52 protein-coding genes (1 of these 52 cut by a window edge) are annotated in these 57,671 nt (G+C 49.5%); 9 read left to right on the forward strand and 43 right to left on the reverse strand.

Annotation, left to right across the window (positions count from 1 at the left end; all coding sequences use genetic code 11):
• Nucleotides 1-174 precede the first annotated feature (174 nt).
• Nucleotides 175-1,842: a putative maltokinase gene (locus tag ACYVK4_RS28810; protein ID WP_461131043.1), complete on the reverse strand. Its 1,668-nt coding sequence runs from the start codon at nt 1,840-1,842 to the stop codon at nt 175-177.
• Nucleotides 1,843-1,921: 79 nt separating this feature from the next.
• Between ACYVK4_RS28810 and ACYVK4_RS28815 the strand changes: the two genes are divergently transcribed.
• The gene (locus ACYVK4_RS28815; protein WP_461131044.1) at nt 1,922-2,140 is read left to right on the forward strand and encodes a hypothetical protein; all 219 of its coding nucleotides are present in this window, start codon (nt 1,922-1,924) and stop codon (nt 2,138-2,140) included.
• 74 nt (nt 2,141-2,214) lie between these two features.
• Here ACYVK4_RS28815 and ACYVK4_RS28820 read toward each other — a convergent pair whose 3' ends face one another.
• Nucleotides 2,215-2,622 carry a T9SS type A sorting domain-containing protein gene (locus ACYVK4_RS28820; protein WP_461131045.1) on the reverse strand — a complete coding sequence of 136 codons (408 nt, stop codon included), beginning with the start codon at nt 2,620-2,622 and terminating at the stop codon, nt 2,215-2,217.
• Between the two features lie 238 nt (nt 2,623-2,860).
• On the opposite strand from ACYVK4_RS28820, the gene pgeF reads away from it, so the two are divergent.
• Together pgeF and ACYVK4_RS28830 are read left to right on the forward strand one after the other, a co-directional pair.
• On the forward strand, nt 2,861-3,607 hold the full coding sequence (gene pgeF / locus ACYVK4_RS28825) for a peptidoglycan editing factor PgeF (protein WP_461131046.1): 747 nt from the start codon (nt 2,861-2,863) through the stop codon (nt 3,605-3,607).
• Between the two features lie 69 nt (nt 3,608-3,676).
• Nucleotides 3,677-3,919: a GlsB/YeaQ/YmgE family stress response membrane protein gene (locus tag ACYVK4_RS28830; protein WP_461131047.1), complete on the forward strand. Its 243-nt coding sequence runs from the start codon at nt 3,677-3,679 to the stop codon at nt 3,917-3,919.
• Nucleotides 3,920-4,112: 193 nt separating this feature from the next.
• On the opposite strand, the gene ACYVK4_RS28835 is transcribed toward ACYVK4_RS28830, so the two are convergent.
• The 5 genes from ACYVK4_RS28835 to ACYVK4_RS28855 form a co-directional block, all read right to left on the reverse strand.
• Nucleotides 4,113-5,129 (reverse strand): bestrophin family protein, encoded by a 1,017-nt coding sequence (locus tag ACYVK4_RS28835; protein WP_461131048.1) that lies wholly within the window; start codon nt 5,127-5,129, stop codon nt 4,113-4,115.
• A 20-nt stretch (nt 5,130-5,149) separates the two neighbouring features.
• Nucleotides 5,150-6,334: a PP2C family protein-serine/threonine phosphatase gene (locus ACYVK4_RS28840; RefSeq protein ID WP_461131049.1), complete on the reverse strand. Its 1,185-nt coding sequence runs from the start codon at nt 6,332-6,334 to the stop codon at nt 5,150-5,152.
• Between the two features lie 11 nt (nt 6,335-6,345).
• Entirely contained in the window at nt 6,346-7,239 is an 894-nt protein-coding gene (locus ACYVK4_RS28845) for a sensor histidine kinase (protein ID WP_461131050.1), read from the reverse strand.
• Between the two features lie 33 nt (nt 7,240-7,272).
• Nucleotides 7,273-10,992, reverse strand: a complete 3,720-nt coding sequence (locus ACYVK4_RS28850; protein WP_461131051.1) for an ATP-binding protein — start codon at nt 10,990-10,992, stop codon at nt 7,273-7,275.
• 191 nt (nt 10,993-11,183) lie between these two features.
• Nucleotides 11,184-13,727, reverse strand: a complete 2,544-nt coding sequence (locus ACYVK4_RS28855; protein ID WP_461131052.1) for a hypothetical protein — start codon at nt 13,725-13,727, stop codon at nt 11,184-11,186.
• 168 nt (nt 13,728-13,895) lie between these two features.
• Here ACYVK4_RS28855 and ACYVK4_RS28860 point away from each other — a divergent pair, with 168 nt between their 5' ends.
• Nucleotides 13,896-14,666 carry a hypothetical protein gene (locus ACYVK4_RS28860; protein WP_461131053.1) on the forward strand — a complete coding sequence of 257 codons (771 nt, stop codon included), beginning with the start codon at nt 13,896-13,898 and terminating at the stop codon, nt 14,664-14,666.
• Here ACYVK4_RS28860 and ACYVK4_RS28865 read toward each other — a convergent pair.
• The 25 genes from ACYVK4_RS28865 to ACYVK4_RS28985 all read right to left on the reverse strand — a co-directional run bounded on the left by ACYVK4_RS28865 (nt 14,599) and on the right by ACYVK4_RS28985 (nt 39,858).
• Entirely contained in the window at nt 14,599-17,292 is a 2,694-nt protein-coding gene (locus tag ACYVK4_RS28865) for a TonB-dependent receptor plug domain-containing protein (protein WP_461131054.1), read from the reverse strand. The genes ACYVK4_RS28860 and ACYVK4_RS28865 overlap by 68 nt on opposite strands.
• 19 nt (nt 17,293-17,311) lie before the next feature.
• Nucleotides 17,312-20,458: an NACHT and WD repeat domain-containing protein gene (locus tag ACYVK4_RS28870; protein WP_461131055.1), complete on the reverse strand. Its 3,147-nt coding sequence runs from the start codon at nt 20,456-20,458 to the stop codon at nt 17,312-17,314.
• Between the two features lie 33 nt (nt 20,459-20,491).
• Nucleotides 20,492-20,920, reverse strand: a complete 429-nt coding sequence (locus ACYVK4_RS28875) for an ATP-binding protein (RefSeq protein WP_461131056.1) — start codon at nt 20,918-20,920, stop codon at nt 20,492-20,494.
• Nucleotides 20,921-21,098: 178 nt separating this feature from the next.
• Nucleotides 21,099-21,413 (reverse strand): STAS domain-containing protein, encoded by a 315-nt coding sequence (locus ACYVK4_RS28880; protein ID WP_461131057.1) that lies wholly within the window; start codon nt 21,411-21,413, stop codon nt 21,099-21,101.
• A 107-nt stretch (nt 21,414-21,520) separates the two neighbouring features.
• The gene (gene glgX, locus ACYVK4_RS28885) at nt 21,521-23,638 is read right to left on the reverse strand and encodes a glycogen debranching protein GlgX (RefSeq protein ID WP_461131058.1); all 2,118 of its coding nucleotides are present in this window, start codon (nt 23,636-23,638) and stop codon (nt 21,521-21,523) included.
• Between the two features lie 2 nt (nt 23,639-23,640).
• Nucleotides 23,641-23,979, reverse strand: coding sequence for an anti-sigma factor antagonist (locus ACYVK4_RS28890; RefSeq protein ID WP_461131059.1), 339 nt, complete (start codon nt 23,977-23,979; stop codon nt 23,641-23,643).
• 42 nt (nt 23,980-24,021) lie between these two features.
• Entirely contained in the window at nt 24,022-25,914 is a 1,893-nt protein-coding gene (locus tag ACYVK4_RS28895; RefSeq protein WP_461131060.1) for an AGE family epimerase/isomerase, read from the reverse strand.
• Nucleotides 25,915-25,972: 58 nt separating this feature from the next.
• The gene (locus ACYVK4_RS28900; protein ID WP_461131061.1) at nt 25,973-26,425 is read right to left on the reverse strand and encodes a VOC family protein; all 453 of its coding nucleotides are present in this window, start codon (nt 26,423-26,425) and stop codon (nt 25,973-25,975) included.
• The gene (locus tag ACYVK4_RS28905) at nt 26,403-26,972 is read right to left on the reverse strand and encodes a DJ-1/PfpI family protein (protein ID WP_461131062.1); all 570 of its coding nucleotides are present in this window, start codon (nt 26,970-26,972) and stop codon (nt 26,403-26,405) included. The genes ACYVK4_RS28900 and ACYVK4_RS28905 overlap by 23 nt, the downstream gene beginning before the upstream one ends.
• 87 nt (nt 26,973-27,059) lie before the next feature.
• Nucleotides 27,060-27,485 carry a hypothetical protein gene (locus tag ACYVK4_RS28910; protein ID WP_461131063.1) on the reverse strand — a complete coding sequence of 142 codons (426 nt, stop codon included), beginning with the start codon at nt 27,483-27,485 and terminating at the stop codon, nt 27,060-27,062.
• Nucleotides 27,486-27,595: 110 nt separating this feature from the next.
• On the reverse strand, nt 27,596-27,997 hold the full coding sequence (locus ACYVK4_RS28915; protein WP_461131064.1) for a nuclear transport factor 2 family protein: 402 nt from the start codon (nt 27,995-27,997) through the stop codon (nt 27,596-27,598).
• A 30-nt stretch (nt 27,998-28,027) separates the two neighbouring features.
• Nucleotides 28,028-28,420 carry a nuclear transport factor 2 family protein gene (locus ACYVK4_RS28920; RefSeq protein ID WP_461131065.1) on the reverse strand — a complete coding sequence of 131 codons (393 nt, stop codon included), beginning with the start codon at nt 28,418-28,420 and terminating at the stop codon, nt 28,028-28,030.
• Nucleotides 28,421-28,441: 21 nt separating this feature from the next.
• Entirely contained in the window at nt 28,442-29,113 is a 672-nt protein-coding gene (locus ACYVK4_RS28925) for a hypothetical protein (RefSeq protein ID WP_461131066.1), read from the reverse strand.
• 32 nt (nt 29,114-29,145) lie between these two features.
• Nucleotides 29,146-29,553 carry an ester cyclase gene (locus ACYVK4_RS28930; RefSeq protein WP_461131067.1) on the reverse strand — a complete coding sequence of 136 codons (408 nt, stop codon included), beginning with the start codon at nt 29,551-29,553 and terminating at the stop codon, nt 29,146-29,148.
• A 53-nt stretch (nt 29,554-29,606) separates the two neighbouring features.
• Nucleotides 29,607-30,044, reverse strand: coding sequence for an ester cyclase (locus ACYVK4_RS28935; RefSeq protein WP_461131068.1), 438 nt, complete (start codon nt 30,042-30,044; stop codon nt 29,607-29,609).
• A gap of 134 nt (nt 30,045-30,178) precedes the next feature.
• Nucleotides 30,179-30,565, reverse strand: coding sequence for an ester cyclase (locus ACYVK4_RS28940; RefSeq protein WP_461131217.1), 387 nt, complete (start codon nt 30,563-30,565; stop codon nt 30,179-30,181).
• Nucleotides 30,566-30,698: 133 nt separating this feature from the next.
• Complete coding sequence (locus ACYVK4_RS28945) at nt 30,699-31,136, reverse strand: ester cyclase (RefSeq protein ID WP_461131069.1); 438 nt, start codon at nt 31,134-31,136, stop codon at nt 30,699-30,701.
• Between the two features lie 60 nt (nt 31,137-31,196).
• Nucleotides 31,197-31,604 (reverse strand): hypothetical protein, encoded by a 408-nt coding sequence (locus ACYVK4_RS28950; protein ID WP_461131070.1) that lies wholly within the window; start codon nt 31,602-31,604, stop codon nt 31,197-31,199.
• Between the two features lie 33 nt (nt 31,605-31,637).
• Nucleotides 31,638-32,450 (reverse strand): nuclear transport factor 2 family protein, encoded by an 813-nt coding sequence (locus tag ACYVK4_RS28955; RefSeq protein ID WP_461131071.1) that lies wholly within the window; start codon nt 32,448-32,450, stop codon nt 31,638-31,640.
• 25 nt (nt 32,451-32,475) lie between these two features.
• Nucleotides 32,476-32,889, reverse strand: a complete 414-nt coding sequence (locus ACYVK4_RS28960; RefSeq protein ID WP_461131072.1) for an ester cyclase — start codon at nt 32,887-32,889, stop codon at nt 32,476-32,478.
• A gap of 30 nt (nt 32,890-32,919) precedes the next feature.
• Nucleotides 32,920-33,795, reverse strand: coding sequence for an ester cyclase (locus ACYVK4_RS28965; protein WP_461131073.1), 876 nt, complete (start codon nt 33,793-33,795; stop codon nt 32,920-32,922).
• Between the two features lie 30 nt (nt 33,796-33,825).
• Nucleotides 33,826-35,343, reverse strand: a complete 1,518-nt coding sequence (locus ACYVK4_RS28970; RefSeq protein ID WP_461131074.1) for a GMC family oxidoreductase — start codon at nt 35,341-35,343, stop codon at nt 33,826-33,828.
• A gap of 114 nt (nt 35,344-35,457) precedes the next feature.
• A complete protein-coding gene (locus ACYVK4_RS28975; RefSeq protein WP_461131075.1) occupies nt 35,458-37,161 on the reverse strand; it encodes a thiamine pyrophosphate-binding protein in 1,704 nt (567 codons plus the stop codon).
• Entirely contained in the window at nt 37,151-37,978 is an 828-nt protein-coding gene (locus tag ACYVK4_RS28980) for a type 1 glutamine amidotransferase domain-containing protein (RefSeq protein ID WP_461131076.1), read from the reverse strand. The genes ACYVK4_RS28975 and ACYVK4_RS28980 overlap by 11 nt, the downstream gene beginning before the upstream one ends.
• A 1,088-nt stretch (nt 37,979-39,066) precedes the next feature.
• Nucleotides 39,067-39,858 carry a LytR/AlgR family response regulator transcription factor gene (locus ACYVK4_RS28985; protein WP_461131077.1) on the reverse strand — a complete coding sequence of 264 codons (792 nt, stop codon included), beginning with the start codon at nt 39,856-39,858 and terminating at the stop codon, nt 39,067-39,069.
• Nucleotides 39,859-40,729: 871 nt separating this feature from the next.
• Here ACYVK4_RS28985 and ACYVK4_RS28990 point away from each other — a divergent pair.
• On the forward strand, nt 40,730-42,550 hold the full coding sequence (locus ACYVK4_RS28990; protein WP_461131078.1) for a tetratricopeptide repeat protein: 1,821 nt from the start codon (nt 40,730-40,732) through the stop codon (nt 42,548-42,550).
• A gap of 106 nt (nt 42,551-42,656) precedes the next feature.
• Here ACYVK4_RS28990 and ACYVK4_RS28995 read toward each other — a convergent pair whose 3' ends face one another.
• Nucleotides 42,657-43,796, reverse strand: a complete 1,140-nt coding sequence (locus ACYVK4_RS28995; RefSeq protein ID WP_461131218.1) for an acyl-CoA dehydrogenase family protein — start codon at nt 43,794-43,796, stop codon at nt 42,657-42,659.
• Nucleotides 43,797-44,171: 375 nt separating this feature from the next.
• Here ACYVK4_RS28995 and ACYVK4_RS29000 point away from each other — a divergent pair, with 375 nt between their 5' ends.
• Together ACYVK4_RS29000 and ACYVK4_RS29005 are read left to right on the forward strand one after the other, a co-directional pair.
• The gene (locus ACYVK4_RS29000; RefSeq protein WP_461131079.1) at nt 44,172-45,503 is read left to right on the forward strand and encodes a UDP-glucose dehydrogenase family protein; all 1,332 of its coding nucleotides are present in this window, start codon (nt 44,172-44,174) and stop codon (nt 45,501-45,503) included.
• A gap of 98 nt (nt 45,504-45,601) precedes the next feature.
• Nucleotides 45,602-46,582, forward strand: a complete 981-nt coding sequence (locus tag ACYVK4_RS29005) for a UDP-glucuronic acid decarboxylase family protein (protein WP_461131080.1) — start codon at nt 45,602-45,604, stop codon at nt 46,580-46,582.
• Nucleotides 46,583-46,729: 147 nt separating this feature from the next.
• Here ACYVK4_RS29005 and nspC read toward each other — a convergent pair whose 3' ends face one another.
• The 4 genes from nspC to ACYVK4_RS29025 form a co-directional block, all read right to left on the reverse strand.
• Nucleotides 46,730-47,890 carry a carboxynorspermidine decarboxylase gene (gene nspC / locus ACYVK4_RS29010; RefSeq protein ID WP_461131081.1) on the reverse strand — a complete coding sequence of 387 codons (1,161 nt, stop codon included), beginning with the start codon at nt 47,888-47,890 and terminating at the stop codon, nt 46,730-46,732.
• 118 nt (nt 47,891-48,008) lie between these two features.
• A complete protein-coding gene (locus tag ACYVK4_RS29015; protein WP_461131082.1) occupies nt 48,009-48,440 on the reverse strand; it encodes an energy transducer TonB in 432 nt (143 codons plus the stop codon).
• Nucleotides 48,441-48,477: 37 nt separating this feature from the next.
• Complete coding sequence (locus tag ACYVK4_RS29020; protein WP_461131083.1) at nt 48,478-48,924, reverse strand: energy transducer TonB; 447 nt, start codon at nt 48,922-48,924, stop codon at nt 48,478-48,480.
• 93 nt (nt 48,925-49,017) lie between these two features.
• Nucleotides 49,018-49,902 (reverse strand): helix-turn-helix domain-containing protein, encoded by an 885-nt coding sequence (locus tag ACYVK4_RS29025; protein WP_461131084.1) that lies wholly within the window; start codon nt 49,900-49,902, stop codon nt 49,018-49,020.
• A gap of 251 nt (nt 49,903-50,153) precedes the next feature.
• On the opposite strand from ACYVK4_RS29025, the gene ACYVK4_RS29030 reads away from it, so the two are divergent.
• The gene (locus ACYVK4_RS29030) at nt 50,154-52,673 is read left to right on the forward strand and encodes a sigma 54-interacting transcriptional regulator (protein WP_461131085.1); all 2,520 of its coding nucleotides are present in this window, start codon (nt 50,154-50,156) and stop codon (nt 52,671-52,673) included.
• Between the two features lie 61 nt (nt 52,674-52,734).
• Here ACYVK4_RS29030 and ACYVK4_RS29035 read toward each other — a convergent pair whose 3' ends face one another.
• The 6 genes from ACYVK4_RS29035 to ACYVK4_RS29060 all read right to left on the reverse strand — a co-directional run bounded on the left by ACYVK4_RS29035 (nt 52,735) and on the right by ACYVK4_RS29060 (nt 57,178).
• Nucleotides 52,735-53,208 (reverse strand): Dps family protein, encoded by a 474-nt coding sequence (locus ACYVK4_RS29035; protein WP_461131086.1) that lies wholly within the window; start codon nt 53,206-53,208, stop codon nt 52,735-52,737.
• Between the two features lie 32 nt (nt 53,209-53,240).
• Nucleotides 53,241-54,182, reverse strand: a complete 942-nt coding sequence (locus ACYVK4_RS29040; RefSeq protein WP_461131087.1) for a ring-cleaving dioxygenase — start codon at nt 54,180-54,182, stop codon at nt 53,241-53,243.
• 21 nt (nt 54,183-54,203) lie between these two features.
• On the reverse strand, nt 54,204-55,244 hold the full coding sequence (locus ACYVK4_RS29045) for an SMP-30/gluconolactonase/LRE family protein (RefSeq protein WP_461131088.1): 1,041 nt from the start codon (nt 55,242-55,244) through the stop codon (nt 54,204-54,206).
• Between the two features lie 342 nt (nt 55,245-55,586).
• Nucleotides 55,587-56,417, reverse strand: a complete 831-nt coding sequence (locus ACYVK4_RS29050) for an energy transducer TonB (protein WP_461131089.1) — start codon at nt 56,415-56,417, stop codon at nt 55,587-55,589.
• A gap of 137 nt (nt 56,418-56,554) precedes the next feature.
• On the reverse strand, nt 56,555-56,773 hold the full coding sequence (locus tag ACYVK4_RS29055; RefSeq protein WP_461131090.1) for a two-component regulator propeller domain-containing protein: 219 nt from the start codon (nt 56,771-56,773) through the stop codon (nt 56,555-56,557).
• A gap of 153 nt (nt 56,774-56,926) precedes the next feature.
• On the reverse strand, nt 56,927-57,178 hold the full coding sequence (locus ACYVK4_RS29060) for a hypothetical protein (RefSeq protein WP_461131091.1): 252 nt from the start codon (nt 57,176-57,178) through the stop codon (nt 56,927-56,929).
• Between the two features lie 214 nt (nt 57,179-57,392).
• Between ACYVK4_RS29060 and ACYVK4_RS29065 the strand changes: the two genes are divergently transcribed.
• Nucleotides 57,393-57,671 carry the 5' portion of a hypothetical protein gene (locus ACYVK4_RS29065; RefSeq protein ID WP_461131092.1) on the forward strand. Its footprint extends 774 nt past the window's final position, so 279 of the gene's 1,053 nt are visible here — the first part of the coding sequence; it begins with the start codon at nt 57,393-57,395; its stop codon lies beyond the right edge, outside the window.

Here is a 57,671-nt window from a genome sequence, read left to right on the forward strand (position 1 = left end):
GCGGAAAGTTAAAAAAAACCTTCCCGTTCTACACAAATATGAATTCAATTGATTTTATGAATGCTCCGATTACTGTGTCAACAGGACGCTGTTGGCATTCTTTCCAGGTATTCCAGCGGCTGGCGTTCATCAAGTCGGCCAGTTTTTTTGCCTGGTTAATTGATGATGCCAGCCTTATTTTGTGTTTAGTAGACCGGTTTGCAGCATGGCCACATGATAAGCAGGTTTACCATCGCTCAATCGAATCTTCTCGATTTCACGAACCACGTCGATAATGCCTTTCAGGGGAATTTTGACCCAGGCGGGCCGATAGCTGATTTCATAGCCCAGTTCATAGACCGCTTTTTCGAGCAGGTAGATGAGGAGCAGAAAATTGATTTCGCTATTGTTTTTGAACATGGGGTGTGGCGTGCCAAACACATCGAGATACGCATTTAAAAATGTATCCCGGATGAGGTAGAACCAACGATCTGATACCCGCTGCAGGTGATCGGGGTTGAGGGCATCCGTTTCGACGGAGTTGAATAATTTGGCAGAGACTGCGTAATGGTACGACCGAATCATGCCTGCCACATCCTTAAGGGGAGAGTGTTTTATCTTGCGGTCGGTTATGCTGCTCTCGGGCTCCCCTTCGAAATCGATGATGACGAAATCGTGCTCTGTCGCCAGGACCTGGCCGAGGTGGTAATCGCCGTGGATGCGGATGCGGAGCGATTCGATGGGGCGCGTACGAAAGTCGGCAATGAAAGCTTCGATCATTTCCTTTGCTTCCATAAACACCCACGCCAGCCGCTGGGCCTGAATGTCGAGTTTGGTATAGTTGTCGATGAGCAGGGCATAGCGCCGTTCCAACAAGTCTTCAAACCGCTTGATGATAAATTCCCGGTATTCATCCGTAAAGGGTTCAGGTGCGAAAGCGGGGTCGGTTGGGGCATTCGGACGGGAAGGTTTGTAGAGCGCACAGTGCATCTCGCCGGTTCGACGGCCCAGCAGTTCAACTTTGTCGAACACATCTTCCCGAATGGCAAACAAACGCTGGGGAACGGCATACAGGAAGTCGTTCAGGTAGTCGCCCGTCTGCATCCACGAATCTTTGTCATTCGGCACCATCCGCTGCACCATGCCCAATGTAATATCCGGGCGTTGATCGCCCGTCCAGACGATGCTTCCGCCAAAGGCCGGAATATGCCCAAAGTCACTCTCGTCCGTCAGGAAAGCGACCATATCGACTTCCGGATTGGTTTCCTGGAACAGTTTCCGGTAAAGCTTAAGAAAATATTTATCCCCGAAAACCATCGCCGAATTGCTGGAGTCGACGGGTAATACGTGCGAGGAAAGGGCTTCATCGCCTTCATCCAGTCCTTTTCCCCGCAGGAAGGTCAAACTTCCGTCAGGTTGAGGCACTGTCTCGTTTTTATAGATGGCGGAGAAGAGGGCATGCCGGAACCGTTCGTCGTAAATAGCATCGATCAAAAGGCCAGTCTGATGGCCGGGCGTTACTTCACCGATGCGCCCTTTGTCCGGAATGTCGGCTACCTTGAAGGGTAGGGTATGGGCGGTACTGTCGGCCAGGAACGACACGGGCAGCAGGTAGCTTTCGTGCCTGTCGTCGGCATAGGAAACATCCAGAATGAGCAGATAAGCCACGTCGCCGTCAGCCAGCGGCAGTGTGTGTACTGTCTGCACGGTAAAACCGGTTTGCTGGCGTGCTTTTCCGGCAAACCAGCGGCAGGTATTTACGTAGGGAGGCAGTACTGTTTGAGCGAGTGTTTGCCAGAAGCGGGCATCAGAGGCCGCGTCGTGCCAGGAAGTAGGGAGAGGAAGAGGTTGGGTCGTGAGCATAGATAAAAAGCCGGTACGTCAGAAAAGAAAATCGATCGGTACAAGCCAAAAATTTCTTGAATATACAACAAAAAAATAATTGGCAACACGCGTAAAACAGGTTACTTCGGCCTTCCCGATTGGTAGGAAAATGCACCTTCAGAACATCCGTCAGCCCTTTGTCGTCTGGCGTTCCGGGGTAATGCGTTCCGGGGCGGATGAGAAGACTGGAGGTCTGTTAACGATAACCATTCATTACGGATCAGCGACGGGCCGGGTTTGGCAGGCATTGGATGCTTTGTCCGGCAACACCGCCTAGTCTTAACAAGAAAAAACCTCCCCTGTTCGACAGGGGAGGTTTTTTCTTACGCTAAAGTAACTGGCAGTTTTATACTAGTTGAGGGCAACGACCCGGTTCGACAAGGTGGGTTGTTTGGTGGCAATCGTTACGCTCTGAGTGGTCGTTTCAACACCGTTGGTAATTTCCAGGGTATAAACACCATCTTCCAGATCACTCAGATTCAATTGAAGGCGGCAGACCTGTTCTTTCTTGCCCAGGTATTGCGCGAACAGGACTTTTCCGGTTGTATCCTTCAGACGAATATCGACACGACCACCCGCCGACTTGTCCAGCGCGACGTTGAGTTTGCCGGTCACTGTCGAATAAACACCGGTTTTGTACGTGGCTACTTTGGCTGGGCGACCGATCGGGTTGGCTTCAGTAGGGGCAGCAAATGTAGCAGCAGATGCAACAACAGCCAGTGATAAGGCTAAAGCGAAGGATTTGATGAGGGTTTTCATACTTGTATGTGTTTAGTGTTTTAGTTTTAAAGCTAGTCGGATTATTTCCGATTGGTGAAACAAAGATATAGGCTATGGTTGGTACTATGTAATGCAAACTACTGGAACGGTCATTCGCCTTGATGAATGGATAGAAAGCAGGCTGATTGAGGGAACGGTATCTAGGATTGATGAGGTTTAGGTCGCAATTTTGTTGGGCCGGACATGTTATTGTCTGATTGTTTTTGCGCCTGACTGTATGTTGCTTTATTACAAACCTGCGTTGTTTGCCCCTTTCCCGACGCTTATTGCTGCCGAAAGTACCCGGCATGGGGGCGTTAGTCCAGCTCCGTTTACTTCCCTTAATCTGGGCATCAATACGGCTGATGATACGGCTAATGTAGACGAAAACCGTCGGCGGTTCTTTTCGGCAATTGGTGCAGAGGGGTTGTCCTTTGCCTCTTCGCATCAGGTTCATGGAACCGATGTGTTAGTAGCTTCTGAAGCCGGACGGTCCGATGGCTTCGACGCCCTCATCACCAATACGCCGGGCCTGCTCGTTGGCGTTACGGTTGCCGACTGTGTCCCCATTCTCATCTATGACCGAGAACACCAGGCTGTAGCGGCAATTCATGCCGGATGGCGCGGAACGGCGGGAGGCATTGTGACCAGAACGCTGGAAAGAATGCAGCATCAGTTTGGCACCACGGCCGACCAATGCTTTGCTTACGTAGGTACCTGTATTGACGACTGTGCTTTTGAGGTTGGGCCGGAAGTGGCTGAGCAGTTTGCATCGGCCTTCAAGCGCATGGATGAGCAGACCGGAAAAAGCTTTATCGATTTGAAAGCAGCCAACGCACATTTACTGACCGCCTTTGGTATTCCTACCCCACAAATTGATATTTCTCCTTATTCGACAGTTGCTCACAACGACCGGTATTTCTCTTACCGGGCCGAGCGTGGGCAAACCGGACGTATGCTGGCGGTTATTGGAATAAACAATTAAACATTTGTTTCCTGGGGGCAGTTATGTACTTGTTTTTATAACATACTACATACTCAACACTCAAACGTCATGGGAATCCTGGTATCAATTCTTGTAGGTGCAGTAGCCGGCTGGCTGGCTGATCTTGTTTTCAAACGCTTTTCGTTTTCGCTGTTCGCTGAAATTCTTCTGGGCATTGCCGGTGGATTTGTAGGCGGCTGGATCTTCGGCCGTGATGGCGGAATGGTTGATCAAATTCTTACCGCTTTTGTCGGTGCGGTTATCATTCTGGGTATTGCAGCCCTGATTAAAGGTTCGCGCCGTACGGTATAAACTGATTTCCCTGGTGTATTCATTCATTTAAATGAATAGTAAGGGTAATAAATCAGACTTATAAATTGGCAAAAAGCCGTCCCTGATGAAAATGGGGCGGCTTTTTCGTTTTCGTTGGATTCATAAAGGTAAGTCCTCCAGCAACGTTTCCCTGGCTTAAAGCGTGGCATCGCTACTTCATCTCTGACATTATTCACTTGTAGGCAACGGCGTTCTCAACGTAGAGTTGCTGCGGGAGTTCTGTTTCGCCCAGCATTTCGCGTAAATCAATCTCTATACTACGGCAGATCGTAGCAATGGGCAGATCATTAAAGCTGTTGTCAAATGGATTCATGTTTATTTCGCCCGAGATCTCCAGCGTATAAATGATCCAGGCAATAACGGTGTAGAGTGGAACGGTCAACCACAGGTGCCAACTGCTGATTTTTCCCATCTCTGCCAGTAAGCTGAAAGGCAGGACAGCGACGAACAAGCTAAGGAATACATTGCTGAAGTAGGCATATCGTTTTGGGAACGATAGCCATTTGATACATTCGGCCGCACCCTGCTGGGCGTATAGCTCCATTAGTAGACGCTCCATTTCAATATGGTGGCTGTCAGACAACAAGCCAGTCATATGCAGCTCCTTTAACTGTTTCGACTGGCGTTTAATGATCTGGGCGGCCGGATTTTGCCGGTTAACGAAAAATTCAACCTCGTCGTCATACAGAAAAAGACTTAATTCTTTATCCAGTTGTCCCTGATTAAACGTTGGTTGTGCTTCGCCCGCGTTCATCTCTTGGCTACTTGGCGGTTGCCAGAAGGGGTAACTTTGTAGCTGTATTCGCAAGGCGTTCAAATAGGCAATGTGCCGGTAAATAAGTATCTGCTTGGTACTATAGAGGTTATTGGTCGAAAGCTCATCTACCGGATGTATGGCATTAATATAATCTACTACCTGAATGCCCCATGACCGGCTGGTATTCACCAGATTTTCCCAGATACGCCGACCTTCCAGCAAACGCTTGAACAAATAATTATTCCGGATACCGATATAAATGGCAATCACCACACCAACTGTGGCCACCGGAACAAAGGGAAAGGCCAGCACGGTCCAGCCAGTCCAGCTATAAAGTGCGCAGATACTAAAAGAATACAGCGCAAAAAACAGGATCGCACGCCAGGCATAGGGCGTTTCGATACGAAGTGGCATTCGTTTAGTAGTATTCATGAGTTTAGTGTGGAGTAGAGTTATTGGGAGTCGGGCCCGGCATAGTGTAGGGTAAGTGCCGTAATATCGTCGAATTGAGCCGCCGTGCCAATGAATGTCTGCAATTCATGAAGCAGGGCATCGTTAATGGCCTGAGGCTTGGCCGTTGCGGTTTGCGCGGTCAGGAATTCCTGAATGCGTTTCATGCCAAACCGCTCACCGGTTTTGTTGTTAGCATCCGGCACACCATCGGTATAGGTAAAAAGTGTGTCGCCGGGCTCCAGCACGAACGTACCTGACGAATAGGGATAGTCGCCATCAATGCACAAGGCCAGCCCGCCTTTTTTCTTCAGAACTTCGACCTGATTATTTTTTCTGATAATCATGGGGGGTTCGTGACCGGCATCCACATACTCAATAACGCCCGTTGTTAAGTCCAGAATAGCCACAAAAGCCGTGACAAACATCATAGACTGGTTGTCGGCGCTTAAGAAATAATTGATCCGACTGACCTCCTCGGTGATCGTATCGCAGTTCTTGTTCGAAAAATGGCTTTTGAAAATGGCTTTTGTAATGGCCATGAACAACGAAGCTGGAATACCTTTATCCGACACGTCACCAATGATAAAGAACAACCTGTTTTCGTCCATCAGGAAGTAATCGAACAAATCGCCCCCAACGAGTTTAGCTGCTTTCAAAAAGGCATGCAGGTCAAAATCCGTTCGATTCGGGAAAGGAGGGAAGACCTTGGGCAGCATAGCCTGCTGGATTTCCTGCGCAATGTTGATATCATTCTGAATAGATACCAGTTGATCATGTTCATGCTGGGAGTTGACCAGCATCTCGATATGACCGATCGTTTTGTTGATCGTAATCTCCAGATCGTCGAAGTTAATGGGCTTGGTAACAAAGTCGAACGCCCCCCGATTCATGGCCGTACGAATGTTGTCCATGTCGTTAAAAGCCGACACCATCACGGCTTTGAGGTGGGGCATTTTTTTGTCGTTGAGCTTGGACAGGAACGTTAAGCCATCCATCTCCGGCATGTTGATGTCGGAGAGGACTAAATAAACATCCTCATTCTGCTCCAGCTTTTCGAGTGCTTCGGCGCCATTTGTCGCGAAAATAAATTCGAAGTTTTTGTCGCGGATCTGACGTCTGAATCGCTGTGTGATGAGCATTTCCATATCCGGCTCGTCGTCCACACTAAGTATTTTAACAGTCATTATCGTTGTGATTAAAGAGTTGAAGATTTTTCAATAGCCTGGTTTAGCGGCAGTGAAATGGTGAATTCTGTATACTGGCCAGCTTCTGAGTCGACGCTGAGTGATCCCTTGTGTATGCCTGTAATAATTTCGCGGCTGAGCGAAAGCCCAAGCCCTGTTCCTTTGCCAACCGGTTTAGTCGTAAAAAATGGTTTGAAGAGATTACTCTTTACCGAGTCGGGGATGCCTTCTCCATTGTCCCGGATCTTCACTTCGACGTGATCGGTCAGGTGCCGCGACAGCACCAGAATGGCGGGTTTATAATCGTCCGGTTGTTTTTTACGTCGCTCATTGACGGCATAGCAGGCGTTGAGAACCAGATTCAGAATAACCCGGTTGAATTCGTAAGGGGCAATGGATATTTTACCCATAGACGGGTCCAGTTGAAAGGAAAGCGATACGACAAACTCTTTGTCGCCCGCCCGCATGCCCTGGTAAGCCAGTTTAGCGAATTCTTCCAGCAGCAGGTTGATGTCGGTAAGCTCAAAGTTGTCAGATTGATTATGCGTTTGAGCGAGCATTCCCAGAATAATCCGCTCCGCCCGTTCTCCATTTTCCCGGATTCGGTTAATATTACCCGTCAGCATCGTTAGCAGAGACAATATGTCGGAGAGGTGTGGCTGATCGGGAGATTCGGCCAGTATCTCTTTGATTTCCGCAGCCAGATCGGTGGAAAGGCGGGCGAAATTAGTGATGAAATTAAGTGGATTCTTGATTTCATGAAGAATCCCCGCCGTCAGCTGGCCAATAGAAGCCAGCCTGTCCAGCTCGGTCACACGTTCCCGAAGTAGGGCCAGCTCTGTATCTGTGGTATCGTTTAGTTCTGCCAGACGTACCGGTTCTGCTTCTTCTTTAGACTCTTTCATGCCGCTGGTTTTATAATCCCGAGTGGAAAATGGTTAATTGATTAAGGCGGGTAACGTCACTAAAATTTCGGTAAATTCTCCTTCTTCCGATCTGATTTCCACTTTTCCTTTGTGGGTTTCAATAATATCTTTTACCATGAACAGACCCAGCCCTGTTCCTTTAGAGGTGGGTTTGGTGGTAAAAAAAGGACTGAAAACTTTGCTCGATTCCAGTTTCGGCATTCCTTTTCCATTATCCCGAAACCGAATCAATACCTGGCCTCTTAGAAGTTGCGTTTCTATATGAATTTCAGGCGAGAACGGGCCGGCTGATTTCTGCTTTTCATACAGAGCATAGTACGAGTTGCTGATTAAACTATGCACCACCTGACCGAATTCGTACGGCAGGATTTTAGCCCGGATCGGATTTTTTTCCAGGTTCAAGTCCAGGTTTATGGTGCACTCTTTATAGTCCGTTTTTATTTCCTGAAATACTGTCTTGACCTTACTGTCGATGAAGCTGTTCAGATCTGTTTCCAGAAAATCTCTTGATTTTTCACGAAGTAACTTCTGCATATCTTTCAATATGCGCGTTGTACTATTACTGTGCTCCTGAATCTTATCCTGGTTTTTTTTCAGGACAGCCAACTCTTCTTTAAGGAAACTAAGGGTGTCGTCAGAAATAGTTTCTCCCTGCTGATTAATGACGTCGATAATTTCATCAATTATACTATCAGACGATTGGGAGAAGTTGTTGACGTAGTTCAGCGGATTTAATATTCGGTCAACAATCCCTTTTGTAAGCTGACCAACGGATGCCAGTTTTTCCTGCCGTATTAATTCATCCTGTGTGTTCTTAAGATCACTCAATGTGTTTTCTAAATTCTCAAGCAGTCGGGTCTTAATATAGGCGGCTATTAAATGCTCTTTGAGATTTCGGATCATGTTAATATCCCGCTGATCGAAGGCAAATGATCTGGAAATATTTTCCAGAATGATGAATCCTTCGATCTGCCCTTCGTTTTTGATCACAATGGTCAGGAGCGATTTCGGGGTGCTGACGTGGTCGATTGCATTGTTTAATGGTGAGAACGTGAAGTTATTTTTATAGTAAATATCTTCATATACCTCTACCGATTCAGTTAAATATCGACTCTCTGCCTGCTCTCTGCTCAATTCGATCGATTCAAACATGGTTAGATCCTGTATTCCTCGTAAAGCTTTGAATTTGAAGCTGTTGCTGGCTTTGTCGAAGATCAGAAAGGCCCCGTTATCCATATTTCGGATAACACTGAATTTAGAGAGGATAGTCTGGAATAAATTAGAAAAGTCGACCTCTGTATTGATGGATTGAACAATCAGATCTATCTTTTCCAGCTGGTCATTTTTTGCAGCCAGTTCTTCAGACTGCTGTTCTAACTCCTGTTTTTGATCGACAACTTCTTCGGTACGTTCTTTGATCAGATTTTCAAGTTTAATGCGTTCATTTTTGGTTTTTTGTAGCCGCCACCGAGCCAGCGTCCATAAAAGCACACTTCCCAACAGTACGTATAGAAGGATAGCCCACCATCGTTTGTAAGTAGGCGTGTTTACCGTAAATGAGAATGTAGACTCACTACTTTCTACACCATAGATATTTTTTGCTTTCACACGAAACGTGTAATCGCCGGGCACAAGGTTCGTGTACTCTTTGCTGCTTTGTGCTGTCCAGGGCGACCAGGTATCTTCAAAATTTTGTAAGTAATATTTAAACGCCAATCTGTCGCCAGATGAATAATCGGTGGCAGAAAAGTCAAATTTCAGGTCGTTAATCTGCGATTTCAGTAAGACATTTCCCGTAGCGTCCAGTGCCTTTTCGATGTTGCTCCCTGTTTGGCTGTATCCATTAAACAGGACACTATCGTTCGTCGCAATTTTGCGGATGTAGGCCTGAAAAGGACCTTTCCTTTTTTCATTAAAAGCCAGATCAAAACGGAGTAATCCGTCGGCCGTACCAAACCATATGACCTGGTCATTATCCCGATGAACGGCGCGAATGGATATATTGGCTAATGGCAAGAAACGGCTGCTGTCTTTTTTAATAGATGAGCCCTGATCCCGATAGTAGGCGATGTCTTTATCATCACCTCTCGTTGCCCAATAAGCTTTAGGGGCGTCCTGAATAATTAAGCCATACCAGTTTGTGTTTTTAAAACTGGTAGCCGAGGATGTCGTTTTAAGAAATGAAGAAGGTAAAAAAGCATCGACTGACTTACTATATTGAAATACGCCTTTGGCATTATAGACGATAATACCCTGATGGGAATTGAGTAAGTGATTACCAACTTTGGTTAATTCACCATTGGGTGATGTATAATGGTAATTGATGCTTGATTGAGTTGGGGGCACGTATCTAAATATTCCTTTTGACATGCTCTCCATCCAGACATCACCCTCATCGTCGGTCGTAATCGTCGTTATGTTATCGTCATATTTTTCTAACTGCTGATACACAGGTACACTGCCTGTTACATCGACCTGAGCCAGCCCTTCCCGATTGCCCACAAAAACTCTGTTGGGGTTCCGACGATCACGGGTAAGGCAAAAGCTATATTCTTTATTCACGCGTTGGGCTACAGCTGCTAACGAATTCAGCACATAAACCCCGTTACTGCTGGCAATAACCAGTTTATCGTTTACGGGTGATAGTGCCCAACAGCCAATGTTGATGCCTTCGACAGGAATGAACCGGGCATTGTTCAGGTAAAAAAGTCCCTTATTGGTAGCAATGCACAGTTTTCCTTTAAAACGAATGATATTATTGATGCTGCCAAAGTTGTAAACAGAGCTGGTAAACTGCGAAATGGGGGAGTTAATGGTTAAATGTGCCAGTCCGTTGTCCATCGCAAACCATACATTCGAATCTTTGTCTTTGTAGAGCTTATTAATACGGCTATCCTGAATTTTCTCTCTGACAATCCGATTAATTGATCCGTCATGGGTCATAAAAACCAGCCCTGATTCAGTGGACCATACGGCAATTGTGTTTGAATCGAATTCGTAAATAGTCGTTATTGGATTCGTTGCTAATAAGGTGTTTGCCGGGCAATTGAACCGACTAAGCGTATTTCCTGATAATTTATAAATGCCACTCGTTTGTGTGAATACTAAGCTCACACCTTTGTCAATATCTACGATATCGACTATGTCTTTTAATTCAGATTTTATACTGTTCGTTATTTTTCTGGTTTTCAGATCGAAAACATCCAGGGTATTGTCTTTTCGGGTAATCAGAATTCGTTCAGAAGAAGCATGAGCCGAGAGGGCTAGTTTATGAAGGGGTATAGCATTGATCGCATTGCCATTCAGTATGAAAATCTGTTTGTTGGATATGAAAAACAGTTGCTTGTTCACCTCAATTATTTCAGTGATTTCACCAATCGTTGAGGTGATGGAGCTACTTAACGACTTGAACGAAAGGCGTCCTGTTTTGTCCGGCGTTAAATAGCCAAACTCGTCTCGTGCTCCCACATACATGGTTCCGGAATGACTATAGTATAAGGCGGAAACCTTTGTTTGAGCTACTGTAGGTATGGTGCGCCAGCTTATGCCATCGTATTCCAGAATTCCACCAAAGTTACCAAAATACAAAAGTCCTCTTTTGTCCTGGGAGATGGCAAAATTTTCGTCGTGATTTTTGTATTGATCGGCCGAGAATACAGACAAAAGGGCTTCACCACTTTCATTTAGTGTACGTAAAGACTGCGCTTCAGAAAAAGTAGATAGCATAGACATAAAAAACAATCCCAATAAGATTGAAGCTGTTTTTGATCGCCTTTGTATTGTGTTAAACTTAGCCATTTTCATTGCGTTTTTAGACGCTCTCATTTAATTGACTGGGACAAATTACGGAAAAGGATAGTATACCGGCATAGTAAATGTAACTGTATATAGTTTATATGCTTTCCTGTATTCATTATCAATTTCTAGGTAACGAGTTTACCCGTATCTGCCGTAAACTCTACATTCGATATGGTGAGATCATTTTCACTTTCAAATGCCGCAACTTTTTTGCAAAGTTCAATGTATTTTCGATCGTTTTTTGCCTTAAAATAGTCCGAAATATCACTGAAGCGTTCGGGATTGGACTTTGCCAGTCCATAAAGAGCTGCTTCGGCAAGCAGAACGTTCTCTGTCTTGACATTGGCTGCTAATATTTTTATAGTATTCTCATCATGGTATTGCAATAATTCCTTTAGGGCCAGCGCCTTTGTCACGGCATTTAAATTATCCTTATTAATAATAGTTAACAAACGGTTCTCTGTTGATAATTTCTGCTGTGGATATCGACTCTCATATTTTAGCAGTATTTCGAAGTCAGATATATTTTCAAAAAGTGTCAGCACTCTACTTTTTATCTCATCCGATTTTATAAGCAGACTTACCAGATCTGCCAGATAGCTTTTCGTTTGGGAATAAGATCCGTATATTAATTCTTCAATTTTTTTGAACTGATTATCGCCACGGAAAAAAGATAGTATAGTAAGTATTTTTAACATACTTTTCTTTCGCTCATCTTTTAAGGCATTGAATAAACTGTCTCTTATCACCGAATCTTTTAAATCATTTTCAGCTGATACTATCCATAAGTAAGCATTTATTTCTGCGTCAATCTGCGTAATAAGATAAGACTCTTCACCCTGGTTGGGCGTATAATTTAAGCGTGTCAATGCTTCCATTACCCGCATAGTAACTTCATTGGACGAATGGGTTAGCTTTGCGCGTAAGAAACGAATTGCTTTGGGGCTACCGATCGTCTCAATAATGTCAATCAGGATAGCTATTATATCTGCCTTGCCATCATATCTGTTGAAATAACTATTCACGTGTTCGATGATTGGCTCACCTATTACGATAAGTGTTTCCTTCGTTTCCAACTGGAGTTGAGGTGAGGAAATTCCAGTCATTAAATACGGTATCAGCTCGGTTCTTTTTATTTGTCTGGAAGATCGGATAGCCGCTATTTGCACACGTACATCGTTATCATCCAACAGTTTAATGATGTATTTATACGCATAGTACCGACCTGATTGCCCAAGCAGATAGGCCGCTTGTTCCCTGTCGCTACTTCGGTGCGATTCGCTTAGTTTTATTATCGCGTCAAATGATATGGCCGACAAGTTTTCTGTTTCTGTAACCTGTTCAATATCAATGGGTTTTCGGCTTTCTTTATCCCGGTTTGTTTTCGTAGAAAATAAAATGTTTAACAAAGTTCGTGTGTACTCTTTCTGCATCATAAAAGCTAATGCTGCCCATATGATTAAGAAAATCATTAAGAATAGAAAGATGGCTACGGTACTTGAAAAGCCAATTTTTGCCAGCAGAATCAATATGCCGCCCGCCACAACATAGCCCAATGGTTTGGCATAGGTTTCAACCTGGTTTTGTAACTTAATACTTTCCAGGCGCGGAATTGGCTGGTATAGCAGTTGGTAGGAGGTATCGCTGAAGGACCGCCGTACCGATGTGATCAGGAAGCGGCTGATTAATACCAGAAAGAATATCTTAACACTCAATGCTGACATTAAAAATAATAAGCTACTAACTACCAGTAACGAGATTGGCATTAATATTAATCCAGACATTATTCCGTATGTATTTGTAACAAACCGGAACAGAATACCTTTTACCAGTACTTCTATTAATGAACAGATAAAGAGAAATTGGCCAAGAAATATGGCTAGTTGGTCTTTATCCGGGAAATATTTTTTACTATCGACAGAAAAGCTAAACTCAATGATATACAGGCAGGCTATTGGGACCAGGCCTAATAAATACATAAGAACGGGATATTTTTTGCCCGGTAGCGGAATGCTGCTCTCTGTGTTTACTGTATCAGACTTTTTAAATAAGAACTTTTCTTTATTTTTATTTATTATTCTTCTTATTAAGAATATAGACAGCGTGATAAAACAAAGAGCGATATAAAGTAGCGTTTCTACCTGTACAATTTTGCCGCTGATGAGCGTTTTAACAACAAAATTTGCCGTTATAGAGGCAAGCACTTCTCCTGTTCCAATTAAACTATAGAGTCGTTTTGCCTGACCCAAGTCAAATATACTCGACGCGGATACCCAAAATGTAAAGCTAAATACAAATAAGTTGACCCTTATCCACAGGTATAGTAAAAAAATAATCCACTTGCTTTCGGTTAGTCTGTAGCTTACTAATAAAATTAATATAGATACAGACAGGAGGGTAACCAACAGTACAGCAAGAGAGGAAAAATTAATGTATTTCTGAATCGTCGAATTTAATTTGGCAATAAAAAAAAGAAAGAATCCACCCGTAATATAAGCAACGGGTAACATTTTGGCATCAAATATTGTGAGAAACAACGTGGTAGCAGCCGTATAATAAATATATAAACCAACTCCAATACAAAAAGAATAAGCCAATAGGAGGAAAACCATCGGTTTTTCTTCCTGGCGTATATTTAATAAGTTTATTATTACGCTACTTTTTGCCATTTCCTATTGTGTTTTATTAGTCGACGTACTGGTTCATGACTTTATCTAGTTTGTTTGTTCCATTTCATAGTAATATACAATTCTGTTTACATTTTAATCTACTTGAAATTGTGTTTTTTTTACTTACAATTTTTACTTTTGTGAATACTTTTTTCTACATGCACCCTAATGGAAAATCTGTTTCTTACGTTTGATATTGTTGAAGGCCAGCTTTTTACCCAGGATGAGTCAATTAGAAAAAGGATGTTTCAGTTGGTAGGCCAGAGTTATGTGAATCCCGCCCAGCTCATCAATCGAATATACGCTGTCAATGATATTGCATTTGTTGCCCGGATAAACACTGAGATTGTTGGTGTGCTTTTGTTCAATTATCAGGATCGGTGTTCGATAACTGTAGGGAATCAAACTTTTTTAGCTATTTATAATGGCTATGCCGTAACTGATCTTCAGTATCGTAATCAGCGCATTATTCAAAAGCTGGTTGCATTTGCTACTGAGGAATTTAATCAGCGCATTCAATTACTTAATTCCCGGCTGCTGCTGTACGCCATTACATCTAACCCATATGCTTTACGTGCCTATCGGACTGTGTGTGATTACATGGAGCCGTTTGCCGATGGTTCTTATACTGAGTATGGTTCTCATCTTGTTACGCAGTTAAAAAGTGAATTAGGGATAAGTGTTTTTGAGGACGCTCACCCCTTTAAGTTTACAACCTCACTGCCGCAGCGGTATAGCCTTTTTGAGCAGGTTAATCTTGACAAAGCACCGGAGGCTGAAAAGCTTTTTCTCCAAAAGTTAGGTGTCCATGAAGTTCAGGGTGATCGTGTAATTTTCTTTTGGGGCCCTCAGGATCTGTTTTCAGCATGCTCTATAGAGAAACCATCAGACGGAGTGTTCCATTTAGGCCCTTCTGAGGCAGCCGATACGATTGACTAGTGCCGTTGGCCGACCGGGTTCCCGGATCAAAATAAGTGGTGTTTAAAAGGTTGTTGCCGATGAGCTGGACATGGACCGCTCGATTTACCTGATAGGTTACCGTTCCATTGGCCAGGAAAAAGGCCGGAAATTCGCCGTTGGGCTGTAAGGTATTTGTGGGTACGGATGTACCGGGGCCCACTGGTCTGTCGCCTACGAAATTTATTCTCAGGTTAGCGGTCAGCCGGTTTTTCAGGAATCGGCCGTTTATGCCTGCATTAAAATGGTGTTTGGCAATATCGCCCACCGTCAGTGTTGTCCTTTGGGTTTCATTGCGCTTTAGGGTGTCTTCCCGGGTTGCATTCGTGAAGGTATAGTTTGCGTATACCTGAAACCGTTTGCTGAGCTGAAAATCGGCTGTTGCCTGGACACCAAATACATTCGCCTTTCCGGTATTCTGCTTTTGCTGGGTTCTGCCTGTTCCAAAGGGTACGGACGTTTCTTCAACAATGTTCGAAAAAATGGAGTAATAGGTAGTAATGCCAGCCTGTGTCCGGTTTGACGGCGCGTAATTGATGGCGAGCTCAAAATTATCAATCCGGTCGGGCTTTAGCGTTGGGTTGGATAATTGGCGCGTTGAACTGATGGCGTAGCGGTCCCGGCTCGATGCATCCTGAAATGCCTTGGCATAAATGGCCTTGAAGGCCAGACGGCCAGGGGTGAAAATAAGCGCAAGACGCGGGTTGAACTCCGATCCATAGCCACCCGATTTCCTGATTTTAGCGTTGTCATACCGCCCGCCGAGCGTTACGGACAGCAGGTTATTGATGGCGTAGGTTCCCTGAAAAAATGCACCAAAGTTGAAATACTCAAACAGGTTGCCGCCCGCTGTATTGTCAAGCGTACTGCGTCCGTAGTCTTTAGCACTCGTGTCAATAGGCGCTGAAAGGGTCTTGCTGATGGTAATTGTTTTGTAATCGCCCTGGATACTGCTGCTTCGGAATTCGAGTCCGCCCACCAGATCGAGCCGGTCACTCGGTGTTGCCAGTAAGCGAAGTTCGTTTCTGAACTGGTTGGAGTGTTGATAGAAATACTGCGTTTCCCAGTAAGGCGCTATGTTCTGGCTCAAGTTATAGGCTAACCGAACGCTCGCCAAATCGCTGGCGGTTGGCGAATTGGCCGTTCGGGCTAGCAGTGTCAGGCCCTGATTACTGTAATTACGCAGCGTTACGGACCTCGACTGGTCGCCAACTTCCGTTACCCGATACTGCGTTGTGTTAATGATCGAGAGCTTGTCTTTTATGATTTCGGTGTTGTAAACAGCGAAAATCGTGTTCTGCATGGGTCGCCAGATATTCCCGTTTTTGGCACCGGCCCGCGAGTTATCATTGGCCGAGTTGAGGGTGCCTTCGCTCAGGTTCCAGGTTTGCAAACCAATCGTAAAATCGTTGAAGGTGATTTTCGCTTTCAGGTAATAGGCTTTCAATTCATTGGAATAGCCAACCGGATTGCCATTTGGCGTTTGTTGCAGGGCCAGTTTATCAAGGTTTTGGGCCGCAGCCAGGCCATCGGGTGTAAGCAGCACCGAATCGCCAACGGCTCTGAAGTAAGGGCCGGTGATACCATATTTCTGAGCGGCTGCTGCGCCTTTGAAGTTGAGCGATTTACCGTAGTTCCAGCTGTTGTAATCGTCCGGGTTAAAATCATATTCTGAATACTTCGACAGGTTTTCCAGATTCGAAAAATAACCCCGGCCGGTAACGCTTATGGCCATACTGCCCACTCGGGCTGCGGCTGTCACGTCGGCGTAGCGGGTGTTGTAAGACCCGTAGCCCATGTCGGCAATAACGGCCGTTTGTTTGTTGCCCAGAACTTCCTTAGCCGTTTTGGTAATGACGTTGACGACGCCCAGGAATGCATTCGCCCCGTATATCGTCGATGCCGGGCCATACACGATCTCGACCCGTTTTACGTTGGAAATCGGGATCTGCGTCGACCAGTAAACGATGTTGCTCCATAGGTCATTCTCCTCGATACCGTCGATCATAAACAGCGTCCGCTCGGTATTATCCGAGCGATACCCGCGCTGGTAGATGTTTGAGTAGGTAAGGCCGTAGGTTCGGGACAGGTCGAAGCCGGGTAAATCGTTGAACAGAATTTCCAGATCCGTATACCCGCGCTGACGAATATCTTCATCCGTAACGACCATGACCGTAGCGGGAGCTTTGTAGAGGTCCTCCGGTTTCTTAGAAACAGACGTAACACGTACAACCTGCGTTTGTGTCTGCTTGACTACGTTAACCATATTAACAAACCGAAAAGGAAGGAGTAAATCCGCTTCGGGTTCGTAGGCTGGATTCAGTAAAAGCATTTGCGTAATAGCGTCGTTTGCCAACTGGGTCGAATCGAGTGCCAGATAGGTTAGCGACAGGAGTTTATAGGCAAGTACTTTTTGCTTGGTATCGAACCCATCTTTCAGGCAGGGGTTCAGTAAGGTAAATACTTCATTGAAGTTAGCCCGGTCGTAGTTGTCCTGGGCATCTTTAATTTTATAATCCCCACATCCACCTTGGGCAATAGCCGATGTTGCTGTGGCGACAACGCCCAGAAAAGTGGCTATACAGACCAGGTAAACGATTGGTTTCATTGAAATCACGGGTTAATGATTAGTTACGGTTTAGTAAAATGCCGGGCTGAGCCAGATAGCCCGCCATCAGTTTATTCCATTCTGCTTCAGACAGATTGCCTTTGGCGGTTTTTAGAGCTTTGTCGTAAAGCCCTTTTGTATTGATATTCATCACCCTGACTGTCTGGTCGGCCCCGCAGTAGAGCAGGGTATTGCCATCGTCGCTCAGGGTGATGTTCATAACCCAGTTTCGGTAGTCAGCAACCACGGTGGGTGCCTGCTGAAGGTCGGCTTCCGACCAGATTCGGATGGTGCCATCCAGACTGCTGGTCAGAATCAGCTTTCCGTTGGGCGAAATAATGGCCCCGGTAACGCTGCCCGAATGGGCACCCGGCAGGAAGGCTTGAAAACTGCTGACTTTGTTATTGACAAAATTCCATAAGAGGACATCCCCGCCCGAACTGCCCGTAACGAGCGTCTTCCCGTTGGGGCTGAAGGCAAGTGCCGAAATACGGCTCCCCCTAAACTCGGGCCGCACGACAACGACCGGCTCCCGGTCTTTACCGGCGAGGTCGACCGTGATCAGACGGCCATTGTCAGAACCACAGACCAGGTGTTCCCCATCGGGTGACACCTGAGCGGCATATAACTTGTAGCCTGTTTTAATGTGCGCCAGGGAGTCCAGCCCTTTGGCCGTTATTTTCCAGATCCGAACGCTTCCCGATGTGCTGGCCGAAACCAGGTGCGTGCCGTTTTGATAAGCATGCAACGCGAAAATAGGCGAGGGGGCGGTGGCAAAGAACGTCCCTTTTTTAGGCTGGGCAATATCCCAAACGTAAATGCGGCCGTCGGTACTGCCCGCAAATAACCGGTTGCCGTTGTCGGAAAAAAGAACAGACCTAAAGCCACTCCCTGACCGGCGGGCAGGGCTAAAAACGGTAGCCGGACGATCGGGGTCCAGAGGCCGGACCCGAACGGAACCATCGTCGCTGGAGGAGGCCATCAGACTGCCGTCCGGCTTTACGGCAAGTGCCCGGACATTATCGCGGTGTCCTTCAAAAATCAATTTTTTGTCGCTCGCTTTCGACAGAGCGGCAAAAATAGCCGGGGAGTTCGATGGGCCGCCATTCGCCATGTTCAGCTGGTAGGCAACCACCGACAGGAGGCTGGGCAGCGAGTCCTTGGCCGTTTCGGCCGTCTGTAATGATTTGATCGCAATGGACTGAGCGATGGCCAGCATACCCAGTCGATTGGCTTCTTTCGCATTCAGCTTTTCACGTTCGCTGGTTTTTTCGGCCAGTACTTTCAGGCTATCCGAAATTTTACTGGCTGCCCGGGCTCGCTTTTCAGCCGCTGACGCAACCTGGGTGGCTACGTCGGCCAGATTTTTCTGTTGAACCGCGATGCTTCGTTCGTTGTCGGCTCTGGTCGATTGAATAATAGCCAACTGCTGTTGTTTCTGGGCATACTGGCGCTGTGCTTCGGCAATCGTTCGTTGTTCTTCGGTCAAAAGCCGTTGCTGTTCGGCAATCTCCTGAAGCTGTTTGGCGATTTTACTTTGCGAAACGGCTTCTTTCGTCTGGCTCTCGGCGTTTTGCTGCTCGCGTCGGGCATTCTGGGCGCTTATTTCAGCCGCTTTACTGGCCTGACTCGCTTCACCTTCCAGCAAATTGAAGTAAATGGCGGCAATGATACCTACAACCGCCAGCGAGATACCCGTAACCGCCAGGATGCGTGTCTGACGGATATCCTGCTTTTGCCGTTTTTCGCGGCTTTGCACGTCAAATTCGTACTGGTCCTTGCTGTATTCCAGGTACGTGATGGCTCGCTCGAAGAAGATGTCGTAGCGTTGAGCCCAGGCCAGCGTGGGTTTGTTATCTTTCTGCCACTTGAGCGCTATCTGAAGCTCGGGTGGGGTGAGCGGACCTGTTTTGCCTTCCTGATACTGAGCGGCCGATTTAGCGATCTCCTTGTAGAGTTTAGCCGATTCGGTTTCCTCCTGACTCCAGATTTGCAGCCGCTCCCAGAGCTGAACGATACGACCGCGCGATATGCTGATAACGGTATCCTGTCCAACCGAACTACCCACAAAGGGCAATAGAAACGACGCTTCGCGGGCCCGAAACCGATCGACTACATCGAAGAGCAAATATTCAGGAATACCCGTTATCTCTTTGATGGTGTTGATGCTGATGGGGTTGATGATGCTGCGATCATCGGGACCCAGGGCAATCAGCGACTTGAATACTTTCTCGGTCGTCAGGCGTAGCTTATCCGACGGCAGACCGGCGTATAGTTCTTCAGCATGCACCGAAATGGCATTGGTCATCGTACCAATGGCCTCGTAGTGCAGACTGTCGATGGGTTGATCGGGGGCAGCTGTTTTTTGCCAGTAAGCCCAGGTCCGCATCAGGGCATGCTGCAACACGGGCAACTGTTGCGAATTCAGGCCCGTGTCTTTCAGTAATTGTTCCGTCAGCGCGGGCGTAATTTTTGCCCCCAGTGCTTCAACAGGTTTAACAATAACGTCGCGTATCTCCGCCGAATTCATTTTGGGCAGCAGATAGGAGCCGTCATTGATGGCTTCGGTAAATCCGTCGTAGAGCGTACAATAGTCCAGAAAGTCCGAACGCATGGTCAATACGACAAAAATCGGGTTATCTGTTTTCTTGGTAGCGGCCAGTAACAGGTTTATGAACAGGGCCACATCGTCCTGCTGATGAACGGCTTCCGCATCGTCGAGCGAATAGTGGAAGATTTCTTCAAACTGATCAATAAAGATTAACACCCGCTCCTTCTGCTCAACGAAGAGGTTGACCAGGGTTTGCGGGTCCTCCCGCAGCATCGTTTCAATGTCAAAATCTTTTGCTTCGGGATTCTGATCGGAGAAATAGCGTTGAATGGCAATGGCCAGACTGTGAAAAGGATCACTTCCTACCGAGAGGGATAAGACTAACCAGCCCTCTCTTTCGCGCTGAAGAGAGGGAATCAGACCGGCTTTCACAAGCGATGATTTACCACTGCCCGAGTAGCCGACGATGGCCAGTAAACGGGCAGTGGGCATCATGTCTTTCAGCTCTTTGATCTGCTGGTCACGGCCAAAGAACAAGTGAGAGTCTTCGCGGTCGAAACTCCTTAACCCTGGAAATGGATTTGCTACCTCAATTTTATTGTAAACCTCCGTCATATTGTGTTTACAAAGTCGCTGGTTACTACTGCCTCACTCAATGCTATCGGTCTTGACAATGAATATGTTATGATTTCTGTTGTCGCTAAACGTGTACTTGAACTCATCCACGGCTTTAATGGTCAGGTGGATACCCATACCGCCAATGGGCCGCTCTTCCAGGGGCCTGGCAAAAAACTCCTCAGACAGGCTCTCCCGTTGTAATGGATCGAACGGAGGAGCATCATCCTCAAGGGTGACCGTCAGGGCTCCGTTCTCAAATTCAGAAAGCACGTCGATCGGCCCTTCGAGGTTGTTTTCCTCGTAGCCATGCATAATAATGTTCGTTGCGATCTCGTCAATCGCCAGCATGAGGTTATACGTCGCTTTTTTAGACAATCCGGCCTGCCGGGCTTCTTCTTTTACGACCTGCCGGATACCTTCGAGCGAGTCGAAAGTGCCCGGAAACGTTTTACGTTCCATCGGTATGGGATTGATAAGTGATACATACCCGACAGGGGACAGTGGGAGTTGATTCGCTAAACTGTGGTTTGTTCGACTGCCAGGACAGTCATTTGTTATTAATGGTCAGTACCTACCCGCAACCGGTCCACAGTTAAGCGAATGCGCTCCCACCGGGCCGAACCTGAAAGGTTCGACCTTAAAGATACTGTTCCACGATATTTACACTGTGTTGAAGGCCCGTTTTCTCGAGTGTTTCTACCACCGACTCCTGGGGCCTTACAATATAAATTTGTAAGGCAGTTCCCATCTTCTGTTTGGCGAAAATGAGGACACGCAGACCGGCCGAGGAGATAAACGTCAGGTTTTCGACAAAGAGAACCAGTTCGTCCGGCGATTCGAGCGCCATTTTTTCAATCTCCTTCTGAAATTCCCGGGCGGAGAGCGAGTCGATTTCGCCCACCAGAGTGATCTTGGCAATCTTTTTAGCTTCAGCTATAATTTTAAAACTCATGATATTACTTGTTTTAAAGATAAGTTAGAATGGATGATCGGATGCATGCTATAGGATGTATGCCATTGACATAAATACATCATACATCCTATAGCATACATCACACATCATTTACCGATCAGGATGACGACACTGCGCCCCCCGACAAGAAATTCGTTTTGGTTACCCAGCAAGGCTTCTTTCCCGTTTTCATAAATGTCGGCGGGTGATGGCATGTCTGTGTTGGCAAACAGGTACCACTTTTTTTCCGGGGGTAAACCCGGCAGTTCAAAGTGAAGGCCTTCCCAGTACATGTTCATCGCCACATACACCATGGCATCTTTTACGATACCTTGCTTGGCATGGTCGCCACACAGCAGAAAGGCAAACGAGCGGCTGCTGGCCGAGCGGTCGCAGTTCCAGGCTTTGGTGCCGTGAAAGCTGATATCCGGGTAGCCACTGCCCATGTAGTCCCAGTACTGAAAGTGTGTTGGGCTGCGCAGCACCGGGTGCATACGCCTGAACTGGATCATGGTCCGGGCGAAATTGTGCAGATCGCTGTTGGTGTCCAGCTGCGTCCAGTTGAACCAGTTCAGCTCGTTATCCTGACAGTAGGTGTTGTTGTTGCCTTTTTGGGTCCGGCCCACTTCGTCGCCCATCAGCACCATCGGAATGCCCTGGCTTACCAGTAGAATGGCAAAGGCGTTCTTGATCTGTTTGTGCCGCAGGAAATTGATGGCCGGGTTGTCGGTTTCGCCTTCCCAGCCGCAGTTCCACGAGTTGTTGTCGTTGGCACCGTCGTTGTTGTTCTCTCCGTTGGCCTCGTTGTGTTTTTCGTTATACGCAAACATGTCGTAGAGCGAAAAACCATCGTGGCAGGTGATAAAGTTGATACTGGCCGTTGGGCCACGCTGGCTATACAGGTCCGGCGAACCCATAATGCGCTGGATCATGCGGGGTACTTCGCCCGGGTCACCTTTCAGGAATTTCCGTACATCGTCGCGGTACTTGCCGTTCCACTCTGCCCAGCGGCCATAGGCCGGGAAGGAGCCCACCTGATAGAGGCCACCCGCATCCCAGGCTTCGGCCACCAGCTTGCACTTGGCCAGGATGGGATCGTAGGCGAGGGATTCCAGCAGGGGCGGATTACTCAACGGACTGCCATCCTGCGCCCGGCCCAGAATAGCCGCCAGGTCGAACCGGAACCCGTCGATGTGGTATTCGGAGGCCCAGTAACGCAGGCAGTCGAGCACCATGTTACGCACCACCGGGTTGTTGCAGTTCAGCGTGTTGCCCGTACCGGAGAAGTTGAAGTAATACCCTTCCGGCGTAAGCATGTAATACGTTTTGTTGTCGATACCCCGAAACGAGATCGTCGGTCCCCGGTGATCGCCTTCGGCGGTGTGGTTAAACACCACGTCGAGCATGACCTCAATGCCGTTTTTGTGCAGCTCTTTGATCATGGTCTTCAGCTCATCGACCTGCATCCCGAACTTTCCCGTGGCGGCATAACCAGCCTTGGGCGAGAAGAAGTTGACCGTGCTGTAGCCCCAGTAGTTGACCAGCGTTTCGCCCGTGGTTGGACTTTCGCGGCTGTTTTCCCACTCATCGAACTCATAAATAGGCAGCAACTCAATGCAGTTGACTCCCAGGTCTTTAAAGTACTGAACTTTGGACCGGATGGCACTGAACGTTCCCGGGTTTTTGACCTTCGACGATTCGTGGCGGGTAAAGCCCCGAACGTGCATCTCGTAAATAACCAGGTCTTCAGAGGGCGTTTCGAGCGGGTGGTCGTGCTCCCAGTCGAAGTCTTCAAACGCCAGCCGCGACCGATACGGATATATATTATCCCAGTTCGGTTTGGCCATCCAGGTATCCCGTCCGCCCAGCACTTTGGCGTAGGGGTCGCTGAGAATGACCGACTTGTTGAACCGCAGCCCGGCCGATGGGTTGAAGGGCCCATCCATCCGATAGCCGTATTCGAGCCGTTCGTAATTGAGTTCAAAGACGATCATGCTGTACACGTTCCCAATCCGGAACTCGTCGGGGAAGGGTATTTCGGCAAAGGGTTTGTCTTCACCCCGCTCAAAGAGCACCAGCGTACAGGAGGTCGATGCGCTGGAAAAGATGCTGAAATTAACCCCGTTGGCGACCATGGTTGCCCCAAAGGGCAACACATGGCCACGCCGGAATTTAATGCCCTCGAATTCGTGCGTGGGATAATAATCTATCCGATTATCAATCATGATCAGGCGGCTTTAAGAGTCTTTATGCCTTCGTCCAGCGTATCGACCGTAATGAAGAAACTGAGAAATCCGGTGTTAGCCATGATGTCCTGAATTTCTTCGGACGTGCCTACCAGTACCACTTTGCCACTGCTGGCTTTTACCTGTCGATAGATCATCAGCAGCACCCGCAAACCGGCGCTGGACAAAAACTCGACATCCGTCAGGTCGATGATGACTTCTTTTTGCCCTTGAATAGCTGCGATCGCTATCCGCTCAAATTCGGGCGCGGTTTTGCTGTCGATGCTACCGCTTGCTTCGATGACGGTGATGGCCTCAGCCGTCCTGGAGGTTACATTCATGCCTGTAGTAGGGTTGAAAAGTTGAAGGTTGGTGATCGTTGCTTATTGAACCGGTGTCAGCAGCACTTTCACTCGTACCTGCTCCTGCGTATCGGGTAGTTTTACCGTAAGCGCTTCCGCGTCGAAATTGGTGTATGGTTCATCATTGATAAAACATTCACTAATGTAGACACTGCCTTTGGGCAGAATGTCCGGCGAAACGTACAGGATGTTGTCCTTGAAGGAATCCGGGTACGGCTTGAAGTAAAAATACGTCGGTTTTTTGGTAATCAGCAGGTTAACATATACCGTTGAGAGATAGCAAAGCTCAGTGCTGTGGTAGGCACTCATCGAGTGGCTGCCTTTTAGGCGCTCGGTACCCATCAGGTACGGCATACCGTTCGAGAAGACGTTGAAATATACCCCGCCATCGTCGGTATCGAGGAAGAACGCGTTGTAGAACGAAGCCGCTTCCCGAGCCTGTTTTTCATATTCTTTATCGTCGAGCAGACCGTACATGATCATGTAGGCCAGGATCGCCTGTTCCTGCTGCCACCACGCTTTGCGGTCGTGCCACACAAACTGGTGCCGTTTGCTGCCGGGCTTGAGCGTCCGCTCTACCACGTCGTACCAGCCACCCCGCTGCTGGTCGGAACCGGCATCGGGCATCAGCTCAGCGATCTTCTTGGCAAAATCGAGGTATTCCTGCTTGGGCGTGAGCGACTGCATGCGCATCAGGTTCCAGGCAATTTTGAGGTTGTGCCCCACAACCGCCCGGTTTTGCTGCCAGCCCCAGGATTGGTCCTTGCTCCAGTCTTCGAAGAATTTCTCCTGAACGAACGGGCTGTTCTCGTAGTCGGGGAAGTACTTGGTGATGGTGTCGAAGGTGTATTCCAGGAAGTCGGCGTATTTCTTCTCGCCGGTAGCCAGATACAGGTTGATCAGGTAAGCCGGTGCGTGGTCGCCCACCGAGTTCCAGTTTTTGCGAGCCCGGTTGTGGGCCAGCGACTCATCGCGTGGGTCGAGCCCAATGGGGTCGATGTGGGAGAAATAGCCACCCTGCTCATTGTCTTTGTAGTACATCTCGAAGAGGTCGATGGTCTTTTCGATGTCCGACAGGATGCGTTTGTCGCCCGTGATGCGGAAGGTCTGCGTAGGACCGGCCAGTGCATAGATCTGCTCATACATCGGGATGGAGTAAAAATCGTCTCCGAATTCAGACGTCAGCAGTTTGGTTTCTTTGGCACCGTCGAGTTTAAGGCCGTGATACCAGTAAATGAGGTCGGCATCCTGGTCATAGAACCGCATGTGTTCGCGCAGGTATTCGGTTCCTTTTTCGGCACCTTCCAGGAAGGCATCATTGCCGGTCAGCATATAGGCTGAGGCAAAGCCGTAGATCATGCGCGAGATGGTGTCGGTCTCCTGGAGGTAGTCGCCTTTTTTGGCGCCTGCCAGGTGCAGCATCGTGCGGTAGTTCTTATAGTCGATGGGCTCCTCGGGGTAGTTGAACTGCCACTTGAGGTAGCTGGTGGCAATGGAGCTGATCTGGTGAATCCACCAATCCTGCGCTTCGTGGCGGAACTCCATAGGGTGGTGGCCCGGAAAGATCATCCACTGCACTTCAAAAACCGGCTCATCGTCCTCAATGCCGGGATAGAAGGAGCCGTAGGCATGCACGTACTGCCCTTTTTTGGACAGCATTTCGAACATGACGCCTGTGGCATCCTGATAAGGCTCGTTGAGGTTCCGTACCGAACGGGCAAAGGTGGAAGCAATCAGAAAGAGTTTAAACTTACGGCCATCGGAGGTTTCCAGGACAAAAGCTTTCTCCGACGAAATAAACTCGACGACATAGCCCGAAATGGTATCCGAAAAGGTGAAGTCGATTTTCATGCTGGCCCCCTTTACCGGGAGGCCCTTATCGCCTGTGGCAACATTTACTGTATCCGTTTCCATGAATGCTATTTTTGGATTTAAGGTTAAAATCGTGTTTGCTGGAGGTGGTGTTACTGCACTAATCGTGGTAACCCTGGCTGATCTCGACAATGTTGCCATCAGGGTCTTTGAGCCAGACGGTTTTCCAACCCGTAATAAAGTCGCTGAAGTCAAGTGGCCCCAGCGTAATGACGGCGGCATCGCCAAGGGCGCTCACCGCTGCGTCGACATCATCGACCTGAAAGGCCAGGTGCCTGACGCCCGCATAATGAGGGCCATCGGCCACGGCGTCGGGTGTGCCGGTTGGGCGTTCGCCTTCGGCTTTAAAGAGCTCGAGATAAACCGATTCGCTATTTTTGAGGAACACGATTTCATTGCCCTCACCCAGCGGGATGGCCCGCGACCGGTGAAAGCCAAAGTAATCCGTGTAGAACTGTTCCGTTTTAGCCGGATCGATGCAGGACAGCGCAATGTGCGAAAAAACCATACTGGCCATGGATTGAGTCAGGTTATCGTTCGGAGAGAATTTCAATGATTTTTTTGGCAAACAGGTGCGCATGCCCGCCCGAACGGCCCGTAACCAGGTCATCATCTACCACCACATCTTCATTGGTGTAAATGGCTCCGTACGCTTTGGCGTCGCCGATGAGGTTGTTATGGCAAACCAGCGGTCGGCCTTTCACCAGCTCCGTAGCGGGGGCCACCAGCCACAGGCCATGGCAGATGATTCCTTTCAGAACCGACTTTTCGGCAAAAACCCGTTTGAGGAATTCGGTAGCGGGGGGGATTTTCTCAACATCTTCGGTGTAGCGCAGCCGGTCAGATACCATGCCCGAGGGGACAATGATGGCTGCATAGCTCCGTAACTCCTCATCACTCATGTTCTCGAAACTTTCCGAACAGTCCATGGGTACTTTGTACTCATGGCCATGAAAAGTGATCCGTTCATTGCCCCACAGCCGGGTCAGAAAATGCAGTTCGGCACCTTCTTCGGGGAAGCGGTATTTGTAGTAAAAAATTTCGTTTTCGAAGTAGTCACTTTCCAGAAGCACTCCGATTTTTTTGCCGCTCAGTTTCATGGTTACTTGGTTATTGAGTACTGGTTATTGGGTGATCAGCCACGGTTGGATAATGGGCTGCTGCCCAATAACCAATACCCGCTTTCATTACAGCGTAGCAGAGCCCTCGCGGGGAACAAAATCATCCACTACATACTTGGTCAGGATGGGCGTACCAGCCGGACCGGCCTTTAAGGTCCATGTCTGATAGGCGTCGGCATCAATGCGTTTGCTGGTCGCTTCGGGGGCGTTCCAGACGCTGGCTTCCCAGTGTACCACTACGTCGACTGTTGCGGTGTCGCCATCGATTGTTGCTTCGGCTTTGGTAACGGTATGAACTTCATCGAAGAACGTACGGATTACACGCTGATACCAACTCTCGAAACCGGCATAACCATACACGGTAACTTCCGGGAAAACACACTCCAGTTCGGCATCGGCCAGTAAGGGCAGCACCTCTACCATGGGCGCGTGAACATCTAATTTGAGGTACCAGTCGTCCACAAACGTCTGAATAGCTTCTTTGGTCAGCATTTCGTTTTCGTATTAATGATTTATCAATAAATTGAATCAGTACTGTTGATGGCCGGTTCCTGGCAACGCATCGGTTGCCGGGAGCGAGCTTCGGGTATCAGACGGGCGCGCTAGTCTGTAAAAGCTGCCAGTACGTTTTCGACGGTATTGTAGGTTGTAATACCTGCCACTTTCCCATCGGCAACTTCCCAGACGTGTACCCAGCCGTTCTCATACCCCTTCTGCGTTTTATTAACTGTCGCTTCCTCCCGGCCAAGCACCACCACTGTGTGCTCGTCGGCTAAAAACGTCCTGGGCTCAAACGAACGCATCGAAATGTCGGCGCCCATTTTTGTGAGCAAATCGCCCAACTGTTCTTTGCCGATGTAGGTGCCATTCAGAGAAACGCCTTTCGCATAAAGCGAATGCCACGTGATCGAATCGTGCAGCCTGCCGAATAAACCGGCCATGTCACCTGTCTGGAAGGCCTGATAGCACTGTTTCACCAGCTCCTGGTTGTCCTGATTCGTCATAGGTCCGGTTGGCCGCATCAGCCGTTTTAGCTACGCCAGCGATCCATCGGGGTGCTGAACCATACCGGCAAAGTGAATGGCAATTCGGCCATCACGCAGCACCCAGCTGTCGGCAAAGCGCATGTTGGCATCGCCATCCTGCGTTTTCATAACAATTTGTTCGGTAATCATCAGCGTCTGCGGGTCTTCGGTTTCGGCCCAGAAAACGATATCGGTTTCCAGCCCGTCGATACCCAGAATACCCTGCATGTGTTCCCGAATCCGCTCACGGCCTTTGTAGATGACCGGGCTTTTCGAGAAGCTGCTGATGAGCAGTGCATCATCGGTATATTGATCGAGCAGGGCTTCAATATTTTTATCGAGAATGAGCTGAATGTGCTCGCGATACATACGGCCCAGGGGGCTATCGGGTACATTGGTCATGACAAACGAAGAAAGGAGTAATTAAGTCGTTAGTTCTTTTTCTTTAGGAAGCGCTTCGGTAACAAGCCGTTTCTCTAAACTACGGAGCCGGTTGATTGACCAGAAAACGATCGTTGCCAGGGTGAGCAGCACCAGGGCAATCCGCAAGCTGTCATTCGGCTCCGTATCCCACTGCCTGGCGATCAGCAGATAGTACGCTATCCCCAGGGCATAATACACCGCGCAGATTATGACATGACTGAGCATATCGGCCGAGTGTCCGGTTCGCTGCGACTGCCCGAACAGGGTTGGCCAGATGTACCAGACAGCCATCACCAGGTGCCAGGTGGCAAGGCCCCAGGTATACACCTGGAACTGGCTGGGCGATTCGGCCAGAAACGACCACATCAGAAGCGGGAACAAGGCAGAAAACCGGGCTGTGTCGAATAAAAAGCGATTAAACGAATCTTTATAGGGCACGCGCTCGATTAATACACTGAAGCCCAACCAGGCCGTAACGATGAAGAGCAGCGTTGTTAAAAACGATACCAGTACCAGCACATCGTTCCATTTGGTGATGTCAAACGTTGGCCCTGTGTTCCAATGAAACCGGTCGTTCAATAAACGGAAGCCGGTTACTAAGGTCAGCGAGAAGAACAACGTAATCAGGTTCGGTAAACGCACAAGTACCTTTGACAAAGTATTGGCTTCCATAGTGATAAGTTTTTTGAATGCTGAATGGATGCTTACCGGAGTTGTTCGATCAGTCCGTAGTCGTCCCAGTTCGCCCAGGCTTCAGCAATCTTGTCGCCAACCACGTGGTACATCACCAAGCCTTTCCAGGTGGCTTTGCGCCCGGTAGCTTCAATACCGGCAAAGGTGTTCTGGTGGGTGCCGGGTGCGGCAAACCGAACCACTACTTTGTCGCCTTCGGCAACCATATCCACAATCTGGAGGTCGAGGTCGGGAAAAGCGCCATACAACATATCCATCTGGTTATGGAGGGCGTTTTCGCCTTTGATAGCCTCCGGCACGGCCGACCGGTCGATGTAAAAGCCGGGAGCTGTAAACTCACTGAACTTGCTGAAGTCCCGGTTTACCAGAATTGCATTGACGTATCCCCGAACGAGTTCTTTGTTTTCTTCGACTGACATGATGTTTACTAGGTTTATGGATTAAAAAAGATGAGTAGTCGTTTTGCCGTTGCTTAAAAATCATACAGCTTTTTGATGCCACCAATCTGGTTCATCAGGCTCATGACGTCATTCTGAACACGGCATTCAGTTAGTTGACCCGCTTCGTTGAATCGGAAAAAAGACATGCCATTGATCCAGACGACTTTGTTACTGGCCGGTACATTGCGCCAGGTGCCAATGTGTTTGGAGTCCATCCGCCAGAAGACAGCCGCTTTAAAGTCCTCCGCAACAATGTCGTCGGGCTCAACAGAATACGTCAGGTTTTCGAAAATGTGACGGTTCCGGTCAACTAATCCCATAAAGGCGTCACGCCCGTCTAAATGAGCAAAGGCGAGAAGAAACTGAAAGTTGGGATCAACAATGCGTTCGGCAACGTCAACGTCACCTTTCGACCACACGAGTTCCATAAACTCACGCACCGTTTTCGTGTTCTGTTCAATACGAGTCATTATAATAGTTTTGGTTAGGGTAGAGTATTACTCAGTTTGATCGTAGCGCTATCTTCCTTGTAAATCCAGTACTCGATCAGGCAAAGCACCTTGCTGACTTATTGAACCTCCGTTTTCTCTCGTCGAAAAAATGGTTAATTCGGGTAGAGAACCTGAATGCCATCAATCTGACGCATCAGACTTAAGGCATCATTTTCGACCCGGGCATCAATTAGTTTGCCGGCTTCAGCAAAGCGAAAAAAGGTCATTCCATTAATCGAAACATCCTTGTTGCTGCCAGGTACATTTCGCCAGGTATCAACGTGTTTGGACGACATGGTCCAGAAGGCGGCTGCCTGTTGATCTTCAACGATGATGTCGCCCGGCGCAACGGTATAGGTCAGGTTCTCGAAGGCAATTCGATTTTTGACGACTACTTGCTCGAACGATTCGATGCCTTTCAGATGAGCAAAAGGCAGGATGAACTCAAAGCCGGGCGTCAGGAGCTGATCTGCCAGCTCAAGATTACCCTTACTCCCTATTTCGCTGTGTAAAACCTGGCTAGTGTATCTTTTGCCTGCTCAACAGAATTCATAAAAAGTAACTTAGCGTGGTAGGTGGGTATTTTTTACAGCCTGAGGCTGTTTCAATTTTAGATCAGGGTAAGCCAGACGGTTACTCGCCAGGAGGTGGCGGCACAACGCCCAGTTGCTGTAACAGGCCCAGTTCGTCGACATTGGCCCAGCGCTCGGCAATTTTGCCGTCGGCCATCCGAACCGTTGTTGTACCGGTAAATGTCAGTGACTTGCCGCTTGGGGGCATACCCATTACGCCACCCGTATCGGTGCCGGTCAGGCTCCAGCGGTGAACAACCTTATCCGCCGTATAAATCTGGTCGAGTACCGTCAGTTGGATATCCGGCATGGCATGGCGGAACATACCGATGATGTGCTTGAAGCTGCCCGAGCCTGGTTCCGTTTTGGTTTTGCCACCTACAAATGAATGGTCAAGGGCATCGCTGGAGAGCAGATCTTCCCGCACGACGCCCGTATTCCAGGCGCTGTTGAAAAATTCCATGCAAACTGCGTTGTTCTCTTCTGGGGAAAGTGCCATAATTTGTGTGTTGTTAAAGGGTTGTTAGATGGATTGATTAAAAAAAGATGAATGCTTTTGTCATTTGGTTACCCGCCACCCCAATCCAACGGCCGTTGTCCAGGCGCGATCTTCGGTGATATAATGGAAGGGCACAAGCAGAATCGCCCGCTTGTAGGCCAGATAAAATCCGGCTCCCAGCGTCGGTGTAATCTGCGGGGCCAGGCTACCTTCGGGCCGACCGATCCGGAGCGAGGGATACAGGTTGATAGCTACCCGCCAGTGTCCCTGACTAAGGCCTACTGATGGCCCTCCCAGACAGAAAAAACCGTATTTCCCATTAGTAGACATGGAAACAATGCCGTCGTAATGGGCATGAGTTCTGACCGGCCGATTCGATGCTACGCCGGTACTATCTTCCACGACGCCAGTATAGGCATAGGTTGTGATAGAGGTCATTAGCAGAATAATCAGTACAGAACAATTCATACAGGCGTCAGGATAAAAGTGGCTTCGTGGCTGTTAATCGTGTGATTCGTATTGGGTTGTTCCGCTGCCAAAAGCGGCTTCGGTCGGTAAAGTGCCCATAAGCTGACCCACCAACTGCAGTTGAACTTTTCCATCACGAACCAGCATAATGTCGTAAACGCGTCGTTTCCCCAGCGAACTGGTAACGGTGGCTTCAAACCATACATAGTCCGAATCGCTTGTGATATTCTCGACAGAGAGTGGCGTAAATTCGGCCTCTTTCGCAAACAGGTCCTTAAACATATGGCGGACCGGCTCCCGGCCGGTCATATTCACGCCAGCCGTGAGCAGCTGTATATCTTCCGTAAAGAAGTCGTCGGCCAGCGCATCGGCATCACCCCGAACATGAAAGTCGAGGTAGCGTTTATGGAATAGCCTCGCATTGGCACTATCAGGTGGTGTAAAGTCGCTGAAATCGCCGGGTTGCCAGACGGTCCCCTGCCGGAGGCCATATAGCTGAAGGTAGATCTTCCCCGATCGCAAAAACTTCACCTCATACACCTTAACCGGATCGCCGTTTGGGTTCTGAATGGTCATTTCCATCCAGATGAACTGCCGGCCCGTCACGAACTTATCCATTGTCCGCTCGCCCAGCGTACTCAATCGTCGGAGGTATAGCTCAACCAATGCCTGAATAGCCGCGTGCCCCTGCGCCCGAAACGTAAAGCCATGCATGCGGGCATCGTCGGTATAACAAGCCTTCACCATGCCGTCGATATCACCCCGCTGCAGAAAAGCAAGCTGGGTGGCCTGTAGCGTCATGGCTTCCGATTCGTTGGTGTCAACAGATGGGGTAGTGGGTTGCATGGGGAGTTTTCCGGGTTGGGTTGAGCTAGGATGGAATGACGCCGAGTTGATGCAACAGGCCCAGGCTGTCGCCCGACATCCAGAGATCAGCTATTTTGCCATCTTCAATGCGAAACATATTGATGCCCTGGTCGGTCACTTTCAGGTTTGTGGCCGGATGACCCAGAAAGCCGCCCGTATTTGTGGCCACATACGACCATCGGCACACGACTTTGTCGCCCTCTGCAATCAGGTCGTGCATGGTAAAGTGCACATCCGGAAAGGCCGATTGAGCCGTTTCAAACCAATGCTTTAACGAAGGCGGCTGATGGGCCTGGCCAGGGGGAAAATGCAACTGAAGGTCGGGAGAGGTAATTTCTTCCAGTATTTCCCCTTTCTTTTCGTTCCAGAACTCCAGCCAGTACCGCTTTACAACTTCTTTGTTTGCGTTAACATCCATATGAGGTACGTGAGTTAGTGTTGGTATTCATCAGGCCGGAATAACGCCCAGCTGCTGCATCAGCCCGAAATCATTCTCGTTGACATGTACCGAGACGATCTTGCCATGCCGGATGGTGAAAATGTCGATACCGAAATCTTTGATGTGATTACCGGTGGCTGGGGCACCCAGGAATTCGCCCTGGTGGGTTCCTTCAATTTGCCAGCGGCTGGCCACTTTGTTCCCTTCGGCCATCTGGCGGAGAACGGTAAATTTGATGTCGGGGAAGGCGTTGCGGAGGTACATGACAAAGCCCCGGAACGCTTCGTAGCCACTGATGGGCTCGGGCTGAGTAGGAATGATGAAGGCGAACAGCGGGTCCAGAATCTCTTCAATCACTTCCAGCTTTCCCTCGCTCATGATGTCGCCGAAATAGCGGGCCACCAGCGCTTCGTTTTCAGCGGGGGTGGTGGGGGCGGGGGCACCTTCCTGGGCAGGGAGTACACCCAGCTGAAGCATCAGGCCGAGGGTATCTTCGTGACCAATCGACTCGACAATCTTGCCGTCTTTAATGGTGTGCCAGGTCATGCCGTCGATCTGGAAAAAGTTGCCCGTTGCTTCCACATTCCCTTTCACCGTGAGCAGGGGGCCGCCCGTGTGCGTACCGCCACCCAGCCAGCGCGTGGCTACCCAGTCGCCATCGGCTACCATATCCTGGGGGTCGATATAAAAGTCGGGGAACGCATCGTGCAGCATTTGCACAAGGCCAATGAACCCTTCGGGGCCATGGAAAGGCTCGGGGTGGGTTGGCAGGGTAAAGACAAAGTCAGAGGAGAGAATTTCAAAGGCCGTATCCTTGTTGGCCTGATTCATTATTTCGTGAAAATAGCGCCGGGAAAGGGCTTTGTTTGCGTTACCTTGTGACATGGGAAGGAGTTTTTAGTAGTGAAGAGTTTTTTAAGCGTCAGCCAAAATCAGATCGGCAGCTTTCTCACCAATCATAAAGCAAGCAGCTACGGTATTGCCGCTCGTAACGGTAGGCATCACCGAAGCATCCGCCACCCGAAGGCCGGATACGCCATGAACGCGCAGGGATGGGTCAACGACCGCCATGCTGTCTTTGCCTATTTTGCAGGTGCCGGCCGGGTGCCAGAGGGTTGAGCCCTGGCTGCGGATAAACCCTTCCGGGTCGCCGGGTCCCGGTGCCAACTCGCCACCATTGAGGGAGGCAAAGGCCGCGGTTTCGCTGATCTTCCGAATCAGGTCGATCGCTTTTCTGAATACCGCTACGTCGGCAGCATCACTCAGGTAATTTGGGTTGATAACCGGTTTGTCGAGGGGATCGGCCGACCTTAATTTAACCGTACCCACACTTTTGGGCTGCACCAGAATGGGTAGGAAAATGCAGACATTGCCGCCAAAATCGGGTAAAAATGGCGCTAAAGGGGCCGGAATGCTGGGCGTGAAATTCAGTTGCAGGTCGGGAGCAACGGCGTCGTCGGTGGTTTTAACAAACAGGACATTGCCGGTGAGCAAGGTTGTTTGCGGACGTTCGCTTTTGGCCCGGAAAATAACGGGCAACTGCACGTGATCCTGTAGGTTTTCACCGACGCCGGGCAGATTAGCCTGGACCGGAATGCCCAATTCGTTTAACTGCTCACTCGGGCCAATACCCGACAGGAGTAATAGTTTGGGCGAATTGAGAGCACCGGCACTCAGGATCACTTCGTTCTCCACCAACAGCTGATGGGTTTCGCCATTTTGCTGATACTCAACGCCAACAGCCCGACCGTCCTGAATCAGAATACGGTTTACCTGGGCACCGGTAATAAGGGTGAGATTGGGGCGATCCTGTATCGGCTGCAGAAAAGCGGTGGCACCGCTGGCCCGCTGCCCATCGGGAGTGATGTGGAATTGTAACAGCCCGGCTCCGTTTTCCTGCCGACCGCCATTGTAGTCCCAATGTGGTCCATCGTAGCCGAGTTCAACGGCACCGTTCAGAAATTCAGGTGAGCGCATCACATCGTCCGGACAATCCCGAACGGATACTTCACCGCTGGTACCGTGGTATTCGGATGGCCCACCTTCAAAATTCTCGGACTTTTTAAAGTAGGGAAGCACATCGTCGTACCCCCAGCCGTCGGCACCCAGCGCTTTCCACTGGTCGAAATTGGCCGGGTTGCCGCGTACATACATCATGGCATTAATGGATGTACTGCCGCCAACTACTTTACCCTGGTTGATGGTCAATTCGCGGTTGGCCAGTCCCGTTTGTGCCGTTGTTGGGAGGGCCCAGTCGAGGGCACTGCCCCACAGCTGCACAAAGCCACCCGGATTCACCACATTAGGGCTCTGGTCCCACTCCCCGGCTTCGAGAAGGACAACCTGCCGCGACGGGTCGGCGCTGAGCCGATTGGCAATAACGCTTCCCGACGCCCCCGCTCCAATGATGGCATAGTGACAATGAGATTTCATGGGTATGGTTAAAAAGAAAAAGGATAGGAAAGCGGTTGACGCAGAACAACGGGTTCGTCGTTCATTTGCCAGCATATAGTCAGTAAATCAGCTAGAGTCAGTAACCCCAATGCATTATTGCGAGCAATTGGTTTGTACCCAGTCGCTATGGTGGTTGCCCTCCAGGACCAGATCGATCAGAAACGGTTTGTCGTCGGCCAGCATTCGCTCAATAGCCGGAGCAATTTCGTCCTCCCGTTCCACGCGCACAGCTTCTACGCCCATCGACTGAGCCAACAGATCGAACCGAATGGCTGGATAGGAAAGGTCGAAGGAGAGCGGGTGTTCCCGGCTTTCAATGCTCCGTTCCTGCCAGTAGACGTCGATATTGAGCTGTAGCAGTTTGTAGGAACCGTTGTTGCAGACCACAAACTTGGCTCCGGTTTTATGCCGTACGGCTGACCATAGAGCCTGTATCGTGTACATACTGCCGCCATCGCCCGAGAAGCCGATCACCGTCTTGTCCGGATGGGCCAGTTTAACGCCAATGGCTCCTGGAAATCCAACCCCCAGCGAACCGCCCCGTGTGGTAAAATACGAACCGGGTAAACGGGGCGGAATGGCCTGCTGTACCGCTGGAGAATTGGTTAGCGCTTCATCGAAGATGACCACATCCTGAGGTACTTTCTGCGCCAGTACTTCCGCAAACTGACCCATTTTCAGCGGTTTGCCTTCGGCTGCTTCAGGAGCGGGTGCTGCGGCTGTTTTGGCGGCCTGCTTTGCCTCGCGGGCAGCCTGTAAACGGCTGCTGGCTGCGGCCTTCTGCGATTTGGTCTGCTGACTTTCTATAGCCTTTGCCAATGCCTGCAGCGACAGTTTCGGGTCGCTGACTACGCCCAGATCAACATGGTGATTCTTGGCTATTTCGTAGGCGTTCAGGTCGAAATGGATGACTTTTGCCCCTGGCTGATAAATATCTTCCAGACGGGGAAAAACCTCGGGTACCATGTACGTGCCAACAATCAGGTTGGTGTCGCCCTTGCTGGTAATGGGATGGCTGAACTCACCAAACATATGCCCGGTTGTACCCTTATACAACGGGTGCGTGTTGTCGATAAATACATCACCGAAATCAACGCCATATATCTCAGCACCAAGCAATTCGGCCACCTGCGCCAGCTCTTGATTGGCACCTGAATAAGCTACACCGTCGCCCGCAAAGATGACCGGCGTTTCGGCCGCGAGCAATAGCCGGGCTGCTTCGTCGATCTGGTCGGGTGAAGGAACAACACGGGTCGATGGCAGGCTGGTTGGTACAACCGGTTCGTCGTTGATCGCATCCAGAACATCCATGGGTAAACAGACATAAACCGGCCCCATGGGTGGGGTAGAGGCAATCTTAACGGCCCGGCGGATGGTTCGCAGCAGTGACTTTGGTGATAGTACCAGCGTGGAGAACTTGGTTACCGGCGCCATCATCGCGACCAGATCGTTGGCCATCTGGGCGTCCATGTTCATGTACTGCAACCCCGCATCGGCTCCGATGACCACCAGGGGGGCATGGCCGCGCTTCGCCTGATACAATGCCCCAACCGCATTCCCAATACCGGGTGAGCTGTGGAGCTGCACCAGGGTTGGTTTCTGGGTTGTTCGGGCGTAGCCATCGGCCATCATTACCGCCACACTTTCTTGAAGCGTCAGGATGTATTTCATGTCGGGGTAATCCGCAACGGCATCCAGGAAACCCTGTTCTACCGTTCCGGGATTACCGAACATGTGGTCCATGCCGTCGGCCAGAAATTGCTCGATAATTTTCTGATTTCCGGTTTTACCAGCCATACCGCTTCAAGCCGTTATCAAGGACGTTAACGAACTGATCACCAAACTCGAAGGAGCACTGGAGCGACCGGGCCGTGATAAATGGGTAATCGACAATAACGGAGGTTTCTTTGCCGAAATTACCATGATACTGGCCTTCTGGTCCAACGGCATCGGTGAGGGCATATTCGAGAACATACGGCGGTGGTCCCATGTTAAGGTCGGTATGCAAAAAGCCCGTACCATCCTGATAATCATACTCGATACAGTGACCTGTAACGTGTTTGCCTTTAATGATGGATTTGCGCTCGTTAAAATCACGGGCATAAATCAGGGGTGCTACCCCGTAGCAAATGGCACCAATGGGCATGTCTTTTTTGTAGAATCCCAGAATAATGTCGTGAACCCGCTGGTTATTCACCATGTCGATGATGGGTCCGCTACCACCCACCAGCAACAGCCCGGCATACTCAGAAGTAAGGTTTTCCTGAGCTACCTTCAGGTCGCTGAAGTAGGCTTCAAATGCCCGCAGGAAGTTGGGCGTTGAGAAATAAGGACGTCTGGGTACTACCTCCGACATGTTCTGTCGCACGTCAAGGCGGTTAGATGCTTCAAACGCCTTGACCATGTCGGCGGCCTCCGGCGTTGTTACGCACATGCCTAATGGGGGATCAACGTACGTAGTGTCGTAGCTGGGTGGCAACGCTTCTGCTTTCTTACCCGTAGGCGTCATGAATTCAACCTCGTAACCGGCTGCTTCCAGTTTGGACAAGGGACCAACAAGTTCGATACCCCAGTAACCGTACTCTGATAGGATAGCCAGAATCTTTTTAGACATAAGACGAAGAGAGTTATTGTATGTAAGGAGGAAATAAAAGGCAACAGGCTCACGCTCAACGCCCTGAAAGGAGGTGAGCATGATAGAAAACGTGACTGGAAAAACCGTCAGCAGGGAAATAAAAACCGTCGTCTATGCCAGTACGACCGGGTCAGTGCAGATGTGTATACTAGGTTCATAAAGAGGAGTAGGGTTCAATGAAAAGCTGTGTGTCAAACCTAATAGTTCGTTTTTATATAGCCCACTATTTGCCGTGAACAACAGACAGGATGGAGCCAACGACGATTTTTTGGGCGTGAATCGATTCTAAATTGATTGCTATTGAGGTAATGTGTTCTAAATGATAACATTATGTTACGATTATAGGCTGATAATATATACTGGTTGTGGAAGGCAAGGTCTGGCGATCAGCTACAGCTGTATCAGTAAACAGGCGTCGCCCTCCAGGCTTTTTTCGATCGTTAAGCTAGGGCTGCTACCTTGTTTGACGACCGTTAGCAGCATACATGGCCATTTCGCAACACTTGCCGCCGTGTTCGGGCAGTTTATGTGTACAAACCGGCTAAAGCAGATTTGTATCTTAAGGTTACGCATTGACAGGCAGAGAGTTATCCGTGCTTGTTCAATTTGAAACGCTGAAAAAAACAGGTGCAGTTACATAAAATAACGGTTATCTATATACGTATGTCGGGATGTAGGTATCAGCGCAGCGATTAATAGGCCCAATTTACCCGCAATAACTGCTTTTCAAAACAGCAGCCGGCTTGATCGGTCACCCGGTAGTCAGGTCACTTTCCGGGATTGGCACGAGTCGGTGGCAGGAACATGAAAAGCTGGTAGAGCGGTGGTCAGGCGCAGAACCTGATTAATCCCGTTGAGGGAAGCCAGGCAAAGTGGTTGGCTGATCCGGCTCTTCCGAGTGTAAGGGTCAACTGGAAGGGGTGATTGATAAAGAATAGTTCATGGCGTTAAAAAAGGGAATAGGTGTTTATGGTTTCAAAACTAACTCATTTCTATTGAGCTACTGGATAATTTGTTGTGAACTGCCAACATTAGACAATGAACCGCAAACTTTTGGATGTGAACCGTTATCGAAAGCGAAAGTTGTGTAAGAACTCTTCTTTATAAACCCGGCCTAGCGGAACGGTTTGCCCGGGAACCTGCACCTCATAGTCACTAAAAGATTCTACGTGGGCTAAGTTAACGGCAAACGAACGATGAACACGAACCAGTTTCATATCTGAAAGGCGTTGCAGTAAAACGGCTAGTGATACGCGCAGGACAAACTTGCGGCTGGGCGTCACAACCGTGGTGTATTTGTCTTCCGCTTCAATGTAAAGCACTTCATGCTGATGAACTCGGACAAACTGATAATTCTGTTTGATGAATATGTAATCGCCCACCTGCAGGATCGTTTCCCCCTCACGGGCGGCTATTGGAAGCGACATCGGTTCAGCAGGAGCTAGCTTGGGTGTACTGTTGGCGGTTAAATACGCAAAGTTGCTGAGTGCGATTTCGATAGCAATCCGGAGGTTATCTGTAGTGACAGGTTTGGTCAGGTAAGCCGCGGGTTTGGTTAACTTCGCTTTTTCGAGGGTTGTATGATCGATCAGGCCAGACACGTAAATGATAGGAACTGGATTTTGGGCAATCAGGTGGTGCGCCGTTTCGATACCATTCCAGTCGCCCCTCAAATTAATATCACAAAGAATGACATCTGCAGCCTGTTGTTTATACAAGGCTAACGCTTGCCGACCGGTAGAAGCCGTCCCCGCTATATGATAGCCTTCTGCTTCTAGACGCACACAAAGCTCAAGAGCTAACACCATTTCATCCTCAATAATCAGGACGGATGGTGGTCTGGGCGGACTCGCTGTCATAAAAATTAAATCGGTAAATAGATTCTTACTGAAACAGGCTCAGTGGCGACCCCATTGCTTCGGGCGCTCAATAAACCTATGACTATTTAATTATGACTATTAATAGAAATAATCCAGAGCGGTTTTCACACAGCGCTCAACATGACTCGAACCTTGAACGAGCTACTGACAACAACGGTTAGTCAATGGTGTCATGCCGTGACAGGCTCCCTTTTTGGCAATTAATTGCTGAGATTTTTTTAAAAAAGACAGGCTACTTAATACCTCAATTGAATAAATAGCTGTGCTGAGTTTAAAACGTCACGAATTTACTAAAATTAGGATGTTCTCTATGATGCATATAGTCTGTTGCCTTTATTATTGAGTAAGCGGTAGAAATCAATCAAATACATATTTATATATCGATCTGATGTTTATGTAAGTCTTTATAGTTTAAGTTGAAATTGTTATAAGTATTAATTGGTAGTTTTTAGGTTACTAGTTTTGCATAGTTTTAAAAAAATGAAGCTTACGAATGCAGCGGGATATGGAGGGTATACTGTCAGCACCAAACGAGTGAAATTTAATCCTTTACAGGTCGAGAATAAGATGTATTAAGCACCCGAGTGATTGGATATAGATCAGTTGACCACATTTGTTAAAATTGGCTGTCGATAATAGCGTTTGACTTGGGTCGATTTAACCGGCATGGGCATGTTGACCTCGACCGAAAGAAGACATCTGCTGGTGAATTTTATGACCCTTACGCCTTTTGCCAGCAAAAGCTAGCTAACCTGGAGAGGAGTCGGCCAACCACGCGTATGGCAATGCAGTAGTCATAGGTGATGCCCACCTCTGGGTGTTACCTTATCCAGAAACCCTGAATTTTTTCATGAAAAAAAAATATGTCTTTGTCTTATACCTGTCAATTGTTTTTTTGCCTGGTGTCTCTATTGCCCAGGTCGACCTGATTGCCAAATCATTGATACATGCACCTGACTCGGTTAAGACGTGGACCCTAAGCGAAACGGGTGATTCATTAGTTGAGGCCGGGCAGTTTAAGCTGGCAAAGCGGGCCTATCAACAGGCGTTAGCCGTAGCACAGAAAGGAGGAGACCAAACGGCACTTGGGTTGGGGAGTAGAGGTATGGGCTACTGGTACGAGTCGGCCGGCGATTACGTCCAGGCGATTGGCTGGTATCAAAAAGCCTTGAAAGCATTTCGACAGGACAACAACCAAAAGCAGCTTGCCCGAACACTGAGTCTTATCGGTTTTGCGTATGGCCGTCTGCGTCAGGATAAACTGGCACTATACTATATAAATCAATGTAAGCAGCTGGCCGAAAGAAGCCATTATGTTGACCTATTGATGGATTGCTACCAGCAACTCGCTACTTACGAAGCAAGCCGTAAACAGTATCAGATAGCACTGGACTACCGACAGAAAGTCCTGGATTATTATAAAGTAAAACACGACTGGCCTGCCTACTATGGTGCTTTGTATACGATTGGCCTGCTCTACAGGGAAATGGGGCAGTATAAACGCGCAGAGCAGCTACTGCGGCAGGTGTTATCGTTTGCTGAACGGCATAAAGATACCAGTGAATACATGGCTGGCTACGTTTTTGTGAGTTTACCAAACGTCCTTATTCCCCAGGGAAAACTGGAGGAGGCCGAAGCTTACTGCCGTCGGGCACGAGCCTGGATTGAAAAGACCGGTACCGACAAACATGCCCTTCTGGAAGAAATCAATAGCCAGCAGAGTCAGATCGCTGAGCAGCGGGGAGATTTTAGGAGTGCCCTTGTTTTCTATAAACAGCAAGTGGCTAGTCACGACAGTGTTTTCAACCTCATTAAAAGTCAGCAGGTAGCCGAGCTGGAAACTCGTTATCAAACGAAAGCAAAGGAGGAGCGTATTCAGCAACTGGACGAGATGAATGCCCGGAAAACCTGGCAGTTGTGGATCAGTGTCGTTGTGATGCTCATATTAATTAGCTTACTGGTCGCTTTGTATGTCTTCTACAAACGGGTATCCCGGAGCCGGGAGAAAATTCAGCAGCAATCCGATCAAATGGCGCTTATGATGAGAGAATTACACCACAGATCCAAAAATAATCTGGCCATTGTATCGAGTCTGCTTTTTCTGCAAGCCAATTATCTGGAGGACAGTGATATGATTCAGGAAATCCGGGTTAGCCAGCAACGGGTCGACGCCATGTCCCTCATTCATCAGCGCTTGTATCAGGGCAATCAGACAACAAAGGTCAACATGCGGGAATACGTTACCGATTTAGCCGAAAGCTTGCTCCAGGCCTACGGCTATCAGGTATCGAACGTTGATCTCCAACTAAAAATAGACCTGGTGGACCTGGATGTAGACATTGCTATTCCCCTGGGTTTAATTGTTAATGAACTGCTGACCAACTCGTTCAAATATGCCTACAACGAATGCGATACGCCCATGCTGCGCATTGCCCTGTACAAGGCAAGTAGTTTGGCGCAACCGGGTATTGTTCTGGAGGTACAGGATAATGGTCCTGGCGTTGACATCACCGATTGGCAAAGCAAGGAGTGCCGGAAGTCGTTTGGAAAAAAATTGATTGCTTTACTGGTCGAACAACTGGATGGACAGTTTACCCTGACAAAGCAGCAGGGTACTCTGTTTAGGTTATACATTCCGCAAAATTCCCAAAACCGGTTGCAGGGTCGATAACACTGCAACCGGTTTTGGGAATGATTTGGCAAGGTGGATACAAACTGCCTGGATTGCCGGGATACGAAGAGCAACGGGTTAGCGGATCAACTTGTCACAACGCATACTATTTAAGAATTTGCCTTGAAATAACCAGTTTCTGGATCTCGCTCGTCCCCTCGCCAATGGTGCACAGCTTGGCATCCCGGTAGAATTTTTCGACCGGGAAGTCTTTTGTGTAGCCGTAGCCGCCGAAAATCTGAACCGCTTCATTGGCCACTCGTACGGCCGTTTCCGACGCAAACAACTTCGCCATGGCTGACTCCTTCGTTACCGATTTGCCCGCATCTTTTAACGCAGCAGCCTGGTATGTCAAGAGTTTAGCCGCTTCAATATCGGTCGCCATGTCGGCCAGTTTAAAGCTTATACCCTGAAACGTGGCAATGGGTTGGCCAAACTGTTCGCGCTCTTTGGCATAGGCCAGGGCAGCATCGTAGGCCCCGTAAGCAATGCCAAGACTAAGCGCTGCAATCGAAATACGTCCGCCATCTAACACTTTCAGTGACTGAACAAAGCCATCACCTACGGCTCCCAGTCGCTGGCTGTCAGGAATCCGGCAGTTGTCGAACAGCATTTCAGCTGTCTCCGAGGCTCGCATCCCCAGCTTATCTTCTTTTCGACCACCCGAAAAACCGGGTGTACCCCGCTCAACAATAAAAGCGGTAGCGTTATGGGGCGTATTCGGTTCACCGGTTCGGGCAATTACAACGGCTACATCCCCGCTTTTGCCATGGGTAATAAAGTTTTTGGCACCGGTCAAGACCCATTCTGCACCATCGCGAACGGCGGTGGTCCGCATGTTGCCGGCGTCAGAACCAGTATTGGGTTCGGTAAGGCCCCACGCCCCCAGCCACTCTCCGGATGCCAGACGCGGCAGGTAGGTTTGCTTCTGATCTTCGTCCCCAAATAAAAAAATGTGGTTGGTACACAGGGAGTTGTGGGCCGCCATGGATAAGCCAATGGACCCGTCGACCCGCGAAAGCTCAACGATAGCCGCCACATATTCATGATATCCCAGCCCCGATCCGCCGTATTCTACAGGCACAAGCATACCCATCAGACCCTGTTCCCCCAGGTGATGAAACAGTTCAGCCGGAAACTGCTGACTATCATCCCATTTGCGAATATTCGGCCGGATAAGCTGTTCGGCCAGACTACGAACTGATTGGGCAATTAATTCTTGGTTTTCTACAATTTCGTTTGTCATAAAGTGAGGCCACTTCATAGGGTGACCGGAGAGTAATTTAACAGGATCACCAGAGAAATTCAACACTTATTTGTGGTCGCTATTTCTTTGTCATTTTTATAAAAAAAATCCGTTAGGTAAGTTTTATGTTAATGAAAATATTATATTTGAAACTAATAAGATACCGAAATGTATAAGTGTCACTTTGACAAGATAGGGCTTTATGATAATATATGAAGGATTTTGCCTTCCCGGATGCTCTGACCGGTAAGTCACTATTGTCGTGTAAGTATGGGTCCCTATTGAAAAACTCCTATTTTTGTATAAACGATCTTTGTGTAATTGATCCTTGAGTGAATCTGTATAACTTATTATAAATTTTATTATTAGATAAATATGAAAATAGCAGTTGTTGGAACCGGATATGTAGGACTTGTTACGGGAACCTGCTTTGCCGAAACAGGAAACCAGGTTACCTGTGTTGATATTGACGTACGGAAAGTTGAAAAGCTTAATAATGGCATCGTGCCCATTTACGAACCAGGGCTCGAAACCTTATTTCATCGTAATGTTGAAGAAGGCCGTTTGTCATTTACAACCGACCTCGAAGAAGGCATCAAAGGCGCTGAAGTAATTTTTCTGGCTCTGCCAACCCCTCCGGGTGAAGATGGTTCGGCCGATTTGAAATATATCCTCAAAGTGGCCAGCGATCTGGGCCCGATTCTGAGCCAGTACGCGGTTATCGTTGATAAGAGTACGGTACCTGTTGGAACAGCCGAAAAAGTACACGCCCACATTGCCGACAATGCAACCGTCGACTTCGATGTGGTATCGAACCCCGAATTCCTACGGGAAGGGGTAGCTGTTGAAGATTTCATGAAGCCCGATCGTGTAGTTATCGGTACGAAATCAGAGCGGGCCAAGGCCGTGATGACCAAGCTGTACGCTCCGCTGGTGCGTCAGGGCAACCCCGTTATCTTCATGGACGAACGGTCGGCCGAAATGACCAAGTACGCAGCCAATGCGTTCCTCGCCACGAAAATTACGTTCATGAACGAAATCGCCAACCTGTGCGAACGCGCTGGTGCCAACGTCGATGACATTCGTCGGGGTATCGGTACGGATAGCCGGATCGGTAAGCGTTTCCTGTTTGCCGGTATTGGTTATGGTGGTAGCTGCTTCCCGAAAGATGTGCAGGCATTAGCGAAAACCGCTAAAGACTTCAACTACGATTTTAAAGTGCTGAAGTCGGTTATGGAAGTGAACTATGAGCAGAAGACCAAGCTCATGCCACAGATCCTGAGTCACTTTGGTGGCGATCTGACGGGTAAAACGATTGCCGTTTGGGGTCTGGCGTTCAAACCCTATACCGACGATATCCGGGAGGCACCCGCCCTCGATAACATCCAGGCACTTCTTGACGCTGGCGCCAAAGTGACGGTATATGATCCTGAAGCCATGGAAAACGTGCGCAGTATCATTGGTAACTCGGTGACGTATGCACACACGCAGTATGCGGCTCTGGACGATGCCGATGCCCTGGTTATTATAACCGAATGGCCGCTGTTCCGCACACCGGATTTTGACAAAATGAATCTGTTGCTGAAGAACCGGGTCATCTTCGACGGTCGTAATGTATACGAACTCGACCAGATGCGGGAGGTAAATTACACCTATTACAGCGTTGGCCGCGAAGCTATCCTGGCTCCTGTTGAACAGAAAGTATAAGTTTTTGCACGCATAAAGACAAAATACACAGAGATTTGCACAGAACATTGCTTCTGTGTTCTCTGTGTATTTGTGTATAATTCTATTCCAAGCAATATATGAAACGTGTACTGATTACGGGTGGAGCCGGATTTTTAGGGTCGCACCTGTGCGATCGATTTATTAAAGAAGGGTATCACGTCATGGCGATGGATAACCTCATAACGGGCGACATCCGCAATATTGAGCATTTGTTCCACCTGCCCAACTTTGAGTTCTATCACCACGATGTTTCTAAATACATCCATGTTCCGGGCGAACTGGACTATATTCTGCATTTTGCCTCACCCGCCAGCCCGATCGACTACCTGAAAATTCCGATTCAGACCCTCAAAGTAGGATCGCTGGGTATTCACAATTGCCTGGGTTTGGCCCGGGTAAAAGGCGCACGGGTGCTGATTGCCTCCACTTCGGAGATCTACGGCGACCCCAGTGTTCACCCGCAGCCCGAAGAGTATTGGGGTAATGTGAACCCGGTTGGACCGCGTGGTGTGTATGACGAGGCCAAACGATTCCAGGAAGCGATTACTATGGCGTACCATACCTACCACGGTCTGGAAACCCGAATCGTTCGGATCTTCAATACCTATGGCCCCCGCATGCGCCTGAACGACGGACGGGTATTGCCCGCTTTCATTGGCCAGGCGTTGCGTGGCGAAGACCTGACGGTTTTTGGCGATGGCAGCCAGACGCGTTCGTTCTGCTATGTCGATGATCTGGTAGAAGGTATCTATCGCCTGTTGCTCAGCGATTACGCTTATCCGGTCAACATTGGCAACCCATCCGAAATTACAATTAAAGAGTTCGGCGAAGAGATTATCAAGCTAACCGGAACGTCGCAGAAGCTGGTGCTGAAAGATTTGCCGGTCGATGACCCAAAACAGCGTCAGCCGGATATCACGAAGGCAAAAGCAATTCTCGACTGGGAGCCGAAAGTATCCCGTGAGGAGGGACTCCGCATCACGTATGAATACTTTAAGAGCCTGCCGGAGGAAGAATTGTATACCGCGGCTTATCACCGCGAATTCTCAAAAAAGTAGACAAAACGATTTCCTTGTCGGAAAACCGTTGTAGATTTACTTTACTGTAACTGCCTTAGGTGGTTACCTTTAGCTGTCTAATAAAAACCTGCACATGATATCATGTGCAGGTTTTTTGTTGTAATACCGGGTCGCGTAGACCCGGTATTACAACCGATCTTTAAAACTCTCGTAGCCAAACGTTTTAATGACCTGAAACGATTCATCTTCTTTCCAGACACCAATAGCCGGTAGGTTTACCCCATTGAAGGTGGTCGTTTTTACCATGGTGTAGTGAATCATATCGTCGAACACGACTTTATCACCTACCGCGAGCGGTTTATCGAAGGAGTAATCGCCCATGAAATCGCCGGCCAGGCAGGTCATACCCCCAAGCCGATAGGTTGGTTTGCCCGCAACGGGCTCATGGTACGAATGAATGATGCGCGGCTTATAGGGCATTTCCAGCGTGTCGGGCATGTGGGCCGCAAAGGACGTATCCAGAATAGCCACGTCGATGCCCTGGCTGTTGAATACATCGAGTACCGTGGATACCAGCACCCCCGTTTGCCAACCAATGGCCGAACCCGGTTCCAGAATAATGTCGACATTGTATTTCTGCCGGAAAGCCGTTAGTAAGCCAATCAGGTGATTAGTATCATACCCCTCTCGTGTCATCAAGTGCCCTCCACCGAAATTGACCCACTTGGCCTGGTGCAGCAACCTGTCGAACCGGCTTTCGAGGGCTTCCAGCGTGCGTTCGAGCGTGAACGAGTCATTCTCGCACAGGGTGTGAAAGTGAATGCCCTCCAGACCCTCGGGAAGTTCGTCGGGGAGTTGATCGCGGGTGGCGCCGAGCCGGGAACCCGGTACGCAGGGATTATACATATCCGTAGCCACTTCCGAATACTGCGGATTAACACGAATGCCGCAGGAAACGGACTTTCCGGCTACCCGGTCTTTGAAGCGCTCCCACTGGCTCCACGTATTAAACGTCAGGTGACTGCTGCGGCTGACGACTTCATCGAAGGTAGCATCCTGATAAGCGGGTATATAGCTATGTGCCTGTACGCCCATGTACTCGTTCACAAGCTTGATTTCGTTGAGTGAACTGGCGGTGGCTCCGCTGAGGTATTCGCGCACCAGTGGAAAAGCCGAGTACATCGAAAAGCCTTTCAGGGCCAGAATGATCGTTACACCGGCGGCCTTCTGTACCGAGTCGATGAGTTCGAGGTTTCGGCGAAGTTTGGCTTCCTCAAGGACAAAACAGGGCGACGGAATTGTCGGTTCTTCGTTACTGTCGAGATGTTGTAGCAAAGTCGTATTCATGCCACAAAGGTACAGCCTTTCAAAGCGCTCCCCAACTCTACGGCATTAGTGGTTTTCAGGAAGGCAAAGATTTTAACCACAGCGTTCTGGCAAAGACATGTACGTGGCTTCTTTGGCATTATCTACTTGGTGGAAAACGAACCGGAAGGCCATAATTCGCCGGTACGGCTTTGCCTGACTGATAGCTTGGCTTCCAGCGCGGCATTTGTGTCACAACGCGTAGTGCCTCCTCCTCACAACCGTAACCAATGCTTTTTGAAACCCTGATCGCTGTTAGATTCCCCAGCGTGTCAACCCGAAAAGATACCAGTACAAAGCCTTTAACATTGGCCTGAGCCGCCGATGCGGGGTAGCGAACATGCTTTTTCAAATACGTTTCCATGGCACTGGTTCCTCCCGGAAACTCAGGTGGGATTGCTTGGTCTGGAACCGGGGCTGGATCTAATTCCACGTCAATTCTGTCTGTTGATAATTGTGCATAGCCCGTGCTGAGAAAAAAGGAGAGTAAGAGGCTTAGAATACAGGCCGCTTTTAGTTGACGACTAGTCATTTATTCTTGCATAGATGAATCACATAAAAGTATGAAACTATTTTATCTTTCGCGCTTGCTCAGGCACACCAAAAGCTATGGGCAGTGTGTATTTTACGCGTAACAGTCGCCCGTCCTGGCTGCCGGGTGCCCAGCGAGGCATGGCCCGAACAAGGCATACTGCTTCTTCATCGCACCCATCCCCAAGCCCTCTGAAAACGGTGATGGCGGTGAAGGTGCCATCCCTTTCGACAATGAACGACACGAAAACCCTGCCTTTCGTACCCGCTTTTTGGGCTTCTGCCGGATAGCGCCGGTTCGTCGTTATAAAAGCGCGTAACGAGTCCATGCCACCGGGAAACTGGGGCTGGCGTTCGACAATCGTAAAAACGGTGGTGTCCATCTTCGCTGTTGTTTGGGCGTAGCCGGTAGTCGTCAGTACGTATAACCCGATGAGCAGCGTGTATTTGACAATAGAGAGCGAAACTTGGAAAGAATTAGGCATAAACTTCGTCGGTATAACCAACGGGTAGATGCAAATTCTCTGTGTTTTCCATAGTCAGTCAAAAAAGGAGTCAATAGTGGCCTGAATGGACGTTCAGGCCGTGCAGGTAGCCGATGCCGGGTACGTTGAGGCCAGCGTCCGCCGATAGTCTGTTGGTGTTCGCTGGTAATATCGTTTGAAGAGTTTATTGAGGTGGCACACATCGGTAAACCCAAGTTCTTCGGCAATTTGCGAGATACTCATCGTGCTCAGGCTGAGCCGCGTTTCAACCAGCTGAAGCTTGTACCGGATTATGTACTGCTGAATGGATTCGCCCACCTGCTGTTTAAACAGCGCACTGAGGTGGCTTTGTGAGTAATTGAACACATCGGCCATTTTTTCCATTCGCAAACAGTCCGGCTCCGTAATATGACGACACACATAGGCCGCTATCTGCTGGATAAGCGACGATGCAGATGCCTGTGGTGTGACTGGCCGAAGCACTTGCTGCGAGAGGTGACGATCCAGCAAACCCAGAATAGTACGCATCAGCGACTCGACAATAGGGTTCGAAAACAGCTGATGCCGCGCTGATTGCTCTGCCAGTAGGATCTCCACCAGAGCCGTCATCGTTTGTTGTTCCGTCTGGTTGGTGATGAGGCTACCGGCAATCCGCTGATTCGATTGTTGTGTGTACGCGCCGATGCGTTGCCAGGGCATGTGAGAGGTTACGGGTAAACTGGCCAGATAGAGATCGCTGAAGGAAAGACAGTAAAAACTGGTTTCCCGCTCAACAACAAAATGATGTGTATCCTGTGGCCCCAGAAAAAAGACATCCCCCGCCTGATACCTAAATCGATTACCGTTGACGACATGGGTGCCATTCCCCGCGCGAACGATGATGAGTTCAAAATGAGTATGCGTCTGAACCGCAAACGGCCACTGATTCGTTTCGAACTGCTGTACTACCAGGAGTTCCTGTAACATAGAGCGTTTCATGACGTTTCGACTTGGGATTTTATACGTGTTGAGTGCTGATTCACTCTTTACCCTACCAATCAGATGCCAACTTTCAGGTAACCACTTTTTAGTCGCGACAAAATAGATAAGTGATTCACAGGTAGATAGTTGACTTTTCCTTTGATGCAGGTGTTTACCTCCAATATAATAGAGGCTCCAAAATATTGGAGTTAATCTATGGAGTTGGGAATCCGTTGTACCTTTGCCATTCATCAACGGTATGACTGACTATGGAACTGATTAATGAGTTGATTCCGCTGCCTGAATTACTCGTTGTCGAAGATGAGTTTCTGATTGCCAACGACCTTCGGCGGATACTGCTGAAGGCCGGTTATCAGGTTACCGGACTGGCCGTTTCCGTACCGGAAGCAAAGGCCATTGTGGCGGAGCGAAAACCGGATATTGTGTTGCTGGACATCTTCCTGGATGGCGAACAAACGGGTATCGATCTGGCTTACTGGCTCCGGGAACAGAATATCCCTTTTGTTTTTCTCTCCGCCAATCTGAACGATGGCGTGCTGGAAGCCGCCAAAGTAACGCAGCCGTTTGGCTTTCTGAACAAGCCTTTTCGCGAAAGAGATGTCCTCACTACCCTCGAAATAGCCCGTTACCGCCATGCCCATAGCGAAGAAGCCAAACTCCGGCAGCAGCAGGCGGTCCAGATTTCGGTGAATAATGCCATCGTCAGCATTCAGGACCGCGACCAGCTTTGCCTGGCGATTGCTGCCCAGATCAATAAACTCGTTTCGTTTTCCTTTTTCAACCTCCGCATTGGTCTGCCCGACGAAGCGTCTTTCTACTGGCTGATGCTGGCCAAAACGGCCTCCAATGAGTTCGAACGGGTTAATTTGTCCATGCTGCTCCGCGCAGAACCCAACGAAGGGCTGATCGAAAAACTCGATCGGGAAGCCCCGGACAGGCTGGGGGAGGAGCAGGGTGTGTTTAAGGGGGATGCGTTCGATCGGCTCTGCGAAACGTACGTTACCGCCCGCTCCTGCCGGGACAATTTCGGCGTTCGGTCGCTGGTGCTTTTTCCCGTTCAACTGAAACGAAACTCGTATACCACCATCATCCTGTCCAGCACCGATGCCGAGGGATTCACACAGGCCGACTATCAGGCCGTTAGTCTGATTGCTCCTCAGATTGCGCTGGCACTGGACAACCTGATGGCCTACGAGGAGATCGATGCCCGCCGACAGGTCAAAGCAACGGAATTAGCCATCGTCAACGCATTTCAGAACGGGAAAGACAGTACGGAGATCTTACCGCAGGTAGCTATGGCTATCAATGAGCTGATGCCGTTTGACTTGCTGGCTATCTACCGGGTTAGCCGACTTCTGGAGTCGGCCGTTATCGATATCACGCTGCAAAAGCAGGGAGGCCAGTTTGTGCCCTTACTCGAAGCTGACGTTGTCCCTGTTTCGGTTCGGGATCGCCCCGACTGGAAACAGGGACTGGCCGATATGGAGTCCTGGCTGGCTGAGCCTGCGCTGAATGTGGGGCAACAGTTTAGGGAGAGTCACCACCGCACCGTTGTGACCAAACTGTATGGCGAAGTACTTGGTTTGAAGTCGTCGATACACGTGCCGATTTTCAGCAAGGGGCAACCCATTGCCGCCCTGATTCTGGCCAGCCGCTCTGCGTATGCCTTTACGCACAGGGACTTGTGCGCGCTGGAGGACATAAGCGTCCAAATGGCGCTGGCCCTGGAGAATCTGGCCGCTTTCGACCGGATCAAAGTACTGAGTGAACATCTGGAACAGGAGAAAACCTACCTGACGGAGGAGATTAAAACCAACCATAACTTTGAAGAAATAATCGGGAGTAGTCCGGCGCTGCAAACGGTATTCAAAAGCATTGGCCAGGTCGCACCCACAGACTACACGGTGCTGGTCATGGGCGAAACGGGTACCGGTAAGGAGTTGATTGCCCGGGCGGTCCATAATTTGTCGGCGCGTAGTCAGCGCGCCATCATCAAGGTCAACTGCGCGGCTTTACCGGCCCAGCTTATCGAGTCGGAGTTGTTCGGGCATGAACGCGGCAGCTTTACGGGCGCTACCGAAAAGCGAATTGGTAAGTTTGAACTGGCAAACGGCGGTACCCTTTTTCTGGACGAGATCGGCGAGTTACCTCTTGAACTACAGGCCAAAATTCTGCGGGCCATTCAGGAGAAAGAGATTGAGCGGATCGGGGGCACAGGAACGATCGTCATTAACACCCGCATCATTGCCGCTACCAACCGGAACCTGCAGCAGGAAGTGGTCGCCGGTCGGTTTCGCTCCGACTTATACTACCGGCTCAACGTGTTCCCGATTGTGATGCCGCCCCTTCGTGAGCGGCAGGAGGATATTTTGCCGCTGGCGATGTACTTCCTGCAAAAAATCAGCAAAAAACTGGGCAAACCCATTACCAACATCACGAACGAATCGCTGCAGCAGTTGCGCTGGTATGCGTGGCCGGGCAACATTCGGGAGCTGGAGCATGTGCTCGAACGGGCCGCTATTCTCTCCCGGTCCAGCACCCTCGAACTGGCCGAGCCCCTGCTGGCCCCCCGTTTCACGTCGCCGGTCGTCAGCCAGGGGGCAGACGACGTAAGGCCCATCGACGATACCATGCGGCAGGCCATTCTCGCGGCTCTGGAAAAGTCGGGCAACCGCATCCGGGGGAATGGCGGGGCCGCTGAGTTGCTTAACCTCAAGCCCACAACGCTGGAGGCCCGCATGAAGAAATTAAGTATCACTATTCGGTAGATTAGCCGTGGATCCACCATTGACGTTGATACGCGGCCAATCTACCGATAAAGCAAGCTGGTTATTTAAGGTGGGCACGCAGCATCCAGGCTGTTTTTTCGTGTTTCTCCATCAGCCCTGTTACAAAATCGCTGGTGCCGGCGTCCTTGTGGGCATCCTGAAATTCGCCGATATTACCCCGGATAAACTCAATGATGCTCTCGTGATCGATGAGCAGCTTGTTGATCAGGCTCCTGCTGTCGTTGCCGCCTTCGTACTGCTCGGTCAGGTGGGTGAGTTGCAGGAAGTTCTTTAGTGTTGCCGGGGCATAATGATCCAGCTGCCGGATGCGCTCAGCCACACTGTCAACAATGTCTGCCGACTCTTCATACAACTCTTCCAGATACAGGTGTACGGAGTGAAAGTCGATGCCTTCGAGGTTCCAGTGGGCGTTGAGCGTTTTGGTGTAGAGCACAAACTCGTCGGCTAGCAGGATGGCTAGCTGGTGCGCAACAACGGCTCGGTTTTCAGCGGAGATACCAATGGTGGTCTGCATAATGGATTGAGAATTATAGGGTAGTGAATGAATTATTGTGGCGTCAGCGCAGGTAAGGTCTCCTCCAGTGTGGCGCGCAGGTGCTCGTGCTGTTTCGGCAACTTCAGATGCGTGCCGAGTTCGGCCAGCGGTTCATCGACGGTAAAGCCGGGGTTATCGGTAGCGATCTCAAATAGCACACCGCCCGGCTCGCGGAAGTAAAGCGAATAGAAGTAATCACGGTTAATTTTTGGGGTTATCTGCAGGCTGCTGCTCAGGATCTTCTCCCGAAATTCCATCTGGACAGCTTCGTTGGCTACCCGAAAAGCAACGTGGTGATTGGTGCCAGCGGCATTCCGCCCCACGTTTGCTTCCGGCTCTTCCAGCAGATCAACAATCGACGCGGTGGCAATGGCGTCGGTGACGAACCGGTACCGATTGCCTTCCTGGCTTTGCAGGGTATAGCCGAAAATGTCGGTCAGGACGCGGGCCGTCGGGTCAATTTGCCGGAGGGTGAGCGTGACGCTGTGAAACCCCTGCGTAGCCATGTTCTGGCTGACATCGGCTGTTTCCCAGGCGGTCCGGTTATCCGGCTGCTGAGGAACGATAAGGGCAAACGACAGCCCGTCGGGATCGGTAAAAGGCAGGTAGGTTTCGCCGAACCGCTCGGCCTGATCGCCCGTTTTTACATTTAATTTCTGAAACCGTTCGGCCCAGCTGTCCAGACTGCCATTCGGCACGGCGTAGCCGATCTGGGTGGCCATACCCGCTCCGTTACGGCCGGGGCCAATGCCCTCCCACGGAAAAAAAGTGAGGATGGTGCCGGGTGTCCCTTCTTCATTGCCGTAGTAAAAATGGTAGGTGTTGGGGTCGTCGAAGTTGACGGTCTTCTTCACCATCCGCAGGCCAAGCACGCGGGTATAAAAGTCGTAATTGCGCTGGGCATCATTGGCAATGGCCGTGATGTGATGAAGGCCTAAAATGCGGTTTTCCATAAGTGTATGCGGGTATAATCGTTAATTGCGAACCGGTTTTGACCCGATCTGAAGTTTAAAAAGGTGTACCGGATAATCCACCGTCGAAGTGCCCTGCTGAAACATGGCCAGGCGGTTGAGCTGAGCCGCCGGTAGCCACAAAAAGCCCGCGTCATCCAGCCAGAGGGCATCGACCCAGGTCAGCCGGTCGTCGGTCAGCAAAGTCGTTCGCTTGCCATCGGGCGTAATTTTCAGGAGTCTTGACTCATTCACATCCGACAGATAGATCATTCCGTCGGCGTCGATGGTGGTGCCTCCGGTGCCGGGCGTATCCACGAAAAGCTGAATATGCCCGGCTATTTCTACCGACGACAGCGTTTCGTCGTTGACATACATCGTTTCAAGGCGGCTCATCAATCCCGATGCAGGTTGAAAATACAGGTATTTGCCATCGGGCGATACTTCCAGCTGACTGGCATGAATACGCACCCCACCGCCATGCTGATAACTCATGATCGTGCCCTCGGCTACTATGGGTCGTAAGTCTGTCACCGAGTCATCCCCTTCCAGAATCCGGCGACCTTGCCCCGTCCGGCGATTCAGTATGATCAGGGCCGGTTCTCCGGCATCTGTCAGGTACAGGTGCGACGACGTAATGCGTAGTTGACTGACCAGGCTGTGGGTTCTGACCACACCATCCAGCGAAATAATACGCACCACCTGATCGGTTATCGGATCGATGACAACCACCTTGGGACCATTTTCGATAACGGCTGCTCCCATGTAAGGTGTACCCGTATCCACAATCCACAGGTTAGCATCCGGGCCTATTCGCAGGGAATTTGTGCGGACAAAGGCCGTTGCTGCTTCCTGACCAGCCTGCCAGTTGTTCCAGCTGGCCGTAGGGTACGGGCTCAGCGTATTACCGGTCTTGAGTTCGCCAATCCGAATGCCCCCGTCGCCCTCCAGATGTGGGAAACAAACGAAGATACGGCCGTCATCGGTCGTGGTAACGCCATTCCAGACCATATTCGATTGGTAGGCGGATCGTAGCGGAGCATCAGAAGGCTGTTTGCCAGACATGCCGTTAAACATACTTACTAGACTAGAGTCAAAAAACTGAAAGGTACAGGGCAGAGTCAGTTTCAGGCACAGGTGTCCTTTTGGGCTGAGGCTTTCATGAGGTACAGGATCATACGGTCGGGTTGTTTAACAGGTTGAATGGAGGACGGTATAGGTTTCGTAAAGGCCAGTTGATACTGGCTTTGATCGATACGTCAAAACTACAACTGTCCCTGGCCTCAGAAGCGGTACAAATCGACTGTTCTACGGTAATTTGACCGGTTTCTTTTGTCCGTAAATGATAACAAAAAGCCGCGTTTCGGGGCTGAAACGCGGCTTTTTATTAATGATGATAGCGAAGGGTCACTCGAGTGTAAAGGAAATGGGAAGGTTATACTTAACCCGAACGGCCCGCCCAGCCTGTTTGCCGGGTCGCCAGTTGGGCATCTTGCGCATGACCCGGACGGCCTCTTCATCGCAGCCAAAACCGATGCCTTTCACCACCTGCAAATCAGTCAGGCTACCGTCGGTATTAACCACAAAGCTGACATACACGCGCCCCGCTACCCCCGCCGAAGCGGCCTGACGAGGGTAATTGAGGTTTTTGCCCAGAAAGTTGCGTAAGGCCTCCATGCCGCCCGGATATTCCGGCTGCTGTTCAACGGCAAGGAAGGGCGCTTCGGTTTTGGGCTCGGCTTCTACGGCTTTCTCAGCAATCGTCGGGGCCGAGGCTTCGGGAGCCGCAATGACGTCGACATCGCCAGTACCTTCAGCGGTTTGAGGGCCGGAGGTGGCATCTTGCAGCTGATCGGTCGTTGGCGGTAAGGTCTCTTCGACAACCTCGTCTTCAGGCATTACAACCAGTGGTAGGTTGCGCACGGTATTGACAGCCGGAGCCGTTTTTTCAGGCGGGATAACGATGGGTTTTTCGACGGGTGGCTCGGCTAATTTTGTCAGCGTTACCTCTTTCATAGACTGGTTGGTGTTGACGGTTTCGTGCGGCCAGAAACGGGCGTAGAGCGTGGGAGCCGCCAGTGTGCCCAGGAATAAACCGACGCCCAGCCCCAATGCACGGCCGAGGGTTGGTCTGTAGCGCTGGCGGAGGTCGAATGCGCCGTATGCCCGATTTCGGGACTGGAAAATAATGTCGTCGTACGTTAACGCGACTTTGTCGGAGGTGGTAAATGTAAACATGGCGTTGCTGATTTGATTGTATCAGCAGGATGATTACGCGCCCCTAATTCCACACAGGCGTACCAACGTTTGGCGTTATCGTTAATGGAAAGTGTTCCGCTTACCAGTGGCCAACTTATGAGGGGAGCCATGGCTGCTTAATTTTCCGAAAAACTGGTAAAGGTTTTGCCGTCGTAACGGTACAGGCCGATGTTTCGGGTACCCACCCAAATATTTCCGGCTCTATCTTCAACCAGGCACCATACCGTATTACTGCTAAGGCCATCCTGCTTTGTGAATTGGGTAAACAACTTGCCATCGTAGCGGTAAACGCCTTCGCCTGTAGTGCCAAACCAAAGATTGCCGGTCTTGTCCATTACCCCGCAATGAACATTGGCATATTGGGTTGTGCCGCAAATTAGTCCCTACCCAAAACGGCACAAGCATCCCAGGTAAAAGTATGTTAACGACCTGTAAAACTTGTCTTTAAGCAGATAATTTTCTGTCCGAACCGCCTGAACCGCTTGCTGCTAAGGCCTGAGTGAAGAGAACACTTTGCGGCACCGAATCAGGAACTGTCGGAACCCCAATACCGACACGCCAATCCATACCCCAACCGATACTGCCAGCCGCCATTCGCTACCAGGGAGGATGGACTTATCGGCTGGCTGGTATAGGGATCCGGCCAACAGACTATTCTCGGTCAACATAAAGAACACACTAAGCAGCCTCATTGCCTGACCCGAACGCCGGAGGTACCCTTGCTGAAGTGCCCAGGGCATGCCAGAGATACTAGGCTATACCGCGTTGCGTCCACAATTAATCTGGCCGTATAGCCCTTTCTATTTGCCAATTGCCTTACGGTCTCTATTTTGCATTGGAAGAAGCCGTTCGATTGAACGGGTCTCAGACTGCTGGCACTTAATTGGCCAGAAATCCCGGCAACGATAGCCTGTTTGGGGTAGATCTCAACGTAATCGCAAACTCAACGTATCAATGAAAATTTATGAAATGAGGGGGGGCGGCTGCTCAGGTACGTTTGGTTCGGTATCCGGCAAAACGTGGCTGCGTCGGCAGCAAAAGGTGACCTGGCTAATCGGGTTGGGTATTTTACTAAATCTGGCGGGCTGTCGCCCTGATCAGGAGGATAGCCTGACGCCCCGGACCACCGACCAACTGGCCCGCCTGGAGGAGTGGGTGGTTGCCGGACCAGCCAGTCAAACCGGAACCGCCATGCTGACCGACACATTGAACTGGCTCAAGGTGGATCAGACC

The organism is Spirosoma aerophilum, assembly GCF_054782495.1.

Coding starts and splice junctions, on each gene's coding strand:
- ACYVK4_RS29005 (WP_461131080.1), top strand. CDS start 45,602: ATGAAACGTGTACTGATTACGGGTGGAGCCGGATTTTTAGGGTCGCAC.
- ACYVK4_RS28960 (WP_461131072.1), bottom strand. CDS start 32,889: ATGGATGTTAACGCAAACAAAGAAGTTGTAAAGCGGTACTGGCTGGAG.
- ACYVK4_RS28840 (WP_461131049.1), bottom strand. CDS start 6,334: ATGACTGTTAAAATACTTAGTGTGGACGACGAGCCGGATATGGAAATG.
- ACYVK4_RS28985 (WP_461131077.1), bottom strand. CDS start 39,858: ATGACAGCGAGTCCGCCCAGACCACCATCCGTCCTGATTATTGAGGAT.
- ACYVK4_RS28895 (WP_461131060.1), bottom strand. CDS start 25,914: ATGGAAACGGATACAGTAAATGTTGCCACAGGCGATAAGGGCCTCCCG.
- ACYVK4_RS28945 (WP_461131069.1), bottom strand. CDS start 31,136: ATGGCACTTTCCCCAGAAGAGAACAACGCAGTTTGCATGGAATTTTTC.
- nspC (WP_461131081.1), bottom strand. CDS start 47,890: ATGAATACGACTTTGCTACAACATCTCGACAGTAACGAAGAACCGACA.
- ACYVK4_RS29055 (WP_461131090.1), bottom strand. CDS start 56,773: ATGGACAAGACCGGCAATCTTTGGTTTGGCACTACAGGCGAAGGCGTT.
- ACYVK4_RS28810 (WP_461131043.1), bottom strand. CDS start 1,842: ATGCTCACGACCCAACCTCTTCCTCTCCCTACTTCCTGGCACGACGCG.
- ACYVK4_RS28925 (WP_461131066.1), bottom strand. CDS start 29,113: ATGGAAGCCAATACTTTGTCAAAGGTACTTGTGCGTTTACCGAACCTG.
- ACYVK4_RS28875 (WP_461131056.1), bottom strand. CDS start 20,920: ATGGAACGTAAAACGTTTCCGGGCACTTTCGACTCGCTCGAAGGTATC.
- ACYVK4_RS28830 (WP_461131047.1), top strand. CDS start 3,677: ATGGGAATCCTGGTATCAATTCTTGTAGGTGCAGTAGCCGGCTGGCTG.
- ACYVK4_RS28820 (WP_461131045.1), bottom strand. CDS start 2,622: ATGAAAACCCTCATCAAATCCTTCGCTTTAGCCTTATCACTGGCTGTT.
- ACYVK4_RS29000 (WP_461131079.1), top strand. CDS start 44,172: ATGAAAATAGCAGTTGTTGGAACCGGATATGTAGGACTTGTTACGGGA.
- ACYVK4_RS29025 (WP_461131084.1), bottom strand. CDS start 49,902: ATGAAACGCTCTATGTTACAGGAACTCCTGGTAGTACAGCAGTTCGAA.
- ACYVK4_RS28975 (WP_461131075.1), bottom strand. CDS start 37,161: ATGGCTGGTAAAACCGGAAATCAGAAAATTATCGAGCAATTTCTGGCC.
- ACYVK4_RS28970 (WP_461131074.1), bottom strand. CDS start 35,343: ATGAAATCTCATTGTCACTATGCCATCATTGGAGCGGGGGCGTCGGGA.
- ACYVK4_RS29040 (WP_461131087.1), bottom strand. CDS start 54,182: ATGGAAAACCGCATTTTAGGCCTTCATCACATCACGGCCATTGCCAAT.
- ACYVK4_RS28850 (WP_461131051.1), bottom strand. CDS start 10,992: ATGTCTATGCTATCTACTTTTTCTGAAGCGCAGTCTTTACGTACACTA.
- ACYVK4_RS28950 (WP_461131070.1), bottom strand. CDS start 31,604: ATGAATTGTTCTGTACTGATTATTCTGCTAATGACCTCTATCACAACC.
- ACYVK4_RS28915 (WP_461131064.1), bottom strand. CDS start 27,997: ATGACGAATCAGGACAACCAGGAGCTGGTGAAACAGTGCTATCAGGCC.
- ACYVK4_RS28890 (WP_461131059.1), bottom strand. CDS start 23,979: ATGAATGTAACCTCCAGGACGGCTGAGGCCATCACCGTCATCGAAGCA.
- ACYVK4_RS28980 (WP_461131076.1), bottom strand. CDS start 37,978: ATGTCTAAAAAGATTCTGGCTATCCTATCAGAGTACGGTTACTGGGGT.
- ACYVK4_RS29060 (WP_461131091.1), bottom strand. CDS start 57,178: ATGCCCTGGGCACTTCAGCAAGGGTACCTCCGGCGTTCGGGTCAGGCA.
- glgX (WP_461131058.1), bottom strand. CDS start 23,638: ATGATTGATAATCGGATAGATTATTATCCCACGCACGAATTCGAGGGC.
- ACYVK4_RS28870 (WP_461131055.1), bottom strand. CDS start 20,458: ATGACGGAGGTTTACAATAAAATTGAGGTAGCAAATCCATTTCCAGGG.
- ACYVK4_RS29015 (WP_461131082.1), bottom strand. CDS start 48,440: ATGACTAGTCGTCAACTAAAAGCGGCCTGTATTCTAAGCCTCTTACTC.
- ACYVK4_RS28995 (WP_461131218.1), bottom strand. CDS start 43,796: ATGACAAACGAAATTGTAGAAAACCAAGAATTAATTGCCCAATCAGTT.
- ACYVK4_RS28955 (WP_461131071.1), bottom strand. CDS start 32,450: ATGCAACCCACTACCCCATCTGTTGACACCAACGAATCGGAAGCCATG.
- ACYVK4_RS28880 (WP_461131057.1), bottom strand. CDS start 21,413: ATGAGTTTTAAAATTATAGCTGAAGCTAAAAAGATTGCCAAGATCACT.
- ACYVK4_RS28905 (WP_461131062.1), bottom strand. CDS start 26,972: ATGAAACTGAGCGGCAAAAAAATCGGAGTGCTTCTGGAAAGTGACTAC.
- ACYVK4_RS28855 (WP_461131052.1), bottom strand. CDS start 13,727: ATGGCAAAAAGTAGCGTAATAATAAACTTATTAAATATACGCCAGGAA.
- ACYVK4_RS28835 (WP_461131048.1), bottom strand. CDS start 5,129: ATGAATACTACTAAACGAATGCCACTTCGTATCGAAACGCCCTATGCC.
- ACYVK4_RS28930 (WP_461131067.1), bottom strand. CDS start 29,553: ATGTCAGTCGAAGAAAACAAAGAACTCGTTCGGGGATACGTCAATGCA.
- ACYVK4_RS29020 (WP_461131083.1), bottom strand. CDS start 48,924: ATGCCTAATTCTTTCCAAGTTTCGCTCTCTATTGTCAAATACACGCTG.
- ACYVK4_RS28935 (WP_461131068.1), bottom strand. CDS start 30,044: ATGACTCGTATTGAACAGAACACGAAAACGGTGCGTGAGTTTATGGAA.
- ACYVK4_RS28860 (WP_461131053.1), top strand. CDS start 13,896: ATGGAAAATCTGTTTCTTACGTTTGATATTGTTGAAGGCCAGCTTTTT.
- ACYVK4_RS28965 (WP_461131073.1), bottom strand. CDS start 33,795: ATGTCACAAGGTAACGCAAACAAAGCCCTTTCCCGGCGCTATTTTCAC.
- ACYVK4_RS28845 (WP_461131050.1), bottom strand. CDS start 7,239: ATGAAAGAGTCTAAAGAAGAAGCAGAACCGGTACGTCTGGCAGAACTA.
- ACYVK4_RS28910 (WP_461131063.1), bottom strand. CDS start 27,485: ATGCTGACCAAAGAAGCTATTCAGACGTTTGTGGACGACTGGTACCTC.
- ACYVK4_RS28990 (WP_461131078.1), top strand. CDS start 40,730: ATGAAAAAAAAATATGTCTTTGTCTTATACCTGTCAATTGTTTTTTTG.
- ACYVK4_RS29050 (WP_461131089.1), bottom strand. CDS start 56,417: ATGTTTACATTTACCACCTCCGACAAAGTCGCGTTAACGTACGACGAC.
- ACYVK4_RS28865 (WP_461131054.1), bottom strand. CDS start 17,292: ATGAAACCAATCGTTTACCTGGTCTGTATAGCCACTTTTCTGGGCGTT.
- ACYVK4_RS29045 (WP_461131088.1), bottom strand. CDS start 55,244: ATGTCTGGCAAACAGCCTTCTGATGCTCCGCTACGATCCGCCTACCAA.
- ACYVK4_RS28920 (WP_461131065.1), bottom strand. CDS start 28,420: ATGACCAATGTACCCGATAGCCCCCTGGGCCGTATGTATCGCGAGCAC.
- ACYVK4_RS29035 (WP_461131086.1), bottom strand. CDS start 53,208: ATGCAGACCACCATTGGTATCTCCGCTGAAAACCGAGCCGTTGTTGCG.
- pgeF (WP_461131046.1), top strand. CDS start 2,861: ATGTTGCTTTATTACAAACCTGCGTTGTTTGCCCCTTTCCCGACGCTT.
- ACYVK4_RS29030 (WP_461131085.1), top strand. CDS start 50,154: ATGGAACTGATTAATGAGTTGATTCCGCTGCCTGAATTACTCGTTGTC.